Source organism: Patescibacteria group bacterium (genome assembly GCA_038064855.1).
Classification (GTDB): Bacteria; Patescibacteriota; Minisyncoccia; order Ryanbacterales; family GWA2-47-10b; genus SICQ01.
In genome coordinates this window covers 82,800-140,470 of the sequence record JBBTSE010000007.1, presented here as the reverse complement: position 1 = coordinate 140,470, position 57,671 = coordinate 82,800, and the positions used below count along the sequence as shown (strand labels likewise).

53 protein-coding genes and 1 tRNA gene (1 of these 54 only partly in view) are annotated in these 57,671 nt (G+C 48.3%); 21 read left to right on the top strand and 33 right to left on the bottom strand.

All coding sequences use genetic code 11. The features are described from left to right. The 14 genes from AAB417_02830 to AAB417_02765 form a co-directional block, all read left to right on the top strand. Window positions 1–3,188, top strand: the 3' portion of a protein-coding gene (locus tag AAB417_02830) for a hypothetical protein (GenBank protein ID MEK7630937.1). Its footprint begins 1,324 nt before the window's first position; 3,188 of the gene's 4,512 nt are visible here — the last part of the coding sequence; its start codon lies beyond the left edge, outside the window; it ends in the stop codon at window positions 3,186–3,188. A gap of 71 nt (window positions 3,189–3,259) precedes the next feature. After that, window positions 3,260–4,660 carry an aspartate--tRNA ligase gene (gene aspS, locus AAB417_02825; protein ID MEK7630936.1) on the top strand — a complete coding sequence of 467 codons (1,401 nt, stop codon included), beginning with the start codon at window positions 3,260–3,262 and terminating at the stop codon, window positions 4,658–4,660. 14 nt (window positions 4,661–4,674) lie between these two features. Next, entirely contained in the window at window positions 4,675–5,400 is a 726-nt protein-coding gene (locus AAB417_02820) for a segregation/condensation protein A (GenBank protein MEK7630935.1), read from the top strand. Next, window positions 5,384–5,920 (top strand): SMC-Scp complex subunit ScpB, encoded by a 537-nt coding sequence (locus AAB417_02815; protein ID MEK7630934.1) that lies wholly within the window; start codon window positions 5,384–5,386, stop codon window positions 5,918–5,920. The genes AAB417_02820 and AAB417_02815 overlap by 17 nt, the downstream gene beginning before the upstream one ends. Further along, on the top strand, window positions 5,913–6,818 hold the full coding sequence (locus AAB417_02810; GenBank protein ID MEK7630933.1) for a hypothetical protein: 906 nt from the start codon (window positions 5,913–5,915) through the stop codon (window positions 6,816–6,818). The genes AAB417_02815 and AAB417_02810 overlap by 8 nt, the downstream gene beginning before the upstream one ends. Before the next feature lie 5 nt (window positions 6,819–6,823). Further along, window positions 6,824–7,894: a hypothetical protein gene (locus tag AAB417_02805; protein ID MEK7630932.1), complete on the top strand. Its 1,071-nt coding sequence runs from the start codon at window positions 6,824–6,826 to the stop codon at window positions 7,892–7,894. Between the two features lies 1 nt (window position 7,895). After that, a complete protein-coding gene (locus tag AAB417_02800; GenBank protein MEK7630931.1) occupies window positions 7,896–9,473 on the top strand; it encodes a D-aminoacylase in 1,578 nt (525 codons plus the stop codon). Beyond that, on the top strand, window positions 9,412–10,749 hold the full coding sequence (gene murD, locus AAB417_02795) for a UDP-N-acetylmuramoyl-L-alanine--D-glutamate ligase (GenBank protein ID MEK7630930.1): 1,338 nt from the start codon (window positions 9,412–9,414) through the stop codon (window positions 10,747–10,749). The genes AAB417_02800 and murD overlap by 62 nt, the downstream gene beginning before the upstream one ends. Beyond that, complete coding sequence (locus AAB417_02790; GenBank protein ID MEK7630929.1) at window positions 10,749–11,840, top strand: putative peptidoglycan glycosyltransferase FtsW; 1,092 nt, start codon at window positions 10,749–10,751, stop codon at window positions 11,838–11,840. Before murD ends, AAB417_02790 begins: the two co-directional genes overlap by 1 nt. After that, entirely contained in the window at window positions 11,837–12,961 is a 1,125-nt protein-coding gene (locus AAB417_02785) for a UDP-N-acetylglucosamine--N-acetylmuramyl-(pentapeptide) pyrophosphoryl-undecaprenol N-acetylglucosamine transferase (GenBank protein MEK7630928.1), read from the top strand. Before AAB417_02790 ends, AAB417_02785 begins: the two co-directional genes overlap by 4 nt. Further along, window positions 12,954–14,330, top strand: coding sequence for a glutamate--tRNA ligase (gene gltX, locus AAB417_02780; GenBank protein MEK7630927.1), 1,377 nt, complete (start codon window positions 12,954–12,956; stop codon window positions 14,328–14,330). Before AAB417_02785 ends, gltX begins: the two co-directional genes overlap by 8 nt. Beyond that, window positions 14,323–15,573, top strand: a complete 1,251-nt coding sequence (locus tag AAB417_02775) for a peptidoglycan DD-metalloendopeptidase family protein (protein MEK7630926.1) — start codon at window positions 14,323–14,325, stop codon at window positions 15,571–15,573. The genes gltX and AAB417_02775 overlap by 8 nt, the downstream gene beginning before the upstream one ends. A gap of 22 nt (window positions 15,574–15,595) precedes the next feature. Next, window positions 15,596–15,835: a hypothetical protein gene (locus AAB417_02770; GenBank protein ID MEK7630925.1), complete on the top strand. Its 240-nt coding sequence runs from the start codon at window positions 15,596–15,598 to the stop codon at window positions 15,833–15,835. A gap of 329 nt (window positions 15,836–16,164) precedes the next feature. Then, the gene (locus AAB417_02765; protein MEK7630924.1) at window positions 16,165–16,614 is read left to right on the top strand and encodes an NUDIX domain-containing protein; all 450 of its coding nucleotides are present in this window, start codon (window positions 16,165–16,167) and stop codon (window positions 16,612–16,614) included. A gap of 52 nt (window positions 16,615–16,666) precedes the next feature. Here AAB417_02765 and AAB417_02760 read toward each other — a convergent pair whose 3' ends face one another. After that, window positions 16,667–17,140: a hypothetical protein gene (locus AAB417_02760; protein ID MEK7630923.1), complete on the bottom strand. Its 474-nt coding sequence runs from the start codon at window positions 17,138–17,140 to the stop codon at window positions 16,667–16,669. 368 nt (window positions 17,141–17,508) lie between these two features. On the opposite strand from AAB417_02760, the gene AAB417_02755 reads away from it, so the two are divergent. Beyond that, complete coding sequence (locus tag AAB417_02755) at window positions 17,509–18,681, top strand: PD-(D/E)XK nuclease family protein (GenBank protein MEK7630922.1); 1,173 nt, start codon at window positions 17,509–17,511, stop codon at window positions 18,679–18,681. A gap of 7 nt (window positions 18,682–18,688) precedes the next feature. Here the strand turns inward: AAB417_02755 and AAB417_02750 are convergent, their stop codons facing one another. After that, a complete protein-coding gene (locus AAB417_02750; protein MEK7630921.1) occupies window positions 18,689–19,021 on the bottom strand; it encodes an Ada metal-binding domain-containing protein in 333 nt (110 codons plus the stop codon). Window positions 19,022–19,065: 44 nt separating this feature from the next. Between AAB417_02750 and rpmA the strand changes: the two genes are divergently transcribed. Continuing rightward, window positions 19,066–19,338, top strand: coding sequence for a 50S ribosomal protein L27 (gene rpmA, locus AAB417_02745; protein MEK7630920.1), 273 nt, complete (start codon window positions 19,066–19,068; stop codon window positions 19,336–19,338). A 91-nt stretch (window positions 19,339–19,429) separates the two neighbouring features. On the opposite strand, the gene AAB417_02740 is transcribed toward rpmA, so the two are convergent. Genes AAB417_02740 through AAB417_02725 form a run of 4 tightly spaced genes read right to left on the bottom strand, consistent with a single transcriptional unit; the run spans window position 19,430 to window position 23,144 of the window. Continuing rightward, a complete protein-coding gene (locus tag AAB417_02740) occupies window positions 19,430–19,777 on the bottom strand; it encodes a hypothetical protein (GenBank protein MEK7630919.1) in 348 nt (115 codons plus the stop codon). 56 nt (window positions 19,778–19,833) lie between these two features. Beyond that, a complete protein-coding gene (locus AAB417_02735) occupies window positions 19,834–21,462 on the bottom strand; it encodes a CTP synthase (GenBank protein MEK7630918.1) in 1,629 nt (542 codons plus the stop codon). A 2-nt stretch (window positions 21,463–21,464) separates the two neighbouring features. Further along, the gene (rplI, locus tag AAB417_02730; GenBank protein MEK7630917.1) at window positions 21,465–21,914 is read right to left on the bottom strand and encodes a 50S ribosomal protein L9; all 450 of its coding nucleotides are present in this window, start codon (window positions 21,912–21,914) and stop codon (window positions 21,465–21,467) included. Window positions 21,915–21,923: 9 nt separating this feature from the next. Continuing rightward, the gene (locus AAB417_02725) at window positions 21,924–23,144 is read right to left on the bottom strand and encodes a S41 family peptidase (GenBank protein MEK7630916.1); all 1,221 of its coding nucleotides are present in this window, start codon (window positions 23,142–23,144) and stop codon (window positions 21,924–21,926) included. A gap of 65 nt (window positions 23,145–23,209) precedes the next feature. On the opposite strand from AAB417_02725, the gene AAB417_02720 reads away from it, so the two are divergent. The 4 genes from AAB417_02720 (at window position 23,210) to AAB417_02705 (ending at window position 27,500) form a co-directional block, all read left to right on the top strand. Continuing rightward, window positions 23,210–24,121: a magnesium transporter CorA family protein gene (locus tag AAB417_02720; protein ID MEK7630915.1), complete on the top strand. Its 912-nt coding sequence runs from the start codon at window positions 23,210–23,212 to the stop codon at window positions 24,119–24,121. Further along, window positions 24,094–25,476: a cysteine--tRNA ligase gene (gene cysS / locus AAB417_02715; protein MEK7630914.1), complete on the top strand. Its 1,383-nt coding sequence runs from the start codon at window positions 24,094–24,096 to the stop codon at window positions 25,474–25,476. Before AAB417_02720 ends, cysS begins: the two co-directional genes overlap by 28 nt. Before the next feature lie 68 nt (window positions 25,477–25,544). After that, window positions 25,545–26,882 carry a replicative DNA helicase gene (gene dnaB, locus AAB417_02710; GenBank protein MEK7630913.1) on the top strand — a complete coding sequence of 446 codons (1,338 nt, stop codon included), beginning with the start codon at window positions 25,545–25,547 and terminating at the stop codon, window positions 26,880–26,882. Continuing rightward, window positions 26,883–27,500, top strand: a complete 618-nt coding sequence (locus AAB417_02705) for a toprim domain-containing protein (protein ID MEK7630912.1) — start codon at window positions 26,883–26,885, stop codon at window positions 27,498–27,500. It begins immediately after the preceding gene. A gap of 22 nt (window positions 27,501–27,522) precedes the next feature. On the opposite strand, the gene rplU is transcribed toward AAB417_02705, so the two are convergent. From rplU to murA, 24 genes are all read right to left on the bottom strand, one after another. Beyond that, window positions 27,523–27,834, bottom strand: coding sequence for a 50S ribosomal protein L21 (rplU, locus tag AAB417_02700; GenBank protein ID MEK7630911.1), 312 nt, complete (start codon window positions 27,832–27,834; stop codon window positions 27,523–27,525). A gap of 12 nt (window positions 27,835–27,846) precedes the next feature. Next, the gene (locus tag AAB417_02695) at window positions 27,847–28,896 is read right to left on the bottom strand and encodes a DNA recombination protein RmuC (protein MEK7630910.1); all 1,050 of its coding nucleotides are present in this window, start codon (window positions 28,894–28,896) and stop codon (window positions 27,847–27,849) included. A gap of 1 nt (window position 28,897) precedes the next feature. Beyond that, window positions 28,898–31,492 carry a cation-transporting P-type ATPase gene (locus AAB417_02690; protein ID MEK7630909.1) on the bottom strand — a complete coding sequence of 865 codons (2,595 nt, stop codon included), beginning with the start codon at window positions 31,490–31,492 and terminating at the stop codon, window positions 28,898–28,900. A 77-nt stretch (window positions 31,493–31,569) separates the two neighbouring features. After that, window positions 31,570–31,860 (bottom strand): hypothetical protein, encoded by a 291-nt coding sequence (locus AAB417_02685; GenBank protein MEK7630908.1) that lies wholly within the window; start codon window positions 31,858–31,860, stop codon window positions 31,570–31,572. 7 nt (window positions 31,861–31,867) lie between these two features. After that, window positions 31,868–31,939: transfer RNA gene (locus AAB417_02680), tRNA-Glu, on the bottom strand. 99 nt (window positions 31,940–32,038) lie between these two features. Next, a complete protein-coding gene (locus AAB417_02675) occupies window positions 32,039–32,407 on the bottom strand; it encodes a hypothetical protein (protein MEK7630907.1) in 369 nt (122 codons plus the stop codon). A 30-nt stretch (window positions 32,408–32,437) separates the two neighbouring features. Next, a complete protein-coding gene (gene murF, locus AAB417_02670; protein MEK7630906.1) occupies window positions 32,438–33,709 on the bottom strand; it encodes a UDP-N-acetylmuramoyl-tripeptide--D-alanyl-D-alanine ligase in 1,272 nt (423 codons plus the stop codon). Next, window positions 33,706–35,433 (bottom strand): penicillin-binding protein 2, encoded by a 1,728-nt coding sequence (locus tag AAB417_02665; GenBank protein MEK7630905.1) that lies wholly within the window; start codon window positions 35,431–35,433, stop codon window positions 33,706–33,708. Before AAB417_02665 ends, murF begins: the two co-directional genes overlap by 4 nt. 2 nt (window positions 35,434–35,435) lie before the next feature. Further along, window positions 35,436–35,708 carry a hypothetical protein gene (locus AAB417_02660; GenBank protein MEK7630904.1) on the bottom strand — a complete coding sequence of 91 codons (273 nt, stop codon included), beginning with the start codon at window positions 35,706–35,708 and terminating at the stop codon, window positions 35,436–35,438. Continuing rightward, window positions 35,705–36,565, bottom strand: a complete 861-nt coding sequence (gene rsmH / locus AAB417_02655) for a 16S rRNA (cytosine(1402)-N(4))-methyltransferase RsmH (protein ID MEK7630903.1) — start codon at window positions 36,563–36,565, stop codon at window positions 35,705–35,707. The genes AAB417_02660 and rsmH overlap by 4 nt, the downstream gene beginning before the upstream one ends. After that, on the bottom strand, window positions 36,566–37,000 hold the full coding sequence (gene mraZ / locus AAB417_02650) for a division/cell wall cluster transcriptional repressor MraZ (protein MEK7630902.1): 435 nt from the start codon (window positions 36,998–37,000) through the stop codon (window positions 36,566–36,568). A 186-nt stretch (window positions 37,001–37,186) separates the two neighbouring features. Continuing rightward, on the bottom strand, window positions 37,187–38,647 hold the full coding sequence (gene lysS, locus AAB417_02645; protein ID MEK7630901.1) for a lysine--tRNA ligase: 1,461 nt from the start codon (window positions 38,645–38,647) through the stop codon (window positions 37,187–37,189). A gap of 87 nt (window positions 38,648–38,734) precedes the next feature. Then, window positions 38,735–39,205 carry a transcription elongation factor GreA gene (greA, locus tag AAB417_02640; GenBank protein MEK7630900.1) on the bottom strand — a complete coding sequence of 157 codons (471 nt, stop codon included), beginning with the start codon at window positions 39,203–39,205 and terminating at the stop codon, window positions 38,735–38,737. Window positions 39,206–39,264: 59 nt separating this feature from the next. Continuing rightward, a complete protein-coding gene (locus tag AAB417_02635) occupies window positions 39,265–40,980 on the bottom strand; it encodes a penicillin-binding transpeptidase domain-containing protein (protein ID MEK7630899.1) in 1,716 nt (571 codons plus the stop codon). Further along, on the bottom strand, window positions 40,946–41,389 hold the full coding sequence (locus AAB417_02630) for a hypothetical protein (protein ID MEK7630898.1): 444 nt from the start codon (window positions 41,387–41,389) through the stop codon (window positions 40,946–40,948). Before AAB417_02630 ends, AAB417_02635 begins: the two co-directional genes overlap by 35 nt. Beyond that, window positions 41,386–42,015: a rod shape-determining protein MreC gene (locus AAB417_02625; GenBank protein MEK7630897.1), complete on the bottom strand. Its 630-nt coding sequence runs from the start codon at window positions 42,013–42,015 to the stop codon at window positions 41,386–41,388. Before AAB417_02625 ends, AAB417_02630 begins: the two co-directional genes overlap by 4 nt. Then, window positions 41,996–43,048 (bottom strand): rod shape-determining protein, encoded by a 1,053-nt coding sequence (locus AAB417_02620; GenBank protein MEK7630896.1) that lies wholly within the window; start codon window positions 43,046–43,048, stop codon window positions 41,996–41,998. The genes AAB417_02625 and AAB417_02620 overlap by 20 nt, the downstream gene beginning before the upstream one ends. Then, window positions 43,042–44,268 carry an aminoacyl--tRNA ligase-related protein gene (locus AAB417_02615; protein ID MEK7630895.1) on the bottom strand — a complete coding sequence of 409 codons (1,227 nt, stop codon included), beginning with the start codon at window positions 44,266–44,268 and terminating at the stop codon, window positions 43,042–43,044. Before AAB417_02615 ends, AAB417_02620 begins: the two co-directional genes overlap by 7 nt. A 47-nt stretch (window positions 44,269–44,315) precedes the next feature. Further along, a complete protein-coding gene (locus AAB417_02610) occupies window positions 44,316–45,365 on the bottom strand; it encodes a site-2 protease family protein (GenBank protein MEK7630894.1) in 1,050 nt (349 codons plus the stop codon). Between the two features lie 2 nt (window positions 45,366–45,367). Further along, window positions 45,368–45,919 (bottom strand): ribosome-recycling factor, encoded by a 552-nt coding sequence (locus tag AAB417_02605; protein MEK7630893.1) that lies wholly within the window; start codon window positions 45,917–45,919, stop codon window positions 45,368–45,370. Continuing rightward, entirely contained in the window at window positions 45,900–46,976 is a 1,077-nt protein-coding gene (locus AAB417_02600) for a hypothetical protein (protein MEK7630892.1), read from the bottom strand. The genes AAB417_02605 and AAB417_02600 overlap by 20 nt, the downstream gene beginning before the upstream one ends. Next, window positions 46,964–47,491, bottom strand: coding sequence for a hypothetical protein (locus tag AAB417_02595; protein MEK7630891.1), 528 nt, complete (start codon window positions 47,489–47,491; stop codon window positions 46,964–46,966). The genes AAB417_02600 and AAB417_02595 overlap by 13 nt, the downstream gene beginning before the upstream one ends. A 1-nt stretch (window position 47,492) precedes the next feature. Continuing rightward, a complete protein-coding gene (locus AAB417_02590) occupies window positions 47,493–48,506 on the bottom strand; it encodes a rod shape-determining protein (protein MEK7630890.1) in 1,014 nt (337 codons plus the stop codon). A 13-nt stretch (window positions 48,507–48,519) separates the two neighbouring features. Next, complete coding sequence (gene murA / locus AAB417_02585) at window positions 48,520–49,800, bottom strand: UDP-N-acetylglucosamine 1-carboxyvinyltransferase (GenBank protein ID MEK7630889.1); 1,281 nt, start codon at window positions 49,798–49,800, stop codon at window positions 48,520–48,522. 59 nt (window positions 49,801–49,859) lie between these two features. On the opposite strand from murA, the gene AAB417_02580 reads away from it, so the two are divergent. Beyond that, window positions 49,860–50,780, top strand: coding sequence for a hypothetical protein (locus AAB417_02580; GenBank protein MEK7630888.1), 921 nt, complete (start codon window positions 49,860–49,862; stop codon window positions 50,778–50,780). On the opposite strand, the gene AAB417_02575 is transcribed toward AAB417_02580, so the two are convergent. The 3 genes from AAB417_02575 to AAB417_02565 all read right to left on the bottom strand — a co-directional run. Next, window positions 50,763–52,046, bottom strand: coding sequence for a cyanophycin synthetase (locus tag AAB417_02575; GenBank protein MEK7630887.1), 1,284 nt, complete (start codon window positions 52,044–52,046; stop codon window positions 50,763–50,765). The genes AAB417_02580 and AAB417_02575 overlap by 18 nt on opposite strands. 14 nt (window positions 52,047–52,060) lie before the next feature. Then, window positions 52,061–53,743, bottom strand: a complete 1,683-nt coding sequence (locus AAB417_02570) for a GDSL-type esterase/lipase family protein (protein MEK7630886.1) — start codon at window positions 53,741–53,743, stop codon at window positions 52,061–52,063. Window positions 53,744–53,868: 125 nt separating this feature from the next. Next, window positions 53,869–57,671, bottom strand: a 3,803-nt coding sequence (locus tag AAB417_02565) for a hypothetical protein (protein ID MEK7630885.1), incomplete at its 5' end; no start/stop codon positions are given.

Here is a 57,671-nt window from a genome sequence, read left to right as displayed (position 1 = left end):
CAGTGTATGTAAATGGAGCAAAGCGTGACGATATCCAAAACAATGGCTTTGTGATGTGGAAAGTCACCTCAAAAGATGGCGCAGCCTGTGGTGACGGTAACTGCGGCGTAACCTTTGAGCCAAACAACCAAGGGCAAGATCCCACCGTAGTGTTTCCGAGCCGTGGCAACTATCAGCTTCAATTTTGCGCACCCTTTATATTGCCGTGTGACAATATCACCGCAGATATTCGCCAAGGAGGTACCACTGGCTGTGATACGGGCGCGCAACAACGATACCTTGGTAGATTCTGCCCACCCGGCTTTGATCCAACTAAAGTTACTTGGGGTACTACAGGCGGTAGTTCTGGAAACCCCTGGGGTCCCTATCATGCGTGCAATATCAGCAATCTTCCTGTCGGTGGTATTAACGCAGGCGGATGCTCCGGTAAATATAACTGGCCAAACGGTGGCGACAAAACTTCACCAAGTGCACCGAGTACTCCGACATTTAATGACGGTCAAGATGCGTACGGCTACGCGCATCTCGTAGCAGAGGCGTGGAATTCAAACTGGACACGCGCACTCAATCTCAATGGTATCCCAACAAGGTCAGGTCAATGGAATCTTGCCGCACGCTATATCGCGCGACGCGTTGGACAAGATGGCCCTTACAAATGGATGGGCATTCCTCCTGCGTACGCTGACTTTTTACCAGAATCACACGCGAGCACCTATGCCTCGCCTGAATCTCTTGCTACCGGTCCCGGCCAATTGCCACTCTGCATGCAGGACTATAGTGTGAACGCGCAAGTATACGGTATGGCACAAGGATGGTGGAGCTTGCCGGGCACTGATAAAAACCCCGATGGCTCTCGCCCTGGGCGACGCATCTCGCAAACTGGTAAATGCGTACCTGACTGGAGATCGTGGAGACCTGGTATTGATGCGATCCCTCAATATACCGGTGGCCCTGGCCCCGGTGCCGCAAATGGTAGTTGCGGTGGTCCTACTAGTACCGCCGATGAAGTAGCGTGTGGATCTGTAGAGGAGCAGTTTTATTGCACAGCAAACAAATCAACTGCAGCGATTAGTGAGTCAGTGACCTTTACTGCATACGGCGCAACTCCCGTAGAATGGAATTCGCCTTTGGGTGCGGTACCACGCCAACAGTCTGGCGGTCAGACCTTTACGGTTACTTGGCAATCAGTCAACGGTTCTATGAACCAAGGTGTAAGTTTCTTACATCGTACGGATGGCAGTATCCAATCAGAGAGCTGTAGTGTGTTGCTCTACGATCCAAACCCAGCACCTCCACCGCCGCCCCCACCACCCGCAGGACCTTTGAACTGTTCAGGTGGTGATGCGGCCGTAGGTACTGTGGCAGGCACAGTAACCCTTCGCGCATTTGATGTGACCGGTGGTAACTCGATGTCGTTTGGTGTCTATCCAGTACGCAATGGTGTTCGCCAATATGAGCTCGCCAAGTGGCCGCAAGGTACACGCATTGGCGCATCAAATACTTTCCAAGGTACACTGACCGCAACACAACTCTCTGATGGCAACTTTGGCAATGGTCGGTACGGTGTCAATATCTGGCTCTGGGGGAGGCCCAACGACGCGACCGATGACAGACAGTGCGTGACATATGACTTTGTAAAATCAGGTAATACCATCACTATCCCCACACCTGACTTACCTCCGCCCCCTCCACCAGCGCCACTGCCACCACCACCTCCCGCAGGCCCTTTGCCACCTCCATCATGTACACTCACACCAACTCCAGGCGGTACTACCAAAGCAATCAATACGCGCTTTGGCGTAACGTGGGCGGCTACCAACGCTGATTATATTTCAGTCGCAGGCCCTGGTTGGAGTGGCACAATTGATTGCGGATACTACGATGATAATGGTGATGGAGTAGGTGACCGGTTTGATCCAAGCTATACAACTCCGTATTCATGTCGCGCGGCATTCTTACGTACTGCAAGTGGCGGTGGATATGATCTTGGTACGCAGGGCACGTGGGGCAATCTCTATATGCGTGAAGCGGGTAGTGCCAATGTAACCGCGACACCAAAGCGTCATGACGGCGCTAGTGGCGCACCATGTGCGCTTACTATCACTACATCAGGAGGCGGCCCAACCCCTCCACCTCCGCCTCCAGCACCTACTGCATGTGCCAACGACTGGAGCAGTACAACTGGCGGTACATATGATGGCGATGGTGCTGGTACTACTTGCGCGTGTGTACACTTTGATCACAATCGTAATTCAGTGATAAGTCCTACACCTCCGCAGCAATGTTATCCACCAGCAGGTAGTGGCCAAGGTGCGACACTTCCACCTCCGCCGCCGGCTCCCGCAGCACCTCGCTGTCGCCTCAATGGAACCCTTGGCAATTCGTCTGTTACAAAAACCGTAGGTGATCGATTTGAAGTTCCATGGGCATGGGAAAATGCTGATTATATCACCGTCTCAACTCCATGGGCTGGAACGGTTGATTGCGGTAAGCGCACTGATGGCACCTTTGATCCAAATTACTTCCCGTACCCATACAAGTGTTTTAGAGATTTCATGTCCTCTCCAACTCCGTACGATCTTCGTTCAACGGGGCAATGGGGTAATCTCTACATGCGTGAAGCGGGTACCGCGCGCGTAACCATCACGCCAAAGCGCAATGATGGAACATCTGGATCATCTTGCACTCTTACTATCACTGGCACTGGTACTCTCGTAGCGCCGCCCCCACCACCCGTAGCACCTCCGCCACCTCCTGCGGCAGTTCAAGCGCCAACATACAATAACCGTGAATGTTCGGTGACGAGTGTCACTCAACTTGGCGGTGGCTTGGTAAAACTCCGTGTCGTCAAAGGTACCGCCCTACCTGATTCAGTTGGTTTCTGGAATCTCTCGCGCGGTGTCGGTACCGCCACATGGGTTGGCCGCGGATCATGGACTGTGATCAACTCAACTACCTATGATGTGACATTGAGCGCGGCGGATCACGCAAACGCCTACGGTAGGTATCAAGCGAGTTTCTGGAAATGGGGTACGAGTGATGCAACTAATATCCTTTGTTCAGAAACGCAGTTTAATATCCCACGACCAACGGCAGCTGTGAACGGTAATGATGTGAATGCTCTTGCAGATACCCTGCAAGGCCTTCGCAACATGCTACTGGGCTTGCAGTCAGCTCTCGGGCAATAGTTTTCCTTTCGGCGCAGGCACCAAAAACTCCGCACTATGCGGAGTTTTTGTTTCCTGATATATTGAAATCTATGGAACAGCGGATTCATATTATAGATACGCCAAATCATGTAGGCAAAGAAGTCGAGCTTGCGGGCTGGGTTGATGTACGCCGCGATCATGGCAAATTGATTTTTATCGATCTGCGTGATGAATCAGGCGTAGTACAGATGGTAGTACCACCGGACAACAAAGATTTGCACGATACGGCCGACCAAGTACGCACCGAATGGGTGATTGGTGTGCAAGGACTTGTCAAAGAGCGCCCCGCTAAAATGAAAAATGATAAATTGCCAACAGGCGGTGTTGAGATCGAAGTCAAAGGTATCACCATACTGAACTCCGCGGAAACTCCGGTATTTGAATTAGCAGGTGATGGCTACGAAGTAAGTGAGGAAGTGCGCCTCAAATATCGATATCTCGATCTCCGTCGTGCGCGTCTCCAACACAACATCCGTCTACGATCAAAACTCGTAGACTCTATCCGCCAGTACCTTTTTGCAAAATCATTTGTCGAGATTGAAACGCCGTATCTGACGAAAGCCACCGCCGAAGGGTCACGAGATTTTTTGGTTCCATCACGCCTTCAGCAAGGCCAGTTCTACGCACTCCCGCAAAGCCCACAGCAGTATAAACAGCTGATCATGGCATCAGGTTTTGAACGATATTTTCAAATCGCCCGATGCTTTCGCGATGAAGACTTGCGTGCAGACAGGGGATTTGAGCATACCCAACTTGATGTTGAGATGAGTTTTGTAAAACAAGAAGATGTACTCGATATCATTGAGGGTACGATGATTGAGGTTGCGCACAAACTCGGCAAAAAAATAAAAGAAACACCGTTTCCGCGCTTTACCTATGCTGAAGCTATGGAAAAATTTGGCGCAGATAAATTTGATCTCCGAACCGAAGAGGACAAGAAAGATGGCACGCTTGCGTTTGCCTGGGTGACGCGCTTTCCGTTTTTTGAACATACTGATGGCGGTGGGTGGACCTTTACCCATAACCCGTTTTCAAACACCGTACCCGAGCATCGCGAAAAACTTTTGGCAGGTGAGATCGAGTCAATCATCGCTGACCAGTATGACTTGGTACTTAACGGCTATGAGGCGGGTGGCGGCAGTATCCGTGCGCATGAACCCGAAGTGCTTAAAAAAGTATTGGGGGTGATGGGCTTTGATGATGAAAAGATTAAACGCGAATATGGTCACATGTTAGAAGCATTTCGCCGAGGCACGCCGCCTCACGGCGGCATTGCGCTTGGCATTGATCGCCTCACCATGTGTTTCGCGGGAGAGACCGCACTTCGCGAAGTGCAGGCATTTCCTATGACTGCGGGTGGTAAAACTGCTGTGATGGACGCGCCCACTGATGTATCACCAGAACAACTTCTCGAATTTGGAATCCAAATAAAGAAAAAACCCGCCGCATAGGCTATACTACACGCGTGGCATACAAAGTACGCGTCAAAAAATTTGAAGGGCCACTCGAGCTCCTCTACGATCTAATCGAGACCAAAAAACTCTCGATCAATGAGATATCACTCGGTACCGTCACTGAGGATTATTTTCGTTATATCGAAGATCTCAAAGCAAAGCTTGGTGAAAGCTACCACGAAGAGCTTGCTGATTTTTTGGTCATCGCCTCGACTCTTATCCTCATCAAATCGCGCTCGCTTTTGCCGGGCTTCATACTCACGCATGAAGAAGAGGGTGATATTAAAGAGCTCGAAGAGCGTCTGCGGGCCTACCAAATCGTCAAACATATGGCTGACGCGCTCGGCGCACGCGTCAAAGCTCGCCAAGAGCTCTTTGGGCGTGAACCCCTAGTGCTTGTCGCACCGTCATTTCTACCGCCCGCAAAAGGTATTGATCTCAATCGCATGATCTTTTTGTTGCGTGAGATTATCGCCGCAATCCCGCAAAAAAATGAATTACCCCAGCGCACCGTTAAGAAAATTATTTCAATCGAAGAGAAAATCAAAGAACTCGAAGAGCGTATCTCGAGCGGCATGGTAAAAACCTTTCATGATTTTGTGGGCAGTAAGGCAGAACGGGTGACAGTCGTGGTTACTTTTTTGGCGATGCTCGAACTTATCAAGCTTGGCGCCATTGCCGTGCGTCAGTCGTCAAATTTTGATTTAATACATATTGAACATGGACGAACAGAATAACAATAATCTACCCCAGTCACTCGAAGCGCTTTTATTTGTGTCAGGCGAGCCATTGGCACTCAAAGATTTGGCGCGTCTTTCTCGCGCTGACAAGCGCGAGGTAGCCAAGACACTCGAGATACTCAAAGAAAGTCTTGCCGATCACGGTATACGGCTTTTGCAGAGTGAAGATACTTATACGCTCGTCACCGCGCCCGAGACTAGTGAAGTATCAGGCCGCATCGCTAAAGAACGACTCGAGGGGGATCTGACGCGCTCACAGCTCGAGACGCTCGCGATTATTTTATGGAAAGGCCGCGTATCACGCTCAGCTATTGATTATGTGCGTGGCGTCAACTCGGCATTTGCACTCCGCGCGCTTCTCATTCGCGGACTCATCGAACGCTCACAAGACGAACAAGATGCGCGCGTCTTTTTGTATCGCCCGACACTCGATCTTTTCAAATACCTTGGTATTACATCAAGCGCGGAGTTACCCAGCTACGACGATATAGCAAAAGACCTCAAAGACCATGAGTGATTTTCCAAGTGCTGTCACGGTTGTCGCGGGCTTTTTGGCCGCTTTTGGTATTATCATTCCTGCACTCGCACCTCCCGCAGAGCCGTTGGTACCATTGCCTCCGCCAGCCCATGTGGTACTCGATAGCACCTATACCGCACAAAGCGTGCTGGTAGCGGATCTTGGTGGCACCTGGCGTACAGCAGAGCGGGCCACGGGTGAACGCAGGCCAATCGCGAGCATCACCAAAGTCATGACGGGTTTATTGGCACTTGAGATTTTGCCACTCAACACGCCGATCATTCTTTCAAAAGAAGCAGTAGGGACGCAAGGTGAGGTGGGAAATTTTCATGAAGGCGAAGTATTTGCCCTGCGTGATGCACTCTATGCGCTCATGATGCCATCATCAAATGATATGGCGATGGCGATAGCCGAGACTGTAGGCGAGAGGCTTGGCGGTAAGACCTTTGATGAAAAGATAGAACGATTTGTAGTAGCGATGAATGGGCGTGCACGCACGCTCGATATGCATGATACGCTCTACCGCAATCCTACTGGCCTTGATTTACCGACCTACGAGTCAAGTAATTTTTCTTCAGCAAACGATCTTCTTAAACTTATACGCGCATCGATGAAAACGCCGATTTTATGGGAACCATCGCGCGAAGCAGACAAAAAAATTGTTTCATTTGGACAAGATGGCCACCTGCTTACCAACAGCAATGTTCTGACGCCGTATATTATCAATTTTGTAGGTAGCAAGACCGGTACCACGGAAACCGCTGGTGAATCAATCATCATTATTTACGAACCAATACTCGGAAGGCCCCAAGTACTCATACTTTTGGGCGCCGAGCCAAGTCAGCGAGTCGTTGAGGCGTCATCCCTCCTCCTTCGGACCGGAGGTATGCTACCATAAGGAGTATGCAAGAGGCGATATTGCTCGATGTTTTAAAGGTTTTTGGTCTCTCAGCTCTTTCTTTTTTTGTAGCTTTTTTGGTGACTCCGCTTTTGACACATTATTTGTACGCGTACAAAATGTGGCGTCCACAAATAGCGCGCAGGGCTACTACAGGTGAAGAGGCGCTCGTTATTTCCGGCATTCTCAAAGAACGCACGCGTATCGAGACGCCACGCATGGGCGGTATTCTCATCTGGGGTACTGTCGTTTGTATTACTCTTGCGCTCTGGGCGCTTGGTGGGATGTATGGCGGGCCACTTTTCTCAAAACTCAATTTCCTTTCAAGAAACCAAACATGGCTGCCGCTCGCAGCCCTACTCGCGGGCGCGCTCACAGGCCTCGTCGATGACTGGATGGCAGTACGGGGCCGTGATACCTATGTAGGCGGAGGATTGGATCTCAAGGCGCGCATTGGTGCGGTACTCGTCATCGGCGCAGTTGGCGCGTGGTGGTTTTATGGGCCACTCGAGATGCGCGGCATCCATATACCATTTTGGGGAGATCTAACGCTTGGTATTCTCTTTATTCCATTTTTTATGCTCACTATGCTTGCGGTCTTTGCGGGCGGTGTTATTGATGGACTTGATGGTTTGGCTGGTGGTGTATTTGCCTCAATACTTGCCGCCTATGGTGGTATTGCATTTTTTCAGCAGCAACTTGATCTTGCTACTTTTCTTGGCGTTACGGTCGGTGCGCTACTCGCTTTTCTCTGGTACAACATCCCGCCTGCCCGTTTTTATATGGGTGAGACGGGTATGCTCGGGCTTACCTCAATGCTTACGGTTATCGCATTTCTTACGGGCGCGGTCGCGGTCTTACCTATCATCGCATTTCCACTCGTAGCCGAGGTTGCCTCAAATGTCATCCAGATTGCATCAAAGCGATTTCGCGGCAAAAAAGTATTTTTGGCGGCTCCTATTCATCATCACTTTGAAGCGCTCGGGTGGCCTCACTACAAAGTAACTATGCGTTTTTGGGTGGTAGGCGTTGTATGTGCGATTATGGGTATGGTGATACATCTCATCGGCAAATAATATGGCAGCGTATTCATATATCATTAGAGGGGGCACCATCATCGACGGTTCGGGTTTTCCTATGTACCGCGGTGATATTGGTATTTCCGGCGAGATTATAAAAGAAGTTGGCGCAGTAGGTAGGGGGCGGGCAACGCGTGTCATCGACGCCGCGGGCAAATACATCGTGCCTGGATTTATTGATGTGACCAATCATTCGGATACACACTGGACGATCTTTACCTACCCCGCGCAAGAAAATTTGCTCGCGCAAGGCATTACCACTGTCATCGGCGGCGCATGTGGATCGTCACTCGCTCCTCTTGTCGATCAGAAAGCTATAAGCTCCATCCAAAAATGGACCGACATATCAAATTTTAATATCAACTGGCGCAGTATGGAAGAATTTTATGGCGAACTTGATAAGCATCCGATGGGTGTCAACATGGGCAGTCTGGTTGGATATTCAACGCTTCGCCACAACATCACTGACGATGACGCGCGTGAGCTCACGCGTCAAGAGCTCGAATCAATGAAACTTTTACTCAAACGATCGCTCGATGAAGGCGCGTTTGGGCTTTCAATCGGCTTGGCGCACATACCAAATACACTTGCCATTCAAGAAGAAATCATCGAGCTTGCACGCATTGTCGCGGACGCAGGCAAAGTAGTGAGTGTCCATATGCGCAACGAAGGTCGTAGGATCCTCTCGTCGGTCGCTGAAGTCATCAATCTCGCACGGTCTTCGGGCGCGCAGGTACACATCGCTCATTTCAAAGCGATTGGCAGAAAGGCATGGCAAGATTTTCCCAAAGTGCTCGCCATCATCCGTAAGGCGCGTAAATATGAAAACTTGCCGATATCAGCGGACTTTTTTCCATATCTTCGCACTGGATCGCTTCTTTCAAATCTTCTACCCGAATGGATTATGGAGGGAGATCAAGCAAAGAGTATGGCAATGCTTTCTGATCAGCACAAGCGCGAATCAATCCTTGAAACGGTGCGCAGTCTGACACTCCATTACGACAATATTGTGATAGCCGAAGCGCAAAAAGACAAAAAAATAATCGGTAAAAGTATCGCGGAGATCTCCGCCCAATCAGGACTTTCGCCAGAAGAAACCCTCATCCAGATATTGATCGTCAATGGTTTGAGTGTCACTATTTTTTCAAAAACACTCAAAAGTAGACATCTCGTCACCATCGCCAAGGAGTCTTATAGTATGTTTGCCTCCGACGGCGTAGGCGATCCAAAGGGACGCAAAGATTTGACGCACCCGCGCTCGTATGGTGCTGCGCCTCGGTATATCGATCGTCTCGTGCGAAAGTCAAAAATATTTTCATGGGAAGAAGCTATCAAGCGTATGACAGCGGTACCTGCGGCACATCTTGGTATCGCGGGAGAACGCGGGTCGATTAAAAAAGGCGCGCTGGCAGATATCGTAGTCATTGACCCTGACGGTATTCGCGATATCGCGACCTACAGCGCACCTTATCAATATCCAACGGGCATCGAACATGTCTTCATCAACGGACGGCTTGCAATCGAAAAAGGAGTTCCTACGGGAGCGCTTGCGGGCAAAATTCTTCGTCGCGGGTAAGCGCGATCCACATATACTCATCTTAGGACTCGGCGCGCTCGGTGGGGGAGTTGGCGTCGCGCGTTTTTTGGCTGACCTTGGCTATACACTCACAGTCACTGATTTGCGATCAAAAAAAGAACTTGCGACATCACTCGCACAACTCAAAAAATATCCACGCATACGCTATACGCTCGGCAAACATACTATGCAGGATATACGCGACGCAGATCTTATCATTAAAAATCCTGCCGTGCCACTCGAATCGCCATTTATCCGCGCGGCAAAAAAGAAAAAGATTCCTATCACTAACGATGCCGATCTTTTTCTGACACTCGTATCACACGGACGCATTATTGGTGTCACGGGTACCAAGGGCAAGACGACGACAACTCTTTTAATCAAACACCTCTTAGGTAAAGATGCGATCGCTGTCGGTACACCCGGCGTATCGTTTTTTGATATTTTCAAAACACGCACGCTCCCTCGTTGGATTGTAGCTGAATTTTCAAGCTTTGATCTTGATCTTGTCTCGCGCGGACCTTCCAATGCTGTCATCACATCACTCTTTGCTGACCATCTTAATCGCTACGGATCGTTTGCCGCGTACGCAAAAGCAAAAATGCATATCGTGGCGAAACACACACAAAAAGATCGCGCGTTTGTGTGGTACGACTCTGAGCTTGCGCGTCACTTTCCCAAAGCATACCGAGGAAAACGCTTGTGGGTCAGCGGGCACCAACTTCCAAACTATGAGAAAAAAGTATCATGGCGCGTCTCGCGCCCCGCGATAGCACTCGCAGTTGCTGTCGCACGGTCATTCGGCATGTCAGATAGCGTTATCAAAAAGCGCCTCGTATCATTTAATGCACCCGCGAGTAGACTTGAGATAATACGCACAACGCGCACTACCGTATTTATCGATGACACTACCTCGACGAGTCCGGGGGCTGCAGCGTTTTCTCTTGCCGCGATTGCCAAAAAGTGGGAGACGATCACAATTATCGCTGGAGGTGAAGACAAAAAATTTCCCGATAAAGATATCCGTGTGTACGGCGATGCTATCAAAAAATATCATCCGCGCGTCATACTCTTTCCAGGATCATTGAGTGTGAAGCTCAAGAAATATATCGGTACCGTAGAGCGTGCGAAAACTATGACAGAGGCGGTGCGTCTAGCTCAACACACCAAAGGCGCAGTAGTACTTTTGCCGGGCGCTACGAGCTTCAATATGTTTCGTAATGAATACGACCGGAGCGCTCAATTTCAAAAAGCAGTAAAACGCTTGCAACGATAATGAAACACACGGACAAACTATTGTTGGGTGTGATCGCCTTTCTTCTCCTGGTAGGCATTATTACTTTTGCATCAGCATCGGCGCCGCGTTCAGTACGGCATTTTGGCAATTCGTATTCATATTTTTTGCGCCAGCTCGTCTTTGGCTTCGGACTCGGTGGTATTTTTTTTATGATAGGTCTCCGCGCACCACTAGCACTATGGAAAAAAAGTGCGCCGTTGCTCTTGATCGGAAGTCTCCTTATCATGCTCGCGATGTTTACCATCCCAAGTATCAGTCTTACGGTGGGCGGATCAACGCGTTGGATTGTGATTGGTGGATTTTCATTTCAACCCTCCGAGGTACTCAAATTTACCTTTATCGCGTATCTTGCTGCTTGGATTCATTCGCGGCGCAAAGACCTTACCAGCTTTCTATCAGGCCTCATACCTTTTCTTGCTATCACCGGTATTGTAGGAAGTTTTGTGTTGTTTGAGTCTGACCTGGGAACCTTTGGGGTTATCGCATGTACCGCGCTTGGTATGTTTATTATGGGTGGTGGGCGCATGCGACAGGTGGGACTTATTTTTCTTTTGGGTGCGTTCTTGTTAGGGGTAGCGATATCTATCGAACCCTACCGGATAAATCGCTTGCTTGTGTTTATGGATCCCGACATTGATCCGCAAGGTATCGGTTATCAAATAAATCAAGCGCGACTCGCGATAGGATCAGGTGGGCTCTGGGGTAGGGGAGTCGGTCTTTCGCGACAGAAATTTTATTTACCTGAACCTGACGGTGACGCGATATTCGCAGTGTTCGCCGAAGAGTACGGATTTATAGGAGTCATCATACTCATCGGCGCCTTTTTTCTCTTTACCGTTCGTGGTATGCTGGCATCAGCACATACGCGCGATCCCTTTACCCAGCTTCTCGCATCTGGCATCACCCTGCTGGTTGTCACGCAAGTTATTATCAATACTGCGGCACTCTCTGGCCTTTTGCCGCTTACCGGCATTCCGTTGCCTTTTATGAGCTTGGGCGGCACTGCTGTCGCATTTCTCCTTTTTGAAATGGGCGTGCTTGTGCAAATTTCAAAACGCAAACACCTATGAAAATAGTACTCTTGGGCGGAGGTACGGGCGGACATTTTTACCCCCTTATGGCGGTCGCTCGCTCGCTCCGTGATATCGCAGAAGAGGAACGCATCGTATCTCTCGATCTCGTATTGATGGGCGATAAACCTTTTGACCCCGAGGTGATGCGCGAAGAATCAATCTCATTTGAGATGATACCCGCGGGCAAAATGCGCCGATATTTTTCACTGCTCAATTTTTCTGACAGTATCAAAACACTGCGCGGTATTTTTCGTGCGCTCTGGAAGTTTACTATTCGTCCACCTGATATTATTTTTTCAAAAGGTGGATACGACGCGTTTCCGGTACTTGTTGCTGCGCGCTTCTATCACATACCCGTCATGATCCACGAGTCAGATGCGATACCGGGCGTGGTTAATACCTGGGCGGCAAAATTCGCACGGCGTATCGGCGTGTCATTTCCTGAAGCGGCCAAACATTTTCCGCCCGACAAGGTAGCGCTCTTGGGTAATCCGATACGCCCTGGTATTTTGGGCGGGTCATCAGATGAGGCGTATGGTATTTTTAATCTTGAGACTGGCGTACCCATCGTACTTGTGTTGGGTGGATCACTGGGTGCGCAAAAAATAAACGATCTACTACTTTCAGTACTTCCTGAGATGGTAGAAAAGTTTCAGATTATTCATTCGACAGGACTCCTCAACCATGACATGGTTGCCAAAGAAGCAGAAGTGGCATTGGGTAGCTCGCCTCACAAATCACGCTACCATCATTTTCCACTCATGACCGCAAGCCAACTACGCAATGCCGCGTTTGTGTCCAATGTAGCGGTATCGCGCGCGGGCGCTGGTGGTATTTTTGAGCTTGCTGCGTGGCACTTGCCAGCAATTCTCGTACCCATCACTGACTCGGCTCAAAATCATCAGCGCGAAAATGCCTATAACTACGCGCGCACGGGTGCGGCCATCGTCATCGAAGAAGCAAATCTCACTCCGCACATATTGATATCGGAAATCCAGAAAATTCTTACGGACACTGCACGCGCAGCAGAGATGAAGCAGGCCGCTGGTACCTTTGCCCGTATTGATGCGTCACGCAAAATCGCCCTTGAGCTCATTCGTCTTGGTATCCATGAATAAACCAGTACGCGTACGCATCGCGCCTTCTCCGACTGGCTTTATGCATATCGGTACGGCACGCACCGCGCTTTTCAATTTTATTTTTGCCAAACAACATGGAGGCATTTTTTTACTACGCATCGAGAACACCGATAAAGAGCGATCTAAAAAAGAATTTGAAGATGACATCATACAAGGCCTCGCGTGGCTTGGACTCGATAACGATGAATTTCATCGTCAATCCGAAAACATCATATGCCATAGGGAGTATTTACAAAACCTACTAAGCGAGAAAAAGGCATTTTGGTGCGCACATACTACTGAAGAGCTTGAAGCAGAGGGTGAGCGCCAGCGCGAAGCCAAAGAACCTCCGCGTCACATCTGTAAGCATCGTGATGAAGGTAAAACCGCGGGCATCATACGCCTTCGTAACGATGAGCGCGAACCCATCGTTATCCACGATATGATCCGCGGTGATATTACCTATGACCCACAGTTATTTGGTGATATTTCACTTGCAAAAAATCTTGACGAACCGCTCTATAACTTTGTAGTAACTATTGATGACTATGAGATGAAAATATCACATGTTATCCGAGGCGATGACCACATTACCAACACACCGAAACAAATCATGATTGGCCACGCACTGGGTTTTAGTGAGCCTGCGTGGGCGCACTTGCCATTGTTGCTTGCCAAAGATCGTACCAAACTTTCAAAACGCAATGGAGCGGTATCAGTAGGGGAGTATCGTGATGCAGGATATATCCGCGAGGCATTGATTAATTTTATTGCCATGCTTGGCTGGCACCCTAAAGACGAAGTAGGCGAGATATTAGATCTCGAAACTATTATTAAAGAATTTGATATCACACGCGCGCAGCGTGGTGGCGCCATTGTCGATACCCAAAAGCTTGATTGGCTCAACCGCGAACATATCAAACGACTCTCGCCCGAAGAAAAAGTAAGGCGTGCCGAACCCTTTATAAACCCTACTACCAAACAAAAGCTCGGATTGCGCGTCTCACAATATATACTTGCGGTACTGCCACGCATCACCAAACTTACCGAAGTAGACTTAGCGATAAGAGATATACTCGAACTACCTGACTATGATGCTGATCTACTTTTATGGAAAGGAAAATTGGGACATGCAAAAGCAAAAGAGATACTAAAAACTATTTTAGAAACTCTCACTGACCCAGAAACCGCTGAACAAAACTTGAAACCCCTTATAGAAAAAGAAGGCACAGGCACAGTACTCTGGCCGCTACGCACGGCTCTTTCGGGTCGCGCCGTCTCACCCGGACCCTACGAACTTTTGAGCGCCTTTGGACTCGACGAGATACATAGGCGCATACAATACGCTATCGAGAAACTCGATGCGTAGCTTACACCGTCTCGCTATCATTCCCGCGCTTGTTCTTGTTGTTTTTCCGTTTATCGCTGGCTCCGCATCAGTAGACGAACTACGCACAAAAATATCTGGCAGAGAGTCAGAAATAAAAAAACTTGAAGCCGAAATCGCCCAATACCAAGACGCGCTCGACAAACAATCAAATCAATCACAAACACTCAAAGGTGAGATTAAAAAACTTGAGACACAGATAAAGAAGATCAATACTGACATCAAGCTCACCGAACAGCAGATACAGCGCACCGAACTACGCCTCGAAGAACTTGATATTGAGATTGGTGAGAAAAAAGCAGTAATAGATACAGAAAAAGAAGTACTCGGTTCGCTCGTCAGATCTTTGTACGAAGAAGACGATACCTCTATGATTGAGATATTGGCAGGATATGGATCGCTCTCTGAATTTTTTGAAAAACGCGAAGCATCTGAAGCGGTACAAGAACAACTTGGTCAAAGCTTGGTCTCACTCCGCAAACACAAAGAAAGCTTAGAGACCGAGGCGGAGCGCAAAAAACGCGAAGAAGAAGAACTCCTCTCGCAACGCAAAAATTTGACTGGACGCAAATCAGTACAAGAAACTATCAACCAATCAAAATCAAAACTACTTTCCGAGAGCAAAAACCAAGAAACAAAATACCAACAACTTTTGCGCGAACGGGCAGAAAAACGCGCACTCATACAAAAAGAGCTTCAAGCTGTTGAAGACGAATTGCGCCGCTCTATCGACCCGTCACTATTGCCCTCAAAACGGGCAGGAGTGCTGGGCTGGCCGGTTGAAGACCCCAAAGTAACCCAGGGCTTTGGGTTTACTGAGTTTGCGACAACCCAAGGATCTGATGTCTATAAAGGTAATGGTCACAACGGTGTCGACTTTAAGGCGGCCATAGGAGCCCGAATTTTGGCCTCGGAGGCGGGTATAATCAAAGACTTCGGTAATACCGACACCCTCTGCCCGGGAGGCTCTTACGGTCGGTGGGTGATCATTGAGCACCCCAATAATCTCTCGACACTCTATGCGCACTTCTCGGGAATTTCGGTCAAAAAGGGACAAGAGGTCAAGAGGGGAGATCTGGTAGGATTTGCGGGTGATACCGGCTATGTGACGGGTCCGCACCTGCATTTTACGGTATATGCCACCAATACGTATCGGCTCGCCAAGACCAAACACTGCGGTATGGTACCAGCTGGTGGTTATCTCAATCCACTCGAATACCTCTAAAATACTTGATATACTAAAACCAATGAACCGTACCAATCGCGCCACACGCTACAGCAAAGGCATCATACAGCTCGGCATTATCATCGTCCTTTCGGTGGTGATTTTGAGTTTACTTGGCGTATCTTTAAGCTCACTAGTAAACAACAAAACTCTTTCCGAAAACTTTATGTTTCTCTGGGAAGGTATTAAATGGGTTTGGATAAACTATGCGGCCGCACTCTTTTGGAAAGTTTGGGATCTCGTATCAGGACTCTGGAAGTAAAATCGGATAAATAAAAAAAGTCCCGTTCTTGCATGAGGGCTCCCAAATAAATACGAAAATAAGTTTGTAGGCGAATGGTGCAGAGCTTTTCGCGAGCTTTTGTGCGCTCATGAGCTTTGCGCTCGAGTGCGAGCCTGCAAAAGTATGCAATTTTCTAGCCTCTTTTATTGGTCGCTAGGGGAGACCCTCGTGCAAAAAAGGAACCTTATCTACCCTCACTATCAACCCGCCAAAAATACCTTGCAAGCCCTATTTTAGCGATTCTTGTGTGCTGGAGGTTGATAAAATGTTCATAATCGGTTATTAAAGGATTAATAACCCCCTAGACAATGAAGACAAATCATAGTATAGCTAAAAACCCAGAACTTATAACGCGCGCGATCATCATTCATCGTGGAAAAATTCTACTATGCACTGGCATAGGTACCAAACGATACTTTTTGCCTGGCGGTCATATTGAGATGTTTGAGACATGCGATGACGCGTTAAAAAGAGAGATAAAAGAAGAATTAGGAATTTCAGTCAAAAAACAGACTCTTGTAGGTATGGTCGAGAACTTTTACTACGATGGAAAGAAAAACCGCCACGAGATAAATATGGTGTATTTAGTAAAACCGTCAAAATACGAAATACGCTCACAAGAAGATCATTTGGAATTTCATTGGATTCCTGTAGCCAAGACACAAAAGGTGAGTGCATTACCCAAGCCTTTATTCAAAGTAATTACTGCGTGGGTAAAAAATAAAAAGTTCTTTGTTATTACAGTAGATGGTAGATAGGTCGCAAAATCTATGTTGTGCGACCTGTTACATTTCTCGAAAACCTACTCCCCTAGGGAGTTTTGGTCTTACTTTTTACCCAGAAGAATAATCTTATGATCCAACTGATCAGAAAAAATTTACTATATTTCCTGTAAACTTTTCCTGTTGTGTCCTCGGCATAGATATAATAAATAGCTTTAGTATCTATCAACTCAGGCCGGCCATCTTCAAAAAAATCTAAATTAATCTGATTGCTTGGACCGAGGTATCCATCAATGTTTACAGAATCACGCCCCTTGCGACGTATCAGGCCGTTCCAAGTCTTATAGCCGTACTCGCCTATTTGTATACGCCAATCTTTACTTGCGTTGGTTATGCTAATTGAGAATAATGATTCTGTTTTAATAAGTTCCAATCTTGTCTTCTTTCGTCCCCACCATACAATCAACATACTAAAAAGTAGCGTGAGTAAGAGTAAAATGGAGGCTGGATCATCTTTTGCCAAGAGCGCGAGCTGCTGCAAGTATAAGAAGAAGTTTTGCATTCTTTCATACTACAATTTTTCCTAGTTTTTTGCTCTTTTTAACCCGACAAATATATTAGCAGCTAAAGACCCTCAGCATATTGACCTAGGTCAAGATTGATTTACTATTTGTTTTGGAAACCGTTTTGAAGGAAGATCGGTTTCCAGTCCATACAGTTCGCCATTTTGGTAAAAACCAATATGACGATACTTACACTAATTCTCTTGATCATCCTAGTACGAGAAATCAAGAGATGATTTGAAGCAATACCGCCGAAAGGCGGTTTTTGCTTGTTTTTGTACGAGTGTCGACAAACTAGGTTTGTGCGACCTGTTATCTATTGAGAAAGCCCTTCTCCCTGCCGCTGGTTTTCCTGTAGACTAGGTACATGAGAGTTTCATTTTCAGCGCTCGAAACATACAATCAGTGCCCGCAGAAATATGAGTACGAGCATATTGAGCACAAACGCGTACCCAAAGGCAAAGAGTCTATTTTTGGTACTTCTATACATAGTGCTATGCGCTTTATGTTTTCTCGGGATCCCCTCTTTCCGACTCTTGAAGAGGTATTGGCGCATTTTCGTGAATCATTTGCTGATAGCCAATCAGTCGCTGATGCTGACAAGGCGCGGTACTTGGAATCTGGTGAGCGCATGATACGCGTGTATTATGAAAAAAATCCACCGTGGAACTTTGATGTTATAGATCTAGAATCACGCTTTGAGGTACCGCTCGAAGACCCGAAGACGGGCATCACCCACACCATCGCCGGCAGTATCGATCGCATCGATAAAACCGGTGAAGGTTTATTTGAAATTATTGATTATAAAACTTCGCGCAAACTTCCCGCCCAAGAAACAGTCGATGCCAATATGCAGCTGGCCATCTACCAGCTGGCACTCGAAAAAAAGTGGCCACATATCGATCCCGAACATGTAACGCTCGCACTTTACTTTATGAAAGCAGGCGAAAAGCTTGTCACCCGCCGCACGCGCCAAGATCTTGATAACACACGCCAACAAATTTTAGATACCATCCATTCGATCGAAGCGCGCATTGAGACAAAGGAATTCCCCGCCAAGCCAAACGCGCTTTGCGATTGGTGTGGATATAAATCCATCTGCCCCGCGTGGCGGCATCTGTACCGTGCGCAAGAAAAAGATGCGCCGCCTGATGATGCGCGTCCCCTGATCAAAGAATACTTTACGCTCAAACGCGAGATTGGCGAACGGGAAGATAGACTTTCAGAGATCACCGCTAGCATCAACCAATATCTTGATGCACAAAAACTTGATCGTGTGTTTGGTGAGGGTGGATCACTCGCACGCTCGACACAAGAGCGCACCAGCTGGGATGCGACTAAAATCACCTCAATCCTTGAGCCTACAGACTTTTGGCAACATATACTATCCCCCGATGATAAAAAACTAAAAAAACTTTTACCAAAACTGCCCGAAGATCTTCATGAGCGCCTGCTCGCTGAAGCACGCATCGTCAAACGATTTACGATGCTCAAAGCGTCTACCAAAAACGCACTACCCGATGAAGAGAGCCCCGCCTAGTGTCTTATCATTTGCACTGCGCACTACGCCGAAAGCCGGCGCCCTCGGCCTCTAGTGCAGAGGCAAAAAAGAGGCGGTTTTCTTCCTTGATCCGTGAGGCTGATTTGCACGCTTTGGGGTAATATACGGTGCCATTTTTGCTCGCCACAAAATCCCCCTCAACCCGTCCATCAAGTAGTATTTCAAAGGCATTTGGTACCAGTTTTGGTTCAAATAGGGCCTGTTGTACCGCAAAAAGGCGCCATACCCCCACCAAAAGGACAACCGCCAAAAAGAGAGCGAATCCCCAAAAATACATTTCTATCAAGCCCTTGATCTTTTCGATAAACTGATGTAGCATATATCTATTGTAATTGAGTTATATTTTATCGCTAATATTTAACTATGGCACATACAAAAGCAGGTGGATCAACGACAAACCTACGCGACTCAAACCCCCAATACCTCGGGGTGAAGCTTTTTGGTGGGCAGGTTGCCAAAACCGGCTCGATTATCATCCGTCAGCGCGGTAGCCACTTTATCCCAGGACTTGGTGTGCGTAAAGGCAAGGACGACACCCTTTTCGCAATGCATGCAGGTAAAGTAAAATTTTCTGACATGCGTAAACGCCACTTTGATGGCACCACGGTCATCAGAAAATTGGTCAGCGTTGTCTAAATACTTCTCATATAAAAGTTAAAAGGACCTTCCGCTGATGCGAAAGGTCCTTTTCTGTTGTGACGCCTGTAGGCGCCGATTGGTTGTGAGGTCAGGCGCGTGCGTCCGCAGCCTCGGGCTCCCCATCGACATCCTCCTCATCGAGAAGAATCGCCTGTTGCCGGTGCTTGTGACGCATGTACCAGTAGTGACCGTCGAGGCAGGCGGCGAGTCCGCCAATACCGAAGACGAGAATATGCGCGAGCACAAATGTCGGGAAGTCGCTGATGGGCCAGCCGATCCAGCCCATCCCCATCGCAGTAGCGATGGTACCCGTCACAAATGCCGTACGCGGCACGAGCAGCATCGCCACCAGCACCACGACCCCATATCCCAAAGTTGCAAAGAACAGCATGATCCTCTCTCCTCTCTCGCTCCACAGCATCCGCCGCCAGAGCATGCCAAAGTTACCTGATATACATTATATCAGATTTTTATATATTTGTCAATATACACCTATTTATGCCTCTTGATGGCTGCGCGGATGAATTCGCAAAAGAGCGGATGTGGTGTGAGTGGGCGTGATATAAGTTCAGGATGAAATTGCGTACCTACAAAAAATGGATGACCTACAAGTTCGATTATTTCTACTAAATTGCGCTGAGGGTTGATACCAGAAACTACTAGTCCCCTCTTTATCAGCTTCGGCAAAAACTGCGCATTTACCTCGTAGCGGTGGCGATGGCGTTCTTTGATCTTGTCTTTGCCGTACGCACGCGCGGCAATCGTGTTCTTAGTAATCTTACAATCGTAAAGGCCTAGACGCATTGAGCCGCCGTAATCTTTCTTATCCAAAAGTGCTTGCTGTTCGGGCAAGATATGAATCACCGGATATTCGCTTTTTCTGGTGATCTCTTCGGTGTGCGCACCTTCAAGCTTGGCTACATTGCGCGCGTATTCTACGACCGCAAGCTGAAGACCGTAGCAAAGACCAAAAAACGGTATCTTCTCTTTACGACAAAACTCGATCACTTTGATCTTGCCCTCGATACCTCGTGAACCAAACCCGCCCGGTACTACCACGCCATCAAGCACTTTGAGCTCGCTGAGTTTTTCGGGATGTTTTTCGTATTCTTCAGCATCAAGCCATAAAATTTCTGCCTCATGCTTGCAAGACCATGCGGCATGTTTGAGTGCTTCAATGACCGAGAGATATGAATCAGAAAGTACAAACGCACCGGTGGTAAAATATTTACCTACGATACCGACACGCACACGAGGTTTTTTAGTATTGCGGATAGTAGATACAAGTTTTTTCCATTCACGCAGATCCGTTTTTTTCTTTTTGAGACCGAGCTTCTTGAGCACAATAGTACCAAGCTGATCTTTTTCAAAATTGAGTGGAACTTCGTAGATAGATTTTACATCCGGTGCCGATATAATATCTTCGTCACGCAAGTTGAGCGCAAACGAAAGCTTTTCTTTACGAGGTTTATCGATGGGTACGGCCGAACGCGCAAGAATAATATCTGCCTGAATACCAGCGACATTGAGCGCGCGCGAGGCGTGTTGGGTTGGGCGAGTCTTCATCTCACCAATGACACCTGGTACCGGCAAATAGCTAACAAGTACAAAAAGCACATTACCAGGTTTGCGCAACTTCATGATGCGCGCCGCCTCCAAGAACAAAAGATTTTCATAATCCCCTACCGTACCGCCAATCTCGATAAGCATAATATCTGATTTGGTACTCTCGGCAGCTTTCTCAACGCGCATGATAACTTCTTCGGGCACATGAGGTACCACCTGTACACATTTACCACCGTATTCGAGGTTGCGTTCTTTCTGAATCATCGAAAGATACACCATGCCTGTCGTCATATAATTGACGCGATGGAGTGAAATACCCAAAAAACGCTCATAGTTGCCAATGTCTTGATCGCATTCAAGACCATCATCCGTCACAAATACCTCACCGTGTTCGGTCGGATTCATCGTACCGGCATCGATATTGATGTACGGATCGATCTTCATCGCCGACACCCGAAAGCCATAGGACTGTAAAATCTTGGCAAGCGATGCGGTAGCGACGCCCTTGCCAATACCCGACATAACCCCGCCAGTTACAAAGATATATTTACGCATATTTATTTTTTCTTTTCCGCCTCGACGCGCACCGAAATATACATGCGCTCTTTTTTCATCTTGATCTCTACATCGTGTTTGCCCACGAGCTTGATCGGCAAGCCCCAAAGCTGATCTTTTTCAATGGTATGAAACCGGCGACGGCGGAGTTCAGCGATGACATCATCGGCAGTGACTGCGGCAAACAAATGGCCGTGCTCATTTGCTGGCTTATGAAATACTAATGCCACCTGACTCAAAGCTTTCTTCTCTGCTTCGAGAGCTTCAGCCTTTTCGGCAAGCCGGCGCGCTTGAGCTACTTTGGTGTCTTCCACCATTTTTACTGCTTTTTTATCTGCCTCGCGAGCGAGGCCTTGGGGTATCAAAAAATTGCGCCCGTAGCCATCTTTTACCGTGAGAATCCTCCCCTGTTGGCCGAGCTGAGGAACATCTTTGAGGAGAATGACTTTCATAGAAGTATCCTAGCGCGTGGTGCGCAAGTGCTCAAGGGCGCGTTCGAGCTGTATGTCTTTTGCAGGATCGCCTTGGGGATCGAACTTAACCTCGATATCAGGCGCGAGTCCTTCTTTGGAAATCGACTTACCTGATGGTGTCGTCCATCGTGCGATGGTGATTTTGAGCGAAGTCTTGTCGGTAATGTCTTCAAGCTCTTGTACTGAGCCCTTGCCAAATGTTCGTTCACCAATAATGGTCGCTTTTTTGTGCTCTTGGAGTGCTCCTGCCAGAATCTCTGACGCTGACGCGGAACCTTGGTTGACCAGCAAAACCGTAGGTATTTTTTCGAGCGCTCCAAAACCTGCGCTACGGTAAATAGTTGCTTCACGATTACGAAATTCTTCACGCGCAACCACCTCGCCCTCGGGCAACCACCAGCTTGCGATATCGACTGAACTATGGAGATACCCACCGGGGTTATTACGAAGATCGAGCACAAACTTGCTAGCACCTGATCGCAAAAACTCGCGGACGGCTTTTTGAAATTCTTCGCTCGAATTCTGCGAGAAACTAAAGAGTGTAACCACAAAGACATCGCCTTTCTTTTCTGTAACGATAATGGGCATGCGGATAACATCACGCATGATAGAAATTTCGCGCGGTTTATCTTCACCGGTACGCGCTATCGTAAGCACGACTTTCGTGCCTCGCTCACCCCTGATCTTATGAATTGCTTGATCGAGCGTAAGATTTTCAGTGTAGGCATCATCAATCTTGAGCACCTTATCACCCGCTTTGAGTCCCGCGCGTTCTGACGGAGAACCTTTGATTGGCGCGATAACAGTCAAAATTTCTTTGCGGATACCAATCTCCGCGCCGATACCCGAGAACTCGCCCTTGATTTCACTCTGAAAATCTTCATGATCTTTGGGTGGAAAAAAGACGGTATACGGATCGCCTAAGCTCCCCACCATACCTTGAATAGCACCCCACACCATCGCCTGCCGATCGATAGGATTATCAGTGATATGTTTGCGCTCGACTGCCTCCCATGCCTTCCAAAATGGTTCAAAATCAACCTCTTTTAGTTTTTCAGTAAGATCGCCCGATGGCAATTGGTTTACGACGCCCAACACTCGCTCGATCGAAGCGCGCTCATTGAATCCGAACCATGCGCCAATGCCGAAAGAACTAGTGACAATCACCAACGCTGTAACAAAAACAAAAAAACGCCGCTCATTACCCATAATCCTCACTAGTTTCCCATACTTTTGTATTGCGGGCAAGGGAAAATATCGGGTATACTGGAGCCATGGACAAAGTGTCATCACGACATGTCTCTTGGATAGATCTTGAGCAACCGACGGAAGAAAAAATCGGTGATTTAGTTCACCGGTATAGTATTCATCCACTCGTTGCCCAAGAGCTTTTGACGGCGACCTATCGCCCAAAACTTGAAGACTACGACGATCATCTCTATTTGGTGTTGCATTTTCCTGTGTGCGACAAGAAAACAACCGCTACTTTGAGTCGTGAGATTGATTTTGTCATCTTTCCCTATACGCTCATCACGGTCCATTATGAGGACATCCCCCATCTCGATGATTTCCAGCAATTTTTGGCAGGGCACGAAGCGGTCCGGGAACGCAAATTTGGCAGATCATCAGGTCAGCTCCTCTACCAGATCATTAAACAGCTTTTTGCCGCATCGCGCGACGAGCTTCGTGTGCTTGAAAAACGAATAGACGCCGTGCAAGAAAAAGTATTTAGTGGCAACGAACGCTCGGCGCTCCAAGAAATATCGGGATTGCGTCGTGATATTCTCAATTTTCAAAAAGCCCTCAAGCCACAAGAGACGGTGCTCAAATCGCTCGCTGAACACGGCAAGAAATTTTTTGGACCTGATGCGTCCCCTTATTTCAATGATATCCTCGGCGAGTATACACAACTTTGGAACATCGTCGAAGATCTGCGCGCGACACTCAATGTCATCTACGAGACCAATGTCTCGCTCTTGTCAGTAAGTGTCAACGAAGCGGTGAGATTTCTGACAGCAGTATCTTTTATATTGCTTCCGTTGCAAGTGGTCATTAATCTCTTTGGTATGAATATTACCAATATCCCACTCGCTCATCATCCAAATGCCTTTTGGATTTTACTTGCACTAAATGGCGTGGTTGGTATCATCATCTTGCAATGGTTAAGACAGAAAGACTGGCTGTAACGCTCTATGATTCGCTCGCGCGTGCCGAACGGCCTTTTGCGCCAGCTGTAGGTGCTACCGTGCGTCTGTATACCTGCGGGCCTACGGTATATCGCTCGCAACACATCGGCAATTATCGTACCTTTCTTTTTGAAGATATGTTGCGCCGTACCCTTGTCGCATCAGGTTGGCGCGTCAAACATGTCATGAACATCACCGATGTAGGGCACTTGGCATCTGATGCTGACGAAGGTGAAGACAAAGTAGAACGCGAGGCTCGCCGTACGGGCAAGACTGCTTGGGATATTGCAAAATATTTTGAGAAAGAATTTCTCGAAGATATCGCGTCGCTCAATATCTTGCATCCGGTCAAATTGGTACGCGCGACCGAACATATCGTCGAGCAAATAGCGCTCATCAAGACACTTGAAAAAAAAGGATTTACCTATCGTACTACTGATGGTCTTTATTTTGACACCTCAAAACTACCAAATTATGGTGAACTTGCAGGACGCGACCAAAATACTATACAAGCCGGATCACGCGTAGCCATAGGTGAGAAACAAAATGCTACTGATTTTGCGCTTTGGAAATTTGCAGAAAGCGGCGAAAAACGGCAAATGGAATGGCCCTCGCCATGGGGAGTGGGATTCCCCGGCTGGCATATCGAGTGTTCGGCAATGAGCATGAAATATCTCGGTAAAACGATTGATATTCACTGCGGAGGGGCAGATCATCGCGAGATTCATCACCCCAATGAAATTGCGCAATCGGAGGCGGCTACTGGCAAACTCTTTTCGCGCTTTTGGATGCATAGTGCGTTTCTAACCGTCAAGGGTCAGAAGATGGCCAAATCATCACCCGAAAGCAATATCACTATAGCCACGCTTCGCGAACACGGATTTGATCCGCTCGATTTTCGATACTTTACCCTCGGTACCCATTACCGTAAACCCGTTTCGTTTAGCTGGGAGGCGCTTGGGGGCGCTCGTGCTGCACGACTTAAACTCGTAGCATCTTTGGGAAACCTCCCAAAGAGAAAAGCTCGCTCTGACGATGCTATGAAAAAAGATATTCTTGCCGCATTTGCTGATGATCTCGCCTCTCCTCGGGCGCTCGCGCGCCTTTGGCAGGGTATCCACGAGAGCGCGTCTCGCCCCGCGGTATTGTGGGCTGATAAACTTTTTGGACTCAATCTTGCTTATGATGCGATTGCCTCTCCTGTTCCCACACATATTCGGGCGCTCGCTGACCAGCGAGAGATATATCGACAAACAAAAGACTGGCAAAAATCTGATGAACTGCGCGAAAAACTAGCCGCCCAGGGTTGGCGCGTAGAAGATACGCCGCGTGGGCCCGTAGTCCACAAGATATAAGTCGTCTGACAACACAAATCGCCTTTTTGGCAATTGCTCGCAACGGCAAAGACGAGTAAATTATTGATATGACCGATCCGCTCAAAATACCTCCTCATAACCGTGATGCCGAGATGGCAGTACTTGGTTCGGTTATGATTGATCGCAACGCCATGATTCGCGTGGTTGATGTGGTAACGGCTGATGATTTTTATGTAACGGAACACGCTATCATTTTCCGCGCGATGCTGGATCTATTTGAACGCAACGCACCGCTCGATGTTTTGTCAGTACAAACCTACCTGGAAGAAAAGGGCCAACTGGAGCGTGCAGGCAACCCAAGTTATCTAGCAGGCCTCATCAATGCGGTCGCAAGCCCTGCGAGTGCTGGCCACTATGCATCAATTGTAAACCGTAAACGAGTACTTCGCGATCTCATCTCGGCATCATACGCCATTGGCGAGATGGGGTACCGAGAAGACCAAGATGTAGATATACTACTCGACCAGGCAGAAAGCCATATCTTTGGTATCTCTCAGCGCTCACTGCGCCAAAAGTTTTTCCCCGTGCGCGACGCACTGCAAGAAGCGTGGGAGCGCATCGATAATCTGCACAAGGGAGATGGTGCCGTGCGTGGTGTACCAACCGGCTTTGATAAACTTGATAACCTTCTCTCGGGTCTTCAAAACTCTGATCTTGTCATTTTGGCGGCACGGCCTTCGCTCGGTAAGACATCGCTTGCTCTCGATATCGCGCGCAATGCGGCAGTACAACACAAAATCCCCGTTGGTATTTTTAGTTTGGAAATGTCGAATCAACAGCTCATCGACCGCTTTATAGCGGCTGAAGCTCATGTAGATCTTTGGAAACTGCGTACGGGGCGACTCTCTGAACATTCAAATGATTTTGTGCGTATCAATGATGCGCTCGCGCGCCTTGCTGAAGCCCCCATCTATATCGATGACGCCGCCACCTCAAATGTGTTGCAGATGCGTGCGATGGCGCGGCGCCTGCAATCTGAATCAAATTTGGGCCTTATCATCATTGACTATCTTCAGCTCATGCAGCCACGCCAACATACCGACAATATGGTGCAACAAATCACCGAAATTTCGCGCTCACTCAAACAACTCGCGCGCGAACTCAATGTGCCAGTACTTGCTCTCTCGCAGCTCTCGCGCGCGGTAGAACAGCGTCACCCACCAATACCCAAGCTCTCAGACCTTCGCGAATCAGGATCCATCGAGCAAGACGCTGATGTGGTTATGTTTATCTATCGTGAAGACCGAGTCAAGAAAGATTCGGCACGCCCCAATATCGCCGAAATTTTAGTAGAGAAACATCGTAATGGTCCCACTGGTAAAGTAGAGCTTTACTTCAACCCAGAGAAAGCGAGCTTCTCATCGCTCGATGAATCATTCACTTAGATGCACCCCGAACCCATCAAGCGTCTGATAGACTTCTTCACGCGCCTTCCCGGTATTGGGCCGCGCCAAGCGTCTCGCTTTGCCTATACACTTCTCGACGAAGATGGCTCAACGCTCAAGGGTTTCGCACGCGCACTCGAAGCGCTCGCCTTGCAGGTCTCGAGATGTGAGGAATGTTTTCGTAGTGTTGAGACCGCTGATGGCACAAAGTGCTCGACCTGTAAACTTGGTGCGTTTAACGCACTCCTGATAGTCGAGAAAGATCAAGACTTTGAAACGGTATCAAAAAGCGGATTGTGGGACGGCGGCTACCATGTGCTCGGCGGCACCATATCACTGCTCAATGAAAAAACGCGAGTAACCGAACGCATCCGTGCACTGTATGACCGCGTGAGCGTTCGTGCCAAAGGACGCGAAGCGCCACTCGAAATAGTACTCGCGACATCACTAACTACTGAAGGCGACGCAACTGGCCTCTACATTGAGCGTGTACTCGAACCCTATATAAAAAATAAATCAATCACACTCACTCGCCTCGGACGAGGAATCTCTACCGGCACCGAGATGGAATTTGCCGATCCACAAACTCTCAAAAACGCGCTAAAAAATAGAAAGTAAAAAAAAATAGCCCTCGAGAGGGCTATTTTTTAATGGTCTTGATAGCTACTTCGGTGAAGTGTTGGCGATGACCCTTGCGTCTACGGCGGCGAGTCTTTGAGTGGTAACGGAGAATCTTGATCTTGCGGAGGCGGCCTTGGCGCATGATATCCGCCTCGACACTCACGCCTTTCAAATACGGCTTGCCGATAGATACTGTCTCACCATCGATCACGAGCAAAACTTTATCAAACACAATCGTATCCCCTTCTGACTCAGGGAGCTTTTCAATCTTGAATTTCTGGCCGGCACCAACAAGATATTGCTTGCCGCCTGTTTCAATAACTGCGATCATAATTGCTCTATACTACCCGTTTCTGTCTGTTGTGTCAAGAAGTTGAGGGTCAATTCCGATGCCCTCGCCCGCTATGCGGGTGACATCTTTGTCTATCTTTTTAAGCTCTTTATAACCGGTATTGTAATGATTGATAGTTGAGTCAAGGGAAGTGCCGAGCTTGATATAATACTGCTCGTAGGCGGCTACATGTCGGCCGAGATCACCCACGCGCTTGATGACTTCGCCTACAGATTTCTCGATTTTCATCTGATTGAGCCCTTGCAAGATAGTCTGCAAAAACGCATAAAACGAGTTTGGCGAGACGATATGCACGCGCTTTGTCAGAGCGTATTGGATCAGATCTTGCGTGTTTACCTTGATAGTACCTACCTGATTGATCGTCAGATCATAATAGATTGCTTCTGATGGGATAAACATAAGCGCAAAATCCATCGTGCTGTCTTGTGGACGGACATACTTGGAAGTCTCATCGATACGCATCTTTAAGTCTTGCTTGAAAGCCTTCTCAAAGCGCTCGCGCTCTTCAGTACCTTTTGCTTCTACTACGCGGTTATAATTTTCAAGCGAAAACTTTGAATCGATAGGTATTACCTTTTCGCCTACCAAGATAACAGCGTCAACAATCAAATCACGCCCTTCGTCGCTCTTACCGAGCTTATACTGCATTTGATAGGCAGACGGCGGCAAAATATTTTTAAGTACGGTCTCCAGATAATATTCGCCCAGCACGCCGCGCTGTTTGGGGTTTTTGAGAATATCTTGAAGTGACTGAAGCTGATCGGCAAAGTTCACCACCTGACGGTTTGTCTCATCAAGCTTGGTAAGCTTTTCGGTGACATCGCGAATAATTTTAAATGATGACTCCCCTTGTGACTGAATGAGCCGCGTTGACTCGCCAAGCCGCGCGTCGAGCTTGCGCTCAATGTCGCTAATCTGACTCTGAAGCATCAGCATGCTCTCGCCGGCAGGCCCCGATTTGCGCCCTCGCAATATCACCCACGCTACAGCAAACGCAAGAACCGCGCCCGCAAGAAAAATTCCGATAAGTTCAATCTGCATGTTACGACTGTAGCACAACCTCTATACCCCCGCGCAAGCGTCGGATGATAAATATATATTTCACCGCCTCAATAATACAGAGATCAACGAGCCCGAGCAAAAGAAGCGCTGCAAAATACATTGGCTCAAGTGGTTGAAGATGCAAGAGTTTTTGTAAGGGTTCTACAAATAGTGTTGGGAGCAACATGAGCATACTTGCGCTAAAAGCAAGTAACAAATAAGGATTTGAAAAGAAATTGATCTTCCAGATAGGTCTGCGAAGACTACGAATAGAAAATACAAAGAAAAACGCGTTGATCGCAAGACCGTAAAACATGACCGTGCGTACGGTATCGAGCGGGATGCCCGCACCGAGTAATTTTACAAACACCGAGAGCAGCAAAAGATCTGCTGAAATACCTACGATAAACACCATCGCTTTCATCTCAGAAGTGAAAAACGCACCATGCTCTTGGGGCCGACGCGTAAGCACATCTTTCTCGCGTTTTTCAAACGCAAACGCAAAATTGAAAAAACCTTCACCTACCAGATTCATCCATAAAATCTGCGCGGGCAAAAGTGGTAAGGGTAGCCCCAATACAAATGCGCCTCCAACCAGAATAATCTCGGTAAACGCAGTCGCGAGCAAAAAGGTCATCACTTTGCGGATATTATCGATAACGGCACGGCCTTCTTCGATAGCACCGACGATCGTCGAAAAACTATCATTGATCAACACCAAATCAGCCGCTTCTTTAGCGACATCAGTCCCAGACCCGAGCGCAATGCCAATATCGGCCCTACGCAATGCCGGCGCGTCATTGACGCCATCGCCCGTCATAGCGACTACCGCGCCGCGCTTTTGCCACGCTTCTACTATCAAAGATTTTTGATGCGGTAAGACGCGCGCAAATACATCGATATGTGTGATATCGACCTTACCATCCTCCATTAATTGTCCTGTTGATATATGTTCAGGGTTACCGCCAAACTCAAGCTCGCGTGCTACACGCTGGGCCGTCAGCTGATGGTCACCCGTCACGATTACCGGACGCACTCCCGCGACCTGGGCGAGATGCAAAGAGACCTTGGCATCCGCGCGAAGTGGATCATGAAGACCTAAAAATCCCAAAAACTCCATGCCAGTAAAATGCTCAACCGTCGGAGGAGTATGACTGTGTAGATGTTTGCGCGCGCACGCGATAAGACGCGCGCCAGTCTCCGCTGCCTTGCTATAGAGAGCTTCAAGCTCTCTACGCTCATCGGCAGGTAGATGTGAACGCGCAAGAATTGCCTCGGGCGCGCCGCTGACAAATACAAAATATTCTCCGCCTTTTTGATATATTGCCGCTGAAAAACGAAGCTCGGTATCAAACGGCATTGTCTCGATTTTGATATGCGTTCGCTCAAACTCATCTTTATTGATACCAGAGCTTATACCCGCTTTGAGCAGCGCTGCATCAGTCGCCTCACCTCGTATATGCCACTCGGCGAGCTGTGCTTCAGGATTTTCAATAAATGCAGTTGAGGTGAGTACGCCTGCCAATAGTAAATCATCTTTGGCACGCGGACCTTCTTTGCGTGGCATGATTTGTGATACTTCCATCTTACCCTCAGTAAGGGTACCTGTTTTATCTGTCAAAATAACTGTCGTAAGCCCCAATGTCTCCGCGCTTTTTAGGCGCTTGAGGAGTCCTCCTTTTTTTAAAATACGCTCCGCACCCAATGCCAAGATGACGGTGACCGCAATCGGAAGCCCCTCGGGTACCGCAGATACGGCGAGTGCTACCGCGGTCAAGAACATTGTCTCGACACTCTCTCCGCGCGTAACACCAAGCGCGAAAATAACGCACGAAAACGCAAACGCGCCAGCGCCAATCACGCGCGCAAGATCTCTGATGTTTTCTTGAAATGGCGTGAGTGGTTCGCGCGTATCGGAGACAAGTTGCGCGATCTTACCAAGCTCGGTATGCATACCGGTTGCTGTCACCACCGCTCGTGCGCGACCCGCCTCGCAGAGGGTTCCTGCAAAAATCATATTGTCACGATCAGCAACCGGCGTATGCGCGGGCAGTTCATGGATGCTTTTTTCTTGACCTATCCACTCACCGGTGAGAGCCGACTCATTAACCTTGAGACGCTGAACCTCAATGAGACGGCCATCCGCCTCGATACTCATGCCCGCGTCAATCTCAATGATATCACCCGGTACCAAAGCGCGCGCCTCCATCTCGCGCAACACACCTGAGCGCAATACATGCGCTTTGCGCTCAATGGTTTTGCGTAACGCTTCAAATGCACGCGATGCCCGACCTTCTTGAATGACGCCGATGGCTGTATTGATCACCACCGCGATGACAATGATCAACGCCTCGGGCGCGTCGTCTAACATAAAAAAAGTAATGCCCGCGGCGATGAGCAAAATAGCAACGAGCGGGCTCGCGAGTTGCCCCAGTATCAAATTTAACAGCCGCCAAGGACGCTTGCGCGTGATCTCGTTTGTTCCATATTCTTTGCGGATTTCTTCGGCACGATCATCAGACAAACCACGCGCGCGTACTACCGAAAAACGAGCCAACGCCGCATCAGCGCTCAAAACATGCCACTGATCATTCATTGGGTTTATTGTACCAAAAAATAAGTATTCACTAAAAGAAAAAAGCCGCATACCCTGTGGGATTGCGGCCTATCCGGCTAAAATACCCCCTCGGCCCTGTTCGCCTCGAGAAGCGCACGGAGCGTTTCTTGGATCGCACCGAGTGCCTCATTGGCGCCGATCAGGTGCTTGGTGGCTGCAAGGAATTCGTGAACCTCGGTACTTGACGCGCCCTGCTCTACCCAATTGGCAAAGGCTCTAGTCAGGTCCAAGAGCTCTACTGAAGCAACTTCGAGATGCTGGGTTATCTCTAAAAACGACGCACGATCAACAACCATCACGACCTCCATACGATTGTGGTTTTGTGGAACTGAAATTTTAATGTACATTTGTCAGCAGCCCCACGGAGAATCGAACTCCGATTTAGCGGATGAGAACCGCTTGTCCTAGCCGTTAGACGATAGGGCCGTAATTGCCTGCCACTATACCACAAAAATACCAAAAATCCAGCCTTAGGGACGCTTTTGCCAATGCTCTTCTTGGCGCACCAACATGCGATGCGAGTCTTCAGCTCTCATCGATGATTTTTTCTCGCTCCTCATAGCTCATATGTTTTGTCTTGTCAAAGAGCTGCAGATGTTTAATCTCATGATTAATAACACTGTTTATGCCCCCAGCCTGCTCAATCTCCCACGGACAAATATAAATTTTATTTGGCGCCTTATAAGATCCCCAAGTCCCGGAAGATACCCAGTAACACTGGATATCGTCGCTGATATCAATAAAAATATTTTTTTGAAAACTCCGAATTTCGCGAAACCGTTTCAGAGTGGGCATAAAAAAAATCAGTCGATGTTTTTTAAGCCAAAAAAAACGCCCAAACGTCTGTATCGCCATCTTGATATCTTCCCACAAACTGTAATGATACGTAATCATAAAATTCGAAAAAAATACTAAAAATCCAGCCTATGGGCGCTTTTGCCAATAGTCTTCTTGGCGTACGAGTACCCGATGGGAATCTTCTGAATGAAGCAAGAGTGCTTTAGTGACACGCTCCATGCGAACACCCTGCGATCCTTTTACTAAAATTGCGTCCCCTTCTTTGACAAAATGCCCCAGGAAATCAGCCGCTTCTCCCGATTTTGCAAACCAATGAAATTCGGCCGCGTCTCCCGTGTCCATAAATTTTGAGCGTACACCAACACCGATAACTACATCAGCAACCTCGGCTGCGCGTTTACCGATCATACGATGTGCCTCCGGTGTGTATTTACCAAGTTCAAGCATGTCGCCGAGTGTGGCGATGCGGCGCAGGGCTGGCATTTTTGAGAGCGCCTCAAGCGCGGCGAGTGCAGCAAGTGGTGAAGAGTTATAGGTATCGTCTAAAATCAATGAATCTTTTCGACCGTCAAGTAGACGCAGGCGGCCGGGTGGATGCTCGTATTTGAGAAGCGCTTCAGAAATCTCGATAAGATTAAGACCTTGCGCGAGACCGACAGCGGCCGCCGCTAAAAACGCATAAATACTTTGCTCACCGACTACTCCCGGTACCCTCATAGGCATCGTCTTGCCCTGATAATCAATCTTAAATGTCATACCATCGGGCCGTCCTTTTTTGAGACTCATGCGCACGCCGGACGCGCGTACTTCTGCATGGCGCGAAAATCCATAGGTGATAACCTTCCCCTTGGTTGCCTTGCGCATAGCGAATACGCGTGGATCATCAGCATTGATGATAGCGGTCCCCTGCTCTCCGAGCGCGCCTAAAAGCTTTGCTTTTTCTGCGGCAACTGCGTCAGGTCCATCAAAAAATTCGACATGTACTGGCATGTCGCCAATCATCGTCACCACGCCTATATCAGGTTTGAGCCATGGCAATATCTTGTCAAAATCACCCGGCCGATCAACCCCCATCTCGAGCACTAAAAGCTCCGGATATTCGTTACGCGAGATGAAGCGCAACGCACCTTTCACAATATTTTTTAACCAACCCAACGGAGAGTTCCACGCGCTCTCTAAACCCAAGATGGTCAATGGTAGCCCTAGCTCACTGTTGTAACTCTTGGGGCTTTTGCGTGTTCTGAAATGCTCTGCTAAGACAGCCGCGATAGCTTCTTTAGCGGATGTTTTGCCAACACTACCCGTGACACCAATAACAATCGGCCTGAAGCGACGAATAACAAGCGTAGCTTGAACGCGCAATATCCAAAAAATGACGAGACGCAATACTTGTATCATGGTGTTTTTGCTTCAAGCTCGTGCGGCCTATCAGGAATAATCTCAAAATATGAAAATAGATGCTTCATGACAACGCGAAATGGTTGTGTGAGTGACTCTGACGCGTACCGAATACCCTGAGGGCGTTCGATATATAAAAATACTAAAAATTGCGGATCGTAGGCAGGACCGTATCCAAAAAAAGTATGCATGAATTCACCGGAATATCCACGCGAGTTTTTTGATGCGATCTGCGCAGTACCCGTTTTTGCAGCCACCGAATACCCGGGGATTCTACCTTTGCCGTTCGCGAGTTTTTTATCGACTACTTCTACCAACATACGAGTTACTGTTTTTGATGTTTCTTCTTTCAGGACACGGCGTGGTGCGCCACGCTTTTTCTCGACTATTGTATCGTCCTCGTCACGAACTTCCTCTATAAGGTAAGGATCAACTAAAAACCCTCCATTGGCAATACTCGAGAGAGCCCGTACAAATTCTACGCCAGTCATCGAAATACCTTGGCCAAATGATGCGGTTGCAAATTCAATCAGTCGTGAGCTCTCGAGATTTGCCAACTTACCACTCGCCTCGCCCGGCACATCGATACCTGTTTTTTCTGCTAACCCGAAACCATGCATATATTCACGAAAACGATCTTTTCCGAGTTGCTCCATAACAAACACGGCACCGATATTGAGTGACTGCGATAAAATTTCTTGTATCGGTACGACACCGCGCGCCTTACCATCGAAGTTTGCGATAGTCGCCGTATCAATCGTGCGCGTACCCGTATCATTGTAAGTGGTCTGTGTTGTGACGACCCCTGCATCAATGGCGGCGGCAATAGTAAGAGGCTTTACTACCGAACCCATTTCAAAAAGATCTTCGACGAGAGGGTTTTTAAAAATAGCGATGTCTTCTACATCCGAATATCTATTTGGGTCAAACGATGGTACTGATGCCATCGCTAGTATCTGGCCTGTTTTTGGATTGATGATGATGCCTCCAGCTGATGTGGCATGGTATTCTTCTCGTATTTTTTTCAATACACCCTCAAGATTGGTCTGTACGCCGGTATCGAGCGTGGAAATGATAGAGGCACCGTGTTTGACGGGCGTCAAGCTCGCGTTACCAAACCAGAGAAGTTTTTTTCCTGATGTCTTTTCGCCTACAAAAACACCATCGCGCCCTAACAAATCTTCATTGTAAAAGCGCTCAAGGCCATACTGCCCCGTATCATCAGCACCCACAAAACCTATGACCTGCGAGGCAAAATCAGCCGCAGGGTAAAACCGCCAACGCTCAGGCGAAAATTCGACACCTGGTAGCTCGGCAGCCTCAATAGCTCGCTTTACCGAAGGCGATATCCGATGTTCGATGATCTCATATGGATCGTTTGATTTACTTGCGCGCTCAACAAACTCATCTTTAGGCATGGTAGTACTCGCGATATGCGAGAGTTTCTCATAGAGTTCTACTGGATTCTGTATAAGCTTTGGATTGATATGCATAAGCCAGCCCTCTTTCGTAGTTGCCACCGGCACGAGTGCGTTTTTTTCATGCGCCAAGATTTCACCGCGGTTCGCCTTAAAAATTTCTGATACTGATTGTTGGCGCGATGCCTGCTCACGATACTCTGCGCCACGGACCACTTGCAACCAAGCAACGCGTGACAAGACAACAAACAATAGCCCTCCCACAAAAATCGTGAGAGAGGTCACGCGTTTCAAAAACGCGTTCATGGTTAGCGGGCAAAACCGACTGCGGTATTGTGACGAATATAACGAGGGCTTTCGAGCGCTATAAAACCTTGGGCGCGGGCCTGAGGCTCCAACTCTTCGAGCGCGAGACGCAAATAGGATGATTTAAGTTCTGTATACTGGTCATCGAGTTCAGAAAGTTCGGCGCGCGCTTTGCGCATATCATGACTTTCCGTATATGTTGCGTTAGCAAAGATAATTGAAGTGATACCTGAGACAACACCGACGGCTAACAAAAAATATATCGCGCGTTTCATATACTTTTTTTCTCCCATGCGCGAAGTACTGCCGACCGTGATCTTGGGTTTACTAGATATTCGGCGCGCGTCGCACGCACAGCTTTTTTGGTAAGCACCTGCCCACCTTCAGTATTACGCATCGCTTGTTTGACGATCCTGTCCTCAAGTGAATGAAACGCGATAGCCACTACCCTGCCACCCGGCGCGAGCAATCGAAACGCGGCTGACAGACCTTCTGCTACATTATCAAGCTCACGATTGACCGCGATACGAAGCGCCTGAAACACGCGCGTTGCCGGATGCCTCGCGCTCTTGGGTACGATGCGACCAATGATTGAGCAAAGCCGTTCAGTGGTTAAAATGCGCCCATTCTTACGCTCCTCGACAATCGCCTCAGCGATCTGGCGAGCCCTGCGCTCTTCCCCGTAAGTACGGAAAATATCTTCGAGCTCGTGCGCTGTCGATTGGTTGATGATGTGCGCTGCTGATGTGGTGTTTGAAGGATCAAAACGCATATCGAGCACTTCGTCTTTTTGAAATGAAAAGCCTCGCCCTGACGCATCGACATGCCATGAGTTCATGCCAAAATCAAAAAGCACGCCATCAACGCGGTCTAATTTGTGAAGTGTCGTAAGCTTTTCCATGGCAATATATGAAGTATTTTCAATGATGAGATTTTTGATATGTTCTTTTTTTATTTTTTCGGCAAGCTCGGGGTCTTGTTCGATGCCGAGTACCGTACCCTCATATCCGATCTTTTCGAGTATCGCTCGCGTATGCCCTCCAGCCCCTAGCGTCGCGTCGATATAAGTTCCTCCTCTATGTGGCTGCAAGTATTCCATCACTTCTGCTACCAGTACGGGCTTGTGAATCATTTAGTACATCCCTAGTTCTCCCAATCGTTCGGCTAATCTATCGGCGTTGTCTTGCGTGTGTTTGCGTACATCTGCCCAGCGTTCGGGCGACCATACTTCGATTCGATCAAATACTCCTACTACGACTGCTTTTGATCCGAGCTCCGCGTATTCTTTGAGCGTGTCGGGGATCAAAATGCGTCCGAGATTATCGAGTTCTGATTCGGCGGCACCCGAGAGCATAAAGCGGACAAAGTTTCGTGTGTCTGCTTGGCCTAATGGCAAGTGTGAAAGTTTCTCGGCCATCGCCTCCCATGTTTTGATTGGGAAGAGAAAGAGACAATGATCGGGCCCCTTTGTCACGACTGCTTCCTTACCAAGTTCTTTGCGCAAACGCGTGGGTATCGAAAGACGCCTTTTTTGATCTATCGTGTGTACATATTCGCCTAAAAACATTGGTATAGAATATCCGTCAAATTACCCACTTCTTCCCACTTTTCTACCACTATGTACTCAATATACACCACTAACCTATCCACTCACAACACCTTTGTGAAAAGAAACAAAAATCCTTGTGGATAAAAGCAAAACACCCTCTCGGGGGTGTTTTATGCACAGCTTATCAACCGTGAAAAGAGAGTTTTATTTTGGCTTCATTAACGGAAAGAGCTGTGATTCGCGTATACTCTTACCCACCAAGAAGCTAAATAGTCGCTCAGAAAACCCGAACCCGAAAATAGGTGGCATACCGTATTCCATGGCTTCGATGTATTCAAGATCGATCATCTGAGCTTCTTCATCTCCTGCGTCTCTGAGTGCCTGTTGTTTTTCAAAACGCTCACGCTGGTCAATAGGATCGTTGAGCTCGTTGAAAGCCTTACCTATCTCGCTACCTGCCAAAATAATCTGAAAACGATCTACCACACGCTGATCGTCTTTGTTTTTCTTAGCGAGGGGTTCAAGATATACAGGTATACCGGTCAAAATCGCAGGACCGCTAATAGTCCGTCGCACCTGTTTCCATAAGAAATCAACTGCACGACCCGTCTCCGTGATATCGCCTTCATAATCAGGAATATGTTTTTTAAGAAGCTTGCGTCCTGCGCCCGCTGATTGATCAACATCGCGTGGATCAAATCCGTACTTGTCCTGTATACACTTGTTGTAGTCGATCTGTTCCCACTCTACGCCGAGATCAACTTCATGCTTGCCGATTTGAAACTTAAGCGTTCCAAAAGTCTCTTGAGCAACGGTACGATACAAATCAATAAGCATAGGGATGCCTTGGCGAGCGTCTTGATATGCTTCATAAAACTCAAAATGCGTATAGTCTTGAGCATGCTCAAACGACATACCTTCATTTCTAAATACCCTTCCTATCTCAAAAACTTTTGGGAGACCGCCTACGATGAGTTTTTTATGCCAAAGTTCGTGCGAAATTCTCAAATATACATCCATATCAAGTGCATTGTGACGGGTCACAAATGGCCGAGCCTCTGCTCCACCAGTTTTTGTCTCCAAGATTGGCGTCTCTACTTCTATAAAACCGCGCTTTAACATAAACAAACGAATAGTGTTCCAAAATATTGAGCGTTTTTTTGCGAGATTCGCGACCTCTGGATCGAGCAACATATCAAGATATCGCTTGCGATATCGTTCATCCTCGTCTTTGAGGCCGAACCATTCATCAGGAACTTGATTGAGACTTTTTGCCAGCATACGCCAACTACTGGCCAAAAGTGAGTTCATCCCCCGCTTTGTCGTAAATGCGACACCCAAAACCTCTATAAAATCGCTCACGCTCACCGTCTCCAAAAAAAGATCGAATGACTCTTCGCCGATATCATCTTTTTTAATCAGCGCCTGAACGCGCTCAGTCCCATCAAAAAGATCGACAAAGATAATGCCTCCCTGATCTCTCTGCGACATGATTCTACCCGCAAGTGTTACTTTTTCTTGAGAACTTGCGAGAGACTCATAAGACTTCAAAAACAAAGCATTTTCATGCGTGCGAAAAGATTCGGCAGGATATGGGTCAATACCCCGTTCTTTTAATATTGCGAGCTTTTTGAGGCGCTCAGATCGTATATCTTCGGCAGACATAAACAGTAAGTCTTATAATTCTCAGTATAACCGAAAATGCTCAGCTGTTCTACTAACAACTGAGCACGCGACAATACGCATCGGCTACTAAGCAATTTCGATAATAGAATATTCGATCTGGCCTCGAGGGGTTGAGACGAGCACTTTTTCGTTTTTGCGCTTGCCCAAAAATGCCTTGCCGAGTGGTGATTCATTTGAAACCTTGCCCTTGAACGGATCAGCTTCTTCGCGTCCTACAATCATAAATTGTTCATCGCCGTTGCCAATCTTGCGACATTTAACATTTGAGCCGAGGCGAACCTCAGAAGAATCGGTATTTGAGATAACAGAAGCGCGCGACAAAATATCTTCGAGCTTTGCCACCTCGGCTTCGTTTACCATTTGTTCTTCTTTCGCCTCTGAATATTCAGCGTTCTCTGAAAGATCACCGAGACTCTTCGCAAACTCGAGACGCTCTGCAATCTGAACACGACGAGTCGTCTTGAGATTCTTGAGTCGTCCTTCGATGTCTTTGAGTCCTTCGGCTGAAAGATATTCGCGGTCGTCTGAAAGTGTCATAGTATATAGTTTTTATGCTAGCTATAAGGTTTTTATTGTAAAAGACCGGGGGCACTCTGTCAACGCAAAATGCCCTCGACCCCTCCGTGGTCCATAATCCAGCGAAATACCTCGGATGTAGCAAATGGGGCTCCCACAAGGTTTGCGCGTGGTCCTGACTCTAAAAAGAGCACAATGCCAATCTGTGGGTCATCCGCGGGCGCAAAGCCCATAAACCATGAGTGTACACGGTCTTTCTTGCTCCCTACCTCCGCGGTACCTGTCTTACCAGCAATGGGTGTCTGGACCCATGACACCGCAGCGGCGGTGCCCCCATCAGCGACCGCCGAGCGCATCCCTTCACGAACAGCCTTCAAGTTCTTCTCACTAAACGCAAGCTTCTCAAATTGTTCTGGCGACTTGGCGGCATTCTCGGCGATATGAAGCTCTGCAAGAGTACCGCCGGTGGCAATAGCGGAAAGGGCGCGCGCAGCTTCAAGCGGTGTGACTAACACATCGCCTTGTCCGATACTTGCATGATAGGTATCACCAATACGCCAGATAGGATTTTCTGGGTGAAGTGTTTTCTTTGATTCAGGGTCGGGTAAAAAACCTATTTTTTCACCATCGAGATCGATGCCAGTCGTTTTACCAAATCCAAACTTCTCAAGCCATAATTTAATACGCGCAATCCCCAGCCCTTTGACATCACCGAAGCCACCGCCAACGGTATAAAAATAGACATCGGACGAAACGGCAAGCGCACGGCGCAAATCAACATAGCCGTGTGCCTTCCAGTCGAGGAATCTACTCGGCTGGCTCGGGTTAAATGGATTTGGCAGCTCGAGTGCGCCAGAGCTATACAAACTTTTATGTTCATCAATGACGCCTTCTTCCAGCGCGGCCATCGCTACAAACGGCTTGATAATAGAACCGGGGGCGTAGGTACCAGAAAGTACACGATTAAAAAGCGGAGCGCGCGTACTTGAGAAAAGTTCTGTTGCTTCTTCTTGTGTGAGCCCACGCGCGAATGCATTTGCATCATAGCTCGGTACGCTCACCAAAGATGCCACCGATCCATCTTTTACAGAAAAGATAATCCCGCCGCCGCCACGAAAACCTCGCTCGCGCATAATACGGTCAAGTATTTCCCACATCGCTTCTTGCAAAGGCGCATTGATGGTGGTCTTCATATTTTCACCTTCTTCTGGTCTCACAATAAGACCTCGAGAGACGGTGGATCCTGCCGCATCAAGTTCTTGGTCGCGTCTCCCCGCGATACCACGCAATGGTATATCATATCTACTCTCAAGCCCCGTTTTACCAATAGCTAAAACGCCGACCGCATCACGACCTGCATCTTTTTCAGCTTTTGAGGGTGTGCCTACATATCCTACAAGGTGACTAAATGCATACGGGTGGCGCATTGATCTCCGATACCGAATCTCGCCTTTTTCATCAGTGTATGCTTCATTGGTAGCGATAACGGCTCCCGTGCGGTCATAGATAACACCTCGCGGCGGATCGACATAAGTCGTCTCGATATAATTGTGCTCTGAGCGCATCGTGAGCTCATCGCCGCGTACAACTTGCAACCAAAAGGCGCGGCCAACAAGAAGCAGACCAAAGAGCGTAAGAAGGACACTAAATGATAAAAACGCTCCTTTGCCTATCGGCTTCTCGATGAGTCCTTCAAGGCGTTCTCGTGAGAATCCTGGAATCTCATGGGCGTCAAGAAAAACCTCATCGGGAGTAAGGCCATCATGCGAATGGATTTTTTTCTTCAGCCACCGCATAGATACCTACAGCATACGCCGCACGCATTCCCATAATAAGCGCGAACACAAAAAGGCCTGCGAGAAATTGTCGCAAGGCAAAAATACCACCGCGAAACACGGATGCCTCACTCATGGTGCCTTGCTCAAAAACAAAAAGAGAAAGTACCAACGAAACTTCAATAGTGATACCTACTACGAATGCGACCATAATACTCATGATCGACGATGTATTAAAAAAAGTGATGAGTGTGCGCGTAAACAACCACCCCGCACAAAGCGCGAGTGATAATAAACCAAAAGAAAAAGGGGAGAAAAACTCAGCTACAAGGAGCGCCGAACATACGCTTGCCCAAAAAATCCAACGCATGCCGGGCGCCAACAATGCGACAAAGGGAGCTACCAGTATCATGTCGACAAGGGTATTCATAGAGCATTTACAATTTCTTCTTGTATCTGAACAAAAGAAAGAGTGTAGAGATTGACTGGGCTTTGTACAACAACCGTTATAAAAGGATCCGACGCGCTATCAATAATATTGACAACGGTGCCGATTCCGAGCGGAACACCCTGATCCTCGATAACCCTATCACCTACGCGTACATCAGTGCCGCGCGGGAGACGCGTCTCGAGCAACATCGCCCCCTTGCCGTGCAATTCGGCGGGCACGCCTGAGCGGCTCACGATACCATGAACGATAAAGCCAGGTGCGGTGATCGCCTCACCTTTTGATACCATGCTACCCTTCGCAACCACGACGCCTACTAGTGTATCGCCAGAAACAATTTTTGCGCCTTCGGTAGCACTCATACTGATAATAAAAGTATTTTGGAATTCATCGGCACGACGCGCAATGATACGCACGGCGTCTTGCGGAATGGGACTATCTCCCGAGACGGCGTCTGAAAACAGGTGCACGCCGAGAACAACACTACCCAATCCATCAAGCACGATGCGTTGTGCGGGAACGAGAATTTTTGTAAAAAGAGCGATTGTCGCCAAAAAAAGAACAACCGCGATGATGACAATGCGTACGCTAACTGATTGCCGTTTCATAGTCTGTCTCAACCAGCACGGGTCGTAACATATCAAGATCTTCAAGAATAATACCGGTACCGCGCACAACAGCAGTCAATGGATCCTCAGCGACACGCACAGGAATACGCGTCTCGCGCTCAATAAGCGTAGCGAGTCCGCGCAAGAGCGAACCCCCGCCAACGAGTACAACGCCCCGATGGATGATGTCAGCGACAAGCTCGGGCGGAGTCACTTCGATTGTTTCTCGTACTGCTTTTATCAGCGTTGCGATAGAGCCGCGCATCGCCTCACGAATATCAACATCAGTGACAAGAACTTCACGAGGGAGACCTGTGACCAAGTCGCGGCCACGCATCGTCGCCTCGAGCGCTGTTGGCTGAGGTAATACCGAACCGATAGCAATTTTTAAATCTTCTGCCGTGCGTTCACCCAAAAGCAGTTTAAACTCATCGCGAGCATATTGAATAATATCGTTATTAAGTCGGTCACCGGCCACGTGAAGATTTTTTGCAGCCACAATACCGCCGAGAGAAACGACCGCAATATCAGTCGTACCTCCACCAATATCGACGATCATACTGCCCATCGGATCTTGCACCTCGAGACGCACGCCGATAGCCGCGGCCATGGGTTCTTCTACGAGATAGGCCTCTTTGGTACCTGCAGAGAGCGCGGCGTCGCGTACAGCTCTGCGCTCAACCTCCGTAATGCCTGAAGGGATACCTATCACAACACGCGGACGGGTAAACATTGATGAACGACCGCCCAGAGCCCGTTTGATGAAATAACGAAGCATTTCTTCGGTTATTTCAAAATCAGAAATAACACCGTTGACGAGCGGTCTGACTGCTACGATATGACTCGGTGTACGCCCCACCATACGCTTTGCCTCCGCGCCTACCGCTACGACATGACCCGTCTTTTGGTTGATAGCAATAACGGATGGCTCATCAATAACAATACCGCGCCCACTCACATACACGAGTGTATTTGCAGTGCCGAGATCGATACCGATATCACTGCGCGTCATCGGGAGAAATTTTTCTAGCATACTAACTTTATAAACGATGCGGTATCCATTAATGTTGCATCGGACTCTGTTCGTTTTTTTACCTCGATCTTGCCCTCCTTAACCGTTTTCTCAGAAATCACCACGCGCCACGGAATACCGATGAGATCCGCATCGGAAAATCGCTCGCCCGGCGTCTTGCCTTCGCGATCGTCAAAGAGAACCTCAACGCTTTTTTGTTCAAGATCAAAGATCGCTTTTTGCGCCTCTTCCCTTACTGATGGTGACAGGGCAAGTACATGCACGCGAAATGGCGCTACCGATTCAGGCCAAATAATACCGCGATCATCGTGAGAAACCTCTACGATGGTACCTACAAGCCGGCCAGGGCCAATGCCATACGACCCCATCACCACGGGCTTTTTCTCACCTTTTTCGTCGGTAAACGAAAGGCCAAATGCCTCGGAAAACTTGGTACCGAGCTTAAAGATATTGCCTACCTCGATGCTTTTATTTGACGAAAGCGGTTTTTTACAATTTGGACATGCGGTCACATCACCAATCACCTCTTTGTTGCGGGCAAAGGCGCATTCTTTGCAATAAATAATTTCATCCTCACCTGCCTCGGATACCACCTGAAACTCATGGGAATATTCTTTGGTAAACGCACCACCTGACGCCTCTACACAGTAGGCAGTAAGCCCCACGCGTTCAAATATTTTATAATACGCGCCTTTTGTAATCTCATAAAACGCATCGAGCTCTTCACGCGTCTTACTAAAACTATATAAATCTTTCATCAAAAATTCGCGTCCACGGATGACGCCTGATTTGGCGCGTGGCTCATCACGAAACTTTGTCTGTATCTGATAGACATACTGCGGAAGATCACGATACGAACTGATATGTGAAAGTGCGATTTTTGTCACCGCTTCCTCGTGCGTCCAACCGAGACCCATGTTGCGTCCGCTTCGGTCTTGTAGTTTGTACATTTCTTCAACCTTCCAACGATCAGTGGTTTCCCACAAATCACGCGGTTGCAAGGTCGGCATATGAAGCTCTACCCCACCAATAGCGTTCATCTCTTCGCGAATGATGGTATTGATATTTTCAAGAACGCGCCAACCCAGCGGCAAAAAAGTCCAAACACCGGCAACCAATTTATCGACAAATCCACCTCGAATCAAAAGTTCGGCATTGACACTTACATCATCTTTTGGTGCTTCTCGAAGCGTTTTTGCAAACAAATGTGACTGCAGCATGGGGGTATAGTAGCACCCACCCCCCAAATTGAAAATACCTGAATAACTTATATCAGCCGAGCGATATCCTGCCAGCTTACCCAGAGAAGAAACCCAATAAGGATCAAGAAGAAAAACGAATGGATATACCCCGCAACGCGCGGCGGGATGGGTCGGCGAATGATTTTCTCAACTACAAAGAATGCGATGCGCCCGCCATCGAGCGCTGGAATCGGTAAGATATTGATGACAGCCAAGTGTAATGACAACAATGCAATAAGAAACAGGAACTCACGAACACCGATACGAAAGGTTTCCTGTGCGACACCCGCGATACCTATCGGTCCTACCACCTCACCCGGTACTTCGGCGCCGGTAAACAGACTACCGAAAAACGCGACCATACCCTCTGCGATAAGTTTCAAGAAATTGCCCGTCATTTTCGCGCCGGCGAACGGTGCCTCTAAAACCGATTTGCGAATAATATCAGTTTGGATATTGTTGATGCGCACGCCGAGCGCGCCTTGGCCTTCGGGCGGGGTTATGCGGGGACCCGCGAACACACGGAGCTCACTAGACCCACGCATTACCAAAAATTCAGCTTGACGGCCTCGCTTGCTATCGATATACATATGGACCTCAGCGACATTGACGCTCTCAAGACGATTACCCTCAAACCCTACGATACGATCTCCGGGAAGAAAACCTGCGAGTTGGGCGGGTGTATCTGGCATAACTTCTTCGATAGCAACCTCAAAGCGCGGTACGCCGTACCACGAGATATACGATAAAATCAAAAACCCGACGACAACATTAGCGATAACGCCCGCGGCTACAATAAGCGACTTTACACCGATACCGCGTGACGAAAAACTGCGCGGATCGTCCTTGTCCTCGTCTTCACCAAAAATGCGCACAAACCCGCCAAACGGCAACCAATTGATTGAGTAGAGCGTCTCGCCTCTCTTGATACCAAACATGCGCGGAGGGAGACCCACGCCAAACTCATCAACGCGTATACCAAACCATTTGGCCGTCAAAAAATGCCCAAGCTCGTGTGATACTACCAGCAGTAGTACGACAACGATAAAAATCAGAGCTCCTTCGATGATGCCCATATCTAACCTTCAATCTCCTTTGCCTTTTTTTCTTCTGCGGCAAGAATTTTTTTATTAAACTCATCGACGAGTTTTTGTACGCTTTCTCTAGTGCGAAATTTCATATCTTCAGAAATAGTTTTACTTCGCTCCATATCTTCGACTGATTTCATCGCATGATCGCGTATCCTACGCACACTAATGCGTATGTCCTCCACCTTGCGCCCGAGTATTTTTAAAATCTCACCTCTACGCTCCTCGGAAAGCTGTGGCAATGTAAGACGGATAAACTTCTCTTCGACCGTCACGCCGAAACCAAAATTTGACGAGGCAAAAGCATTTTGAATCTCGGACAATACTGATACATCCCATGGCTGTACGATAATGGTGCGCGCATCAGGCACCGACAACGAGGCAAGCTCGCGAAGCGGCATCTTGTTGCCATAGGCAGGCACTAAAATATTTTCAACAAGCGCTGGGGTAGCGCGTGCCGAATGAATCACTGAAATATCAGCATTGAGGCGCGCGAGTGTTGATTCGAGTTCTTTTTTTGTATTATTGAGCAGTTCCTGCATATAAATGTTTTGGTTGATTAGGGTCGAGTGCGAGTATGATAATATCTTTTTTCTCAGGCAATGCGGTTTGGCGCCAGGTGATGCCACTATCGTCAGTACGATATATTTGATTGCCCGATGTCGTCCAAAAGACTTCGGCGAAATGAGGATGCGTAACAATAGTCGTGATGGGTACTGCACCCGCAGGTATGGGCATACGGATGGAGACCCACGAGAAGCCCTCGTCGCGCGACTCACCTAAACCATAATTGGTAGCGGCAAAAAGTGCTCGACGCATGGGGTGGAAGAGAAGCTGATATATTTTTGAAACCTTGACCCCATCAAACGCGACACGGGGTAATTCCTTCCATAGTCTTCCACGACTATCGGATTGAAACAAGGACCCCTTACTATCAAGCGCCCACACAATACCATCAGGCTCACCATCATCCCAAAAACGCGCGATGCCCGTACCGATGCGTGAGATGGGCTCCCATGAACGCGACTTGCCTCCGTCGCGCGTTTCAAAAATCGTACCATCGGCAACCGCAATAGTGATATGCGCGGCATCCCCTTGATCTACCGCAAGTCCTATCACATCAAAACGGTCGAGCGCGGCCGTAAAAATTTCTTGCGCCGTCTCTTCGGTAAGTCGTATCACACGCGCGCGATTATTTTGCGTAGCACCAATAAAAAGTTGCGTGCCGCTAGCATTTTGGGCGAGTGCAGTGATACGCGCGTCATCGGCAAGAACGCCCTTGGGATCACGCACATGTTCTGCGCTATCTGATCCCGCGCGTACAATAAAGAGACCTCCTCGTTCAGTGCCAATATAGAGCTGCCCCGATCCACCGGACTTAAAGGCGAGAACTCGAGGAACTCCCTGACCCAAACCTGCGACACCCTTCCATGCTGCACCGCCGTCATCAGAGAAAAAAAGGTGAGCGTCTTTGACGACGGATGTTTCTTTTACGGGCGTTGGTGTGGCTGGCTGGTTACGCAATACAATAAAGGTCACCAAAGTGCCCGCCAACGCCACACCGATAATGATAAGAAATACAATAACTATTCGCGGCATATCTCTTCATATTCTACCAAAGATTGTGCACTTATGCGCGCGTTGGTACGGAGTATATCCACACGCCCCTGGCGACGCAGACTATCTGCCTTGGCGCGCGACACCTTGCCAGTCTTGCGTATCGTGTCTTCAAAGCGCGCGAGTGCCCCCGATACACCCTGCCCCAAAAAAGATTGCGTGGTAAGACGCGACAGAAGAGTAGCGGGAATATCCGTAGAATCAGAAACAAGAAAAAACACGGAACCCGCCGGCGGCTCCTCAAGTATCTTGAGCATGGCTTGCGTGGCCTCGTGTGTCATCATATCTGCCTGCAGTATCACAAATGCTTGTGTATCGCCCCCTACCGAGAGCGTTGCCTTGCGTGCGATTTCGTGCGCGTCATCGATACCAAGGGCTTTTTCTTCACCAAAGCGAAAACGAAAACGCGGCTCCAGTTCGTCAAGCGCGGCCACGAGTGCCGCGTCACGCGCTAGAGTATCACTGCCGTAGAAAAAATATGCGTGAGAGCGCGCCATGCTAGCGCTTGGTCATAATACTCTTTTTATAAGTTTCGAGGTGTTCGAGTGCCTTGCCCGTGCCGCGCGCAACACATAACAGTGGGTCTTCGGCGATGTGTGCGGGCACACCGGTCGAGCGATATACCAGCTCATCAATATTGCGTAAGAGTGCCCCGCCACCAGTCAACATGATGCCAGTAGTCGTTATATCTGCGGCAAGTTCTGGAGGAGTATCTTGCAACACAAGTTTAATCGCCTTCATGATCTCGGCCATTGGCTCTTTGATGGCTTCTACGATTTCATTGGTCTTAATCTCAGCGCTCCGTGGAAGACCCGTCAAATAGTCGCGACCCTTTACGATAGTGACAAGCTCTTCTTTGAGCGGTACTGCCGAACCAATACTAATTTTGAGATCTTCCGCGGTACGGTCGCCAATCGCGAGGTTAAACCGTTCTTTGATATAGTCAGTGATTGCCTGATCAACTTTATTGCCCGCAACTTTTGCCGAGGTCGAGGCGACGATACCACCCAAAGAAATGACTGCGGCATCAGTAGTACCACCGCCAATGTCTACCACCATATGGCCACGCGCTTCTTGGATAGGAATACCTGCACCAATAGCAGCCAAGATAGGTTCCTTGACCACATAAGCGTTTTTTGCGCCTGCTTTGAGAGCCGCCTCTACCACCGCTCGCCGCTCGGTCGATGTCACGCCCGCGGGTGCTGATACCATCACCTCGGGTTTAAAAATACGCGGACTTGAGAGCGCCTTGTTTATAAAATAGCGCAGCATCGCTTCGGTTACGCGATAATCAGCAATCACGCCATCACGAAGTGGCCGATATGCAATGATACTTTCGGGTGTACGGCCAATCATTTCTTTTGCCTCATCACCTACCGCAAGCACCCTATGGTTTAAAACGGAAATAGCAACGACTGATGGCTCGTTGAGAACGACACCTTTGCGCGGTATAAACACCAGTGTGTTTGCCGTGCCGAGATCGATACCCAGTTGTTTAGTAAAAAAGCCCATTCGTGTTCTTACCCTATGATTTTTTGCGCTCTATATCAACCCCGATACGGCGCAAACGCGCCTCTATTTTTTCATATCCCCTATCAATTTTATAAATACCTTCGAGCACCGAGGGTCCCTTGGCAATAGCAGCCGCGATGACGAATGCAAGACCAGCGCGGATATCGGGGCTTTCCACGCGTCTTCCGCGAAGTTCGGTAGGACCGTTGACCAACACGCGATGGGGATCGCAAGGAGTGATATAAGCCCCCATGCGATTTAAATCGTCAACATACGCGAGCCTTCCTTCGAAGATTGTTTCAAACACAAGGCTCGCGCCCTGAGCACGCGTAAGCAATACCGTAAATGGCGCTTGTAGATCGGTAGGGAATCCAGGATATTCACGCGTCTTAATCATATCGATAGGCTTTATCTTACCCGTACGCTCGATAAGCATAAAATCTTTGCCAACAGTCACGCGCACACCCATCTCACGCAAAATCTCTATCGGTACCGCCAAATGTTCGGGATTGCATGAAGTAATTTTCACCTTGCCACCGCGTGCCGCAGCAAGTGCCGCAAAACTTCCCGCTTCGATTCTGTCGGGTAATGTCACAAATTCACCAGGGCCTTCGAGTACACTCCCACCCGTACCCTCAATGACAATAGTTGATGTACCAGCGCCACTAATATGCGCGCCAAGCGAGTTAAGAAAATCAGCCAGATGCGGGATCTCAGGTTCGAGCGCGGCGTTGCGAAGCGTCGTAGTACCATGTGCGAGTACTGCTGAGAGCATCATTGCCTCAGTACCCGTCACGCTTACTTTATAAAAAGTAATATCCGCACCGTGTAATCGGCTTGCGGAAAACTCATACTCATCATCGACCACGCGTACACGCGCGCCCATCGCCTGCCAACCCCGCACAAAAAGATCAATGGGTCGTTTGCCAAGAACACAGCCGCCAGGAAATGGAAATCGTACCTTGCCTTGGCGCGCGAGTAGCGGACCCGCAAGTACAATGGATGCGCGAATTTGCTCAGCAATATCGCGACGCAATATATGCCCTTTGATATGTGAAGCGTTGAGCATGCATGCGCGAGCGGTTTTGCCAGTCATTCGCACACCGAGCGCAGCAAGCAATTCGAGCGTACGATCAACATCTTCTATTTGAGGCATATTTTTATATGCGATATCGCCCTTTGTGAGTAACACTGCAGCGAGCCCTTTTAAAATATCGTTTTTAGCGCCACGCACATCAATGCTACCGCGCAAAGGTTTTGATGAGCCAGAAATGTGAAAAGTAGCTTTTGTCATAGTTGCCCCATCATACGGGTTCTTGCGCTTGTGAGCAAGAATTCCTATAGTCAATAGTAATGACTAAGCACCGCCGGAGAATCCTCTTTTGGACGCTGACGAGCCTCTTCTTGCTCTCGGGAATACCTCTTATCTTCTATTCGTTTGGATATCGACTTGATCGTGAGTCTGTCAAATGGCGCATTGTGCGTGCGGGCGGCTTGTCTCTAGCACCTACACCCACTACCGGCGTGCGTATTTTTGTCGACAACACACTCGAGCGGGAGACAAATATTTTCTCGCGCGAGCTCTTTTTGCAGGGCCTCACACCGCGCAAATACCGCGTGCGTCTTGAAAAAGATGGCTATCATACATGGGAAAAAACATTGCGTGTCTATCCTGCCCAGGTTGTGCGCGCGGAAGCTTTACTTGTATCAACTGAAAAACCACAAAAACTCACACACGGAGAATATATTTCCATACAATTCCTCAATGACGATGAACAAGCGCTGATCCTTACGAAGCCGCGCCGCGCTTTTGATCTCTTTTCACTCGATACCCAGACGACCACCAAGCTCCCACCAGCAAACGCAGTAAGTACGGCAACCACTACCTATACAAAAACGGCTCGCGATTTTGTCGCATCAAAAAAAATAAAAACCTTTGCTTACGAGCCGTCACGCATCGTCTGGTGGGACGACCATAGCATCTGGATCAAATGGCTTGATGGCGAAGCGTATCTACCAACCTATGCCGATCGCGATGAATCGAAGCTCATCACTCTTGCGGAAACGATACGAAATATTGCTTTCTATCCTAACCGAGAAGCTTTGGTCGTTGCTACAGACACTACCGTAGATATTATCGAGCTTGACGGGCGCGACCGGCACAATATATTTACTATTTTTCGTGGCAAAAAACCTCATATTCTCGTATCACCCGAAAACGAGCTACTCTTTATACTCTCGGAAGGAACACTCTTTTCAATTCCCCTGCTGTAGATCGCGAGAAAGTGCCTCCGCTACACGCCATATGTCGCCAGCACCCATGGTGACTACCACGCAGTCTTGCTTTGCCTTGTCGCGTACAAATGCCAACGCATCATCAACAGTAGAGGCAAACGACACATGCGCATGGTGCCTAGCTACTTCTTCAAAAAGATTTTTCCCTGTCACCTCACCTGCCTGTTCGCGCGCGGAGCTATAGACATCGAGAATCGCGACCTCATCACTATCACCAAACGCTGTCGCGAAATCGGCAAGAAATGTCTTGGTGCGTGAATAGGTATGTGGCTGAAAAAGAGCGATGATGTGCCGATTGCCATAGTGGTTGCGCAACGCAGAGAGTGTCGCGCGAATCTCGGTCGGATGGTGCGCATAGTCATCGAGCACGACTACCGGTGCGTCGGCATCAGTATAGAGTTCCATACGGCGTTTGGTGCCGCGAAAACCTGCTAGCGCCTTCGTGGCGATCGCGTGCTCGACGCCCAACGCATCAGCAAGCGCCAACACGCCCGCAGCATTTTCACGGTTGTGCTTGCCCCAAAGCGTCAAATTGATTGATTGATCAAGTTCGCTAAAAAATATCGTACGCGCTTTCGTGCCGGATGCCTCAATAAGATCTTTGGTACTCTGGTGTGCTACCACAATACCTTCGGGCGGCATTGAAGCCACGAGCTGCCTAAATACTGCCCTATATTCTTCTTCGTTTTTATAGAAATCGGGATGATCGTATTCGATATTGGTAATCAGTGCCGCATATGGTTTGAGCGCTAAAATTTTTGCTTGATATTCATCGCCCTCCACCACCATCCACTCGCTAGAACCCGTACGCACCGTGCGCCCCCACTCGACCAGCTCGCCGCCGATAACGGCAGTAGGGTCAAAACTCGCGTCTTCAAGAACGCGCGCGAGCATCGCGCTCGTTGTCGTCTTGCCATGCGTTCCCGTTACTACAACCCCCTTTTTTGTATTAAAAAGTTCTGCAAGCGCCTCTGAATATGAGGCGACGGGAATACCAAGTTCACGGGCGCGTGCCACTTGTGGATGATCCACCCCGTATGCGCTTGAGTAAATAACCTTCGATATATCAACGGTTATATGAGAGACATCAAACGAAACAACCGAAATGCCGAGATTTTTCAAAATCTCGGCAGTAAAAAATACCTCCTCGGTGTCAGAGCCAAGAACCTCATGCCCCCATTCTTTATAGAGCGTGGCAATGCCCACAACGCCAACGCCTTTGATGCCGACAAAGAAATATTTCACTCGTAGATAGTTATCTAATCTGAGTACAGGAATCTTTCGTATGCCTTGCGGGCACGCTCAAATTGACCGTAATTATTCATGTGCACCAAATCTCCGTAATCTTCGGGGATCATAGTGGAAGAAAAATCAATAATATACTCAGAAGGAAATGTTTGCTTGATAAGATTATTGGTTGCCTCTCGCTCTGGCTGAGGAATCCCTAAAATTCCATCCTGCAAAGGCGGAGTAAGTGCGATAAATACCGGGAATCCAGCCGCCTCTGCGGTTGCTTTATTCTCAGAATATGCGGCAACAATTTCCTCTGGAGTTCGGTGGAACAAATTAATATCGTTAGTGCCGAAGGGTAAGATAATCACATCAACTCCGGCAGCCAATACCATAGGCATTTGTCCATATGCATCCCAGAGCCCCCCTTTTGGATTATGCGTAACAGTAGCTCCCGTAAATGCGGGGCTATTGTTCCCCACAGGTGTTTGTACGGCTATTTGTTGAACAAGAAAATCACACCATCTTGCCCTGCTCCAATTGAATGTATTTGAGTCACCTAAACATCCTATGCGTATAATGCCATCATTGTTAATATCTAAAATGCGTAGTGGAACAAGTGGATTTACAACCTGGAGTTCTTGAGTATTATTCCCTGTTGCAAGATATATGTGCGGACCATTCATCTTAATTTTGTTACTGGCACCACCTGCATTATATGTAGAAAACAACACGGGACTCATTGGGTTTGATACATCGAGGATCGTAAGCTGCTTGCCAACTGTTTGAGTGGCAATAAACGCCCTCCCCGCTCTGACTACAATGTCATTATTATCACTTGCTAAATCTGCTGATGAAACAAGGGTGAAAAAATTATTATCCGTAGAAAATTCGAAAAAATCAGGCTGCGGAGATCCGCCGTTATTGGATACAACATAAAGAAAACCATTCTTATGGGTTATAGCATTCGCGATGCCGTTGCCTGGGAGATTATATGTTGCGATAAGTGAAATAGCAAGAGGGTTTGAAATATCCAACATCCTAAGTTCTGCTGTCGTATTTGAAGTAACAATATACGCTTTGTTGTTATCAATAGCGATACTTTTTACTTGAGCTCCTACTTCAAAAGAGCCTACTAGACCTGGGCTTTCGGGGTTAGAAATATCTAAAACTAAAAACTCTTTGCCATTGGCACCACTATTATTTGCGGTTCCCAAATAAAGCCTATTATTTGAAACTGCCAATGACAAACCACTTGCAGAGCCAAAAGCATTGTAGCTGCCAACAATCGTAGGATTATCTCGTTGACGCGTATCAACAACGATGAGCTCTCCCGAATCCTTACCAGTTGCTAAATATGCATAGTCTCGTGTTACAATGACATCTTTTACTGGCGCTTCGATATTTAAAGAGGCATGAACACCCGAACCGGTGGTTGTGGCATGATCAAGAACATAGAACTTACCCGCAGCATTGCCAGTAAACGCATAATTTCCCCACACATCGAGCGAAAGAGAGTCTTGGGTACCTGTACTATCGACGCTGTGCACTAAGACCGGTTGAGAATTACTACTTAGGGTAGCTGTTGGTTTGGCAACAATTACCGCCAAGAAGAAAAGGGCTGGGACCACAAAAAGGATATACACGGCGAATTCTCTCTTTAAAGACAGTATGGTTGACACGAGCTTGTTGATACTCTTTTTTATACTCATGGATCTTTGATTACTTACTGATAATCCACCCCACCCCCTATTTATTGCACATTGTAGCACGCTACCTAAAAAAATAAAATGAGCAGGAATTGTGGACACGGAATCTCTGTCTACCATAATAACTCTCACGCAAGCGGAGGTTCGTCGATTGGCGGCGGTAGTGGCTCTTGGGTAATCTCACCAAGACCACCATCAGGTGGTGGAGGTAGCGTCTCGGGTGGCGGCAGAGTTTCTGACACAGGCGACCGGGGCGTCTCGCCATCGTCTGACGGCGGTAATTCTTCCGCGGGTGGTGGTGGGGGCAGAGACTCTCCACTGCCAGATTCTGACGGAGGAGGCGGCGGGTTTTGCAAAGCATTATCAATACATGATCCGGCAACCGTGGTCACCGCGCCGCCTACAACCTTGATACAATACGGCTCACCATTTGATTCATCAAAGAGTGTCACGCCGCTCGGCGCACCTGACTCACCCACTCGCAACTCTTTTGTTTTGATAGCATCAGCTTCGATTGATTTTACAATCATATTGCCATCTTCATCAATAGACCATTTGCCTGACGCAGCAGTGATAGATTTTATATTTTCGATAGACTGCCCACCAAGATTAAGCGCGTACGAAGTAGTCATACGACCCGTCTCTGCGTCGACGACCCACGACTGCGTACTGGTAGCGCTCGCAAGCTCGGTATCAAGCTCGTGCCATCCGAGATTAACAAACATCAGCACTTCGCCAGTTGCGATAGGTGTGCCATCCGGTAAATTCTTCATGGTGACACTAGAGCTTGTATCATCAAATGATTCAAGCGCATAACCCAACACCTTACCTGGCTTTCTGGTACGCATGGCGTACCCCTCGATACTTGATGATGTGAGCGCATCACCCATGCGAACTGATCCGCCCTCGAGCGATACTTTTACTTTTACGCGACCGGCGAGAGCCACGGGCGTCCAGCCATCTTCGTAGTGCTGACTTAACTCAAGACCGGGGCTACTCGATACCACACCGATCACCGCCGTATCATAGGTCTTATCCGAATATTCAATAATTGATGATGTAGCCATGCGCACTACCATACCCGGCTCAAGCTCCACATTGCTCGCGGTAGGATACCACTCGGCGAGATCACTGCCTGTCAGAAGGCGCGACTCGGGGGTAAGAATCTGCGCACTTGATACTTGCGCAAGACCATCATCGCCCGGGTCATCAGTCCACGCATGGAAGAAGTCAACCTTCAATGTTTGTGACAGACCAAAAAAGTTTGTGATAATACCGAGGGCTTCATCAGGTATGGTAGCCACATTCTTGCCCGCAAAAATATCATTGACATAAAAATCGACATGCCCACTATGCGCCTCAAAGCGTAATTTATTATATGCAGTAGTACTAATCGCTTTGTTGAGATTAGTAAAGGTACACGATGAAGCGTTACAAGTAATCCCATACCATGTAGTGATGCCGTTGCTGGTACCACAAGCGGTTGCCGACGAACAATTTGCAAAATAAATACCATCGGTAGTAGCGATTGATGTAAATCCAGCGGCCTGCTGACCAAGACCCGTGAGGATCTCTGCGGTATTATCAGCGTTTGCGCTTGGCAATACCTGCGTCTCAAAGATCGTATTGTTGCTAGCTGTATAGCTTGTAAATATATCATTGCCCGATGTTGCACCCGCCTGATACCAAAGACACCCGGGTGAACCTGATCCTGCACTAATGGTCAAAATGCCCTTGGCCTCGGCATCAGTCAGCGCAAATGTGCAACCATTGGTTTGAACCGACTCTTCAAGACTCCACTCATCATAGGGCGCCGAAAGAGATGGATTAGCAGCTACATAAGAAAATGTCGGTCCGCGATTAAAGTTTTCTTCATAATATTGGAAGCGTTGGTTGAGCGTATCGGCAAGCACCTGGCCGTACCGACGCGTACCCGCAAAGGTAGTGGTAGCGGAAAGATTGAGCATCGCGTAACCAGGAGTCGTCGTACCAATCGCAATTTTATTGTTACTATAGAGATTGAAAAATTTCGACCCAGCGTTAAACCCACTGCCAATTTCGAGAGAATAATCAGCCGTGGTCGCCGCACCAATACCAAGACCTCCCGCAATATAGGTATCGACACCTACACTAAACCCACCCAATGTACTTTCTGCCACTGATGGCGTCGAAGTGCTGATGCCAACTCGACCATTTGAATACACGTAGAAATCATTACCTACCACAAAGTCTCCATCACTCGTGGTCGCATTCCCTACCCCGAGACCGCCTGATACATAGAGATCTGAAGTAGCGCCTCCTCTGCCGATGGCTACATCACCGGGGTTGAGGAAAAGATTTGTGGGCGATGAGGTGCCAAAGCCAACGACACCTTTTTGAGAAACAAAAATAAACGGCGAAGATGTACCCGTATCAGCGACTACAAAGACTGGCTTTCGAGCTTTTGCAATAATGCCACTACTAATCTGTTCTATAGAAAACTTACCCCACGGAGTAGTAGTCCCCACACCAATTGCGCTATGTCGATTATAGGTACCTAAAAGCACACTTCCATGAAAATTCGGCAATCCAAGACAAATACCATCTTCGGTTTCACAAAAAGCTAGACCTCCGTCGAGCGAGAGATCGCCACCACCACCATTTGCACCGAATGCAGTAGATCCTCCTCTACCGCCCTGAATCGCAATCTCGACCCCTCTGGTCGCATCATACGTCTGCACTGGCTCAATGTGATATGTTTTTGGCCCTCCTGCGCCTTTTCCAAAAGTAAGATCGCCGTCGAGAAAAATGCCTCCATTGGTAAATGTGCTTGTTCCCGTTCCGACAACTCTCAAAATCCCACCAATATAGGCGAGATTAGATGTCTCGAGAACCCCATCAGCCGTCGTCGCATTCCCTACTCCCAAACCTCCGGAGAGGTAGGCATCAACATTAGTGCCGGCAGTAGCTCCACCCAAAGCAAATCCTGCCAGAGGTTGGGAAGTAGTACCTCCTGCCAAGAGATTTGCACCAAGCCAGGTATTGCCGGAGATATGTGCAGTTGAGGAAGCGTTGAAGACTGCCGTACCCGTGAGATCAAGAGGGTTGTCAGCGATATGGAGACGGCCTGCGATTGATGAAGATGCTGATGAGACAAAGCCGTCATTGAAATGCCATGCTTTTGCGTCAGTCGCCGATGATGACGCCGTGTAGTACTTGGTGCCGGAGAGTGAACGATAGATGAGGTTGGGTGTACCTGCTCCACCACTCGCATCCGTTCCACAAATGATCGCGCCACTACTATTGGTATCCAACGAATCACATGAAGGAAGGTTTGTTTGGAAAGCGTTGGCGAAGATTCCTCCCGTGAAAGTGGAGGTAGCTGATCCGCGAGAAATGACGCGGCCACCTACATAGATATTGTCGGAGGTTTCGATGATGCCATCAGCCGTGGTCGCATTCCCTACTCCAAGACCACCAGAGATGTAGGTGTCACCCGAGACAGCGAGTACGGCGAGGGGTTGTGAGGTTGTCGCGGCAAAGATGTTTGAGTAACCGATGAGTGTTGCTCCCTGTACCGTTGATGAGGCATATATGGAAGAGCCGGTGGTGGTCGCGAAGATGTCACCCATGGAGTAGAGGTTGGTTTTGACATCGAAGCGAGTGCCGGTGAGTGCAAGGTTGTTGCCAGCCGTGTAGGTGGTGTCGGTATCAGCATCAGTGCCACAGATGATCGCGCCATTCGCATCGGTATCAAGAGTACTTGCTCCCGTACATGAAAGAATATGTTCGAGGCGGATAGAGTCAGCAACTATTCCTCCTCCGGTGAAGGTGGAAGTACCGGTGTTTGCTTTGATGAGGTTGCCGAATACTCCGTAACTTGATGTTTCAAGTACACCATCAGCCGTGGTCGCATTCCCTACTCCAAGACCACCAGAGATGTAGGTGTCAC

Excerpts from the sequence above, each read along its gene's own strand:
- aspS (MEK7630936.1), top strand. The coding sequence starts at position 3,260 with ATGGAACAGCGGATTCATATTATAGATACGCCAAATCATGTAGGCAAA.
- AAB417_02815 (MEK7630934.1), top strand. The coding sequence starts at position 5,384 with ATGGACGAACAGAATAACAATAATCTACCCCAGTCACTCGAAGCGCTT.
- AAB417_02810 (MEK7630933.1), top strand. The coding sequence starts at position 5,913 with ATGAGTGATTTTCCAAGTGCTGTCACGGTTGTCGCGGGCTTTTTGGCC.
- AAB417_02805 (MEK7630932.1), top strand. The coding sequence starts at position 6,824 with ATGCAAGAGGCGATATTGCTCGATGTTTTAAAGGTTTTTGGTCTCTCA.
- AAB417_02800 (MEK7630931.1), top strand. The coding sequence starts at position 7,896 with ATGGCAGCGTATTCATATATCATTAGAGGGGGCACCATCATCGACGGT.
- AAB417_02790 (MEK7630929.1), top strand. The coding sequence starts at position 10,749 with ATGAAACACACGGACAAACTATTGTTGGGTGTGATCGCCTTTCTTCTC.
- AAB417_02785 (MEK7630928.1), top strand. The coding sequence starts at position 11,837 with ATGAAAATAGTACTCTTGGGCGGAGGTACGGGCGGACATTTTTACCCC.
- gltX (MEK7630927.1), top strand. The coding sequence starts at position 12,954 with ATGAATAAACCAGTACGCGTACGCATCGCGCCTTCTCCGACTGGCTTT.
- AAB417_02775 (MEK7630926.1), top strand. The coding sequence starts at position 14,323 with ATGCGTAGCTTACACCGTCTCGCTATCATTCCCGCGCTTGTTCTTGTT.
- AAB417_02770 (MEK7630925.1), top strand. The coding sequence starts at position 15,596 with ATGAACCGTACCAATCGCGCCACACGCTACAGCAAAGGCATCATACAG.
- AAB417_02765 (MEK7630924.1), top strand. The coding sequence starts at position 16,165 with ATGAAGACAAATCATAGTATAGCTAAAAACCCAGAACTTATAACGCGC.
- AAB417_02760 (MEK7630923.1), bottom strand. The coding sequence starts at position 17,140 with ATGCAAAACTTCTTCTTATACTTGCAGCAGCTCGCGCTCTTGGCAAAA.
- AAB417_02755 (MEK7630922.1), top strand. The coding sequence starts at position 17,509 with ATGAGAGTTTCATTTTCAGCGCTCGAAACATACAATCAGTGCCCGCAG.
- AAB417_02750 (MEK7630921.1), bottom strand. The coding sequence starts at position 19,021 with ATGCTACATCAGTTTATCGAAAAGATCAAGGGCTTGATAGAAATGTAT.
- rpmA (MEK7630920.1), top strand. The coding sequence starts at position 19,066 with ATGGCACATACAAAAGCAGGTGGATCAACGACAAACCTACGCGACTCA.
- AAB417_02740 (MEK7630919.1), bottom strand. The coding sequence starts at position 19,777 with ATGCTCTGGCGGCGGATGCTGTGGAGCGAGAGAGGAGAGAGGATCATG.
- AAB417_02735 (MEK7630918.1), bottom strand. The coding sequence starts at position 21,462 with ATGCGTAAATATATCTTTGTAACTGGCGGGGTTATGTCGGGTATTGGC.
- rplI (MEK7630917.1), bottom strand. The coding sequence starts at position 21,914 with ATGAAAGTCATTCTCCTCAAAGATGTTCCTCAGCTCGGCCAACAGGGG.
- AAB417_02725 (MEK7630916.1), bottom strand. The coding sequence starts at position 23,144 with ATGGGTAATGAGCGGCGTTTTTTTGTTTTTGTTACAGCGTTGGTGATT.
- AAB417_02720 (MEK7630915.1), top strand. The coding sequence starts at position 23,210 with ATGGACAAAGTGTCATCACGACATGTCTCTTGGATAGATCTTGAGCAA.
- cysS (MEK7630914.1), top strand. The coding sequence starts at position 24,094 with ATGGTTAAGACAGAAAGACTGGCTGTAACGCTCTATGATTCGCTCGCG.
- dnaB (MEK7630913.1), top strand. The coding sequence starts at position 25,545 with ATGACCGATCCGCTCAAAATACCTCCTCATAACCGTGATGCCGAGATG.
- AAB417_02705 (MEK7630912.1), top strand. The coding sequence starts at position 26,883 with ATGCACCCCGAACCCATCAAGCGTCTGATAGACTTCTTCACGCGCCTT.
- rplU (MEK7630911.1), bottom strand. The coding sequence starts at position 27,834 with ATGATCGCAGTTATTGAAACAGGCGGCAAGCAATATCTTGTTGGTGCC.
- AAB417_02695 (MEK7630910.1), bottom strand. The coding sequence starts at position 28,896 with ATGCAGATTGAACTTATCGGAATTTTTCTTGCGGGCGCGGTTCTTGCG.
- AAB417_02690 (MEK7630909.1), bottom strand. The coding sequence starts at position 31,492 with ATGAATGATCAGTGGCATGTTTTGAGCGCTGATGCGGCGTTGGCTCGT.
- AAB417_02685 (MEK7630908.1), bottom strand. The coding sequence starts at position 31,860 with ATGTACATTAAAATTTCAGTTCCACAAAACCACAATCGTATGGAGGTC.
- AAB417_02675 (MEK7630907.1), bottom strand. The coding sequence starts at position 32,407 with ATGATTACGTATCATTACAGTTTGTGGGAAGATATCAAGATGGCGATA.
- murF (MEK7630906.1), bottom strand. The coding sequence starts at position 33,709 with ATGATACAAGTATTGCGTCTCGTCATTTTTTGGATATTGCGCGTTCAA.
- AAB417_02665 (MEK7630905.1), bottom strand. The coding sequence starts at position 35,433 with ATGAACGCGTTTTTGAAACGCGTGACCTCTCTCACGATTTTTGTGGGA.
- AAB417_02660 (MEK7630904.1), bottom strand. The coding sequence starts at position 35,708 with ATGAAACGCGCGATATATTTTTTGTTAGCCGTCGGTGTTGTCTCAGGT.
- rsmH (MEK7630903.1), bottom strand. The coding sequence starts at position 36,565 with ATGATTCACAAGCCCGTACTGGTAGCAGAAGTGATGGAATACTTGCAG.
- mraZ (MEK7630902.1), bottom strand. The coding sequence starts at position 37,000 with ATGTTTTTAGGCGAATATGTACACACGATAGATCAAAAAAGGCGTCTT.
- lysS (MEK7630901.1), bottom strand. The coding sequence starts at position 38,647 with ATGTCTGCCGAAGATATACGATCTGAGCGCCTCAAAAAGCTCGCAATA.
- greA (MEK7630900.1), bottom strand. The coding sequence starts at position 39,205 with ATGACACTTTCAGACGACCGCGAATATCTTTCAGCCGAAGGACTCAAA.
- AAB417_02635 (MEK7630899.1), bottom strand. The coding sequence starts at position 40,980 with ATGCGGTGGCTGAAGAAAAAAATCCATTCGCATGATGGCCTTACTCCC.
- AAB417_02630 (MEK7630898.1), bottom strand. The coding sequence starts at position 41,389 with ATGAATACCCTTGTCGACATGATACTGGTAGCTCCCTTTGTCGCATTG.
- AAB417_02625 (MEK7630897.1), bottom strand. The coding sequence starts at position 42,015 with ATGAAACGGCAATCAGTTAGCGTACGCATTGTCATCATCGCGGTTGTT.
- AAB417_02620 (MEK7630896.1), bottom strand. The coding sequence starts at position 43,048 with ATGCTAGAAAAATTTCTCCCGATGACGCGCAGTGATATCGGTATCGAT.
- AAB417_02615 (MEK7630895.1), bottom strand. The coding sequence starts at position 44,268 with ATGCTGCAGTCACATTTGTTTGCAAAAACGCTTCGAGAAGCACCAAAA.
- AAB417_02610 (MEK7630894.1), bottom strand. The coding sequence starts at position 45,365 with ATGGGCATCATCGAAGGAGCTCTGATTTTTATCGTTGTCGTACTACTG.
- AAB417_02605 (MEK7630893.1), bottom strand. The coding sequence starts at position 45,919 with ATGCAGGAACTGCTCAATAATACAAAAAAAGAACTCGAATCAACACTC.
- AAB417_02600 (MEK7630892.1), bottom strand. The coding sequence starts at position 46,976 with ATGCCGCGAATAGTTATTGTATTTCTTATCATTATCGGTGTGGCGTTG.
- AAB417_02595 (MEK7630891.1), bottom strand. The coding sequence starts at position 47,491 with ATGGCGCGCTCTCACGCATATTTTTTCTACGGCAGTGATACTCTAGCG.
- AAB417_02590 (MEK7630890.1), bottom strand. The coding sequence starts at position 48,506 with ATGGGCTTTTTTACTAAACAACTGGGTATCGATCTCGGCACGGCAAAC.
- murA (MEK7630889.1), bottom strand. The coding sequence starts at position 49,800 with ATGACAAAAGCTACTTTTCACATTTCTGGCTCATCAAAACCTTTGCGC.
- AAB417_02580 (MEK7630888.1), top strand. The coding sequence starts at position 49,860 with ATGACTAAGCACCGCCGGAGAATCCTCTTTTGGACGCTGACGAGCCTC.
- AAB417_02570 (MEK7630886.1), bottom strand. The coding sequence starts at position 53,743 with ATGAGTATAAAAAAGAGTATCAACAAGCTCGTGTCAACCATACTGTCT.